At 46.4% G+C, this 57,671-nt stretch carries 52 protein-coding genes and 1 pseudogene (1 of these 53 running past the window's edge); 47 read left to right on the top strand and 6 right to left on the bottom strand.

Going from position 1 to position 57,671, the window contains the following annotated elements:
* The 5 genes from C173_RS03245 to C173_RS03220 form a co-directional block, all read left to right on the top strand.
* Window positions 1-264 carry the 3' portion of a hypothetical protein gene (locus tag C173_RS03245; protein ID WP_036722442.1) on the top strand. It extends 195 nt beyond the left edge of the window, so 264 of the gene's 459 nt are visible here — the last part of the coding sequence; its start codon lies off the left edge, out of view; its stop codon occupies window positions 262-264.
* Window positions 265-695: 431 nt separating this feature from the next.
* The gene (locus tag C173_RS03240; RefSeq protein ID WP_036722436.1) at window positions 696-1,232 is read left to right on the top strand and encodes a hypothetical protein; all 537 of its coding nucleotides are present in this window, start codon (window positions 696-698) and stop codon (window positions 1,230-1,232) included.
* Window positions 1,229-1,909, top strand: coding sequence for a hypothetical protein (locus C173_RS03235; protein WP_036722434.1), 681 nt, complete (start codon window positions 1,229-1,231; stop codon window positions 1,907-1,909). Before C173_RS03240 ends, C173_RS03235 begins: the two co-directional genes overlap by 4 nt.
* 27 nt (window positions 1,910-1,936) lie before the next feature.
* Window positions 1,937-2,401 (top strand): hypothetical protein, encoded by a 465-nt coding sequence (locus C173_RS03230; RefSeq protein ID WP_036722432.1) that lies wholly within the window; start codon window positions 1,937-1,939, stop codon window positions 2,399-2,401.
* Window positions 2,402-2,753: 352 nt separating this feature from the next.
* Entirely contained in the window at window positions 2,754-3,950 is a 1,197-nt protein-coding gene (locus C173_RS03220; RefSeq protein ID WP_036722423.1) for a hypothetical protein, read from the top strand.
* Between the two features lie 424 nt (window positions 3,951-4,374).
* Here the strand turns inward: C173_RS03220 and C173_RS33495 are convergent, their stop codons facing one another.
* A complete protein-coding gene (locus C173_RS33495; RefSeq protein WP_235191745.1) occupies window positions 4,375-4,629 on the bottom strand; it encodes an abortive infection family protein in 255 nt (84 codons plus the stop codon).
* 323 nt (window positions 4,630-4,952) lie between these two features.
* On the opposite strand from C173_RS33495, the gene C173_RS03215 reads away from it, so the two are divergent.
* The 4 genes from C173_RS03215 (at window position 4,953) to C173_RS03200 (ending at window position 8,648) form a co-directional block, all read left to right on the top strand.
* On the top strand, window positions 4,953-6,053 hold the full coding sequence (locus C173_RS03215; RefSeq protein WP_036722420.1) for a hypothetical protein: 1,101 nt from the start codon (window positions 4,953-4,955) through the stop codon (window positions 6,051-6,053).
* Between the two features lie 529 nt (window positions 6,054-6,582).
* Window positions 6,583-7,482, top strand: coding sequence for a DUF5677 domain-containing protein (locus C173_RS03210; RefSeq protein ID WP_036722417.1), 900 nt, complete (start codon window positions 6,583-6,585; stop codon window positions 7,480-7,482).
* Window positions 7,475-7,864 carry a DUF6979 family protein gene (locus tag C173_RS03205; RefSeq protein ID WP_036722414.1) on the top strand — a complete coding sequence of 130 codons (390 nt, stop codon included), beginning with the start codon at window positions 7,475-7,477 and terminating at the stop codon, window positions 7,862-7,864. Before C173_RS03210 ends, C173_RS03205 begins: the two co-directional genes overlap by 8 nt.
* A 61-nt stretch (window positions 7,865-7,925) precedes the next feature.
* A complete protein-coding gene (locus C173_RS03200; protein WP_036722411.1) occupies window positions 7,926-8,648 on the top strand; it encodes a hypothetical protein in 723 nt (240 codons plus the stop codon).
* Here C173_RS03200 and C173_RS33490 read toward each other — a convergent pair.
* The gene (locus C173_RS33490; RefSeq protein WP_081750984.1) at window positions 8,645-8,899 is read right to left on the bottom strand and encodes a BRO-N domain-containing protein; all 255 of its coding nucleotides are present in this window, start codon (window positions 8,897-8,899) and stop codon (window positions 8,645-8,647) included. The two genes, C173_RS03200 and C173_RS33490, sit on opposite strands and share 4 nt — an antisense overlap.
* Window positions 8,900-8,926: 27 nt before the next feature.
* On the opposite strand from C173_RS33490, the gene C173_RS03195 reads away from it, so the two are divergent.
* On the top strand, window positions 8,927-9,322 hold the full coding sequence (locus C173_RS03195) for a Rha family transcriptional regulator (RefSeq protein WP_268748431.1): 396 nt from the start codon (window positions 8,927-8,929) through the stop codon (window positions 9,320-9,322).
* Between the two features lie 668 nt (window positions 9,323-9,990).
* Here C173_RS03195 and C173_RS03190 read toward each other — a convergent pair.
* On the bottom strand, window positions 9,991-10,278 hold the full coding sequence (locus C173_RS03190; RefSeq protein ID WP_235191744.1) for a hypothetical protein: 288 nt from the start codon (window positions 10,276-10,278) through the stop codon (window positions 9,991-9,993).
* Window positions 10,279-10,458: 180 nt separating this feature from the next.
* Between C173_RS03190 and C173_RS03185 the strand changes: the two genes are divergently transcribed.
* From C173_RS03185 to C173_RS03175, 3 genes are all read left to right on the top strand, one after another.
* A complete protein-coding gene (locus C173_RS03185) occupies window positions 10,459-10,695 on the top strand; it encodes a helix-turn-helix domain-containing protein (protein ID WP_036722405.1) in 237 nt (78 codons plus the stop codon).
* 785 nt (window positions 10,696-11,480) lie between these two features.
* Window positions 11,481-12,782: a hypothetical protein gene (locus C173_RS03180; RefSeq protein ID WP_036722402.1), complete on the top strand. Its 1,302-nt coding sequence runs from the start codon at window positions 11,481-11,483 to the stop codon at window positions 12,780-12,782.
* The gene (locus C173_RS03175) at window positions 12,751-13,965 is read left to right on the top strand and encodes an SIR2 family NAD-dependent protein deacylase (RefSeq protein WP_036722400.1); all 1,215 of its coding nucleotides are present in this window, start codon (window positions 12,751-12,753) and stop codon (window positions 13,963-13,965) included. The genes C173_RS03180 and C173_RS03175 overlap by 32 nt, the downstream gene beginning before the upstream one ends.
* 185 nt (window positions 13,966-14,150) lie before the next feature.
* On the opposite strand, the gene C173_RS03170 is transcribed toward C173_RS03175, so the two are convergent.
* Entirely contained in the window at window positions 14,151-14,390 is a 240-nt protein-coding gene (locus tag C173_RS03170) for a helix-turn-helix domain-containing protein (protein WP_036722399.1), read from the bottom strand.
* Window positions 14,391-14,541: 151 nt separating this feature from the next.
* Between C173_RS03170 and C173_RS03165 the strand changes: the two genes are divergently transcribed.
* The 28 genes and pseudogenes from C173_RS03165 (at window position 14,542) to C173_RS03045 (ending at window position 47,736) form a co-directional block, all read left to right on the top strand.
* A complete protein-coding gene (locus tag C173_RS03165; protein WP_155991216.1) occupies window positions 14,542-15,369 on the top strand; it encodes a hypothetical protein in 828 nt (275 codons plus the stop codon).
* A gap of 60 nt (window positions 15,370-15,429) precedes the next feature.
* A complete protein-coding gene (locus C173_RS03160; protein WP_036722395.1) occupies window positions 15,430-16,227 on the top strand; it encodes a stalk domain-containing protein in 798 nt (265 codons plus the stop codon).
* Between the two features lie 315 nt (window positions 16,228-16,542).
* Window positions 16,543-16,701: pseudogene (locus tag C173_RS34815) on the top strand (dehypoxanthine futalosine cyclase); the annotation flags it as partial.
* 607 nt (window positions 16,702-17,308) lie between these two features.
* Complete coding sequence (locus tag C173_RS03155) at window positions 17,309-17,716, top strand: DUF6979 family protein (RefSeq protein ID WP_036722394.1); 408 nt, start codon at window positions 17,309-17,311, stop codon at window positions 17,714-17,716.
* Window positions 17,713-17,865 carry a hypothetical protein gene (locus tag C173_RS34120; protein WP_155991213.1) on the top strand — a complete coding sequence of 51 codons (153 nt, stop codon included), beginning with the start codon at window positions 17,713-17,715 and terminating at the stop codon, window positions 17,863-17,865. Before C173_RS03155 ends, C173_RS34120 begins: the two co-directional genes overlap by 4 nt.
* Before the next feature lie 265 nt (window positions 17,866-18,130).
* On the top strand, window positions 18,131-22,519 hold the full coding sequence (locus C173_RS03150) for a bifunctional 2',3'-cyclic-nucleotide 2'-phosphodiesterase/3'-nucleotidase (protein WP_036722391.1): 4,389 nt from the start codon (window positions 18,131-18,133) through the stop codon (window positions 22,517-22,519).
* 149 nt (window positions 22,520-22,668) lie between these two features.
* Window positions 22,669-23,511, top strand: a complete 843-nt coding sequence (locus C173_RS03145; RefSeq protein WP_036722389.1) for an SPFH domain-containing protein — start codon at window positions 22,669-22,671, stop codon at window positions 23,509-23,511.
* A 13-nt stretch (window positions 23,512-23,524) separates the two neighbouring features.
* Window positions 23,525-23,698, top strand: a complete 174-nt coding sequence (locus tag C173_RS33480; RefSeq protein WP_036722388.1) for a toxin-antitoxin system HicB family antitoxin — start codon at window positions 23,525-23,527, stop codon at window positions 23,696-23,698.
* Window positions 23,699-24,154: 456 nt separating this feature from the next.
* Window positions 24,155-26,092, top strand: coding sequence for a threonine--tRNA ligase (thrS, locus tag C173_RS03135; RefSeq protein WP_036722386.1), 1,938 nt, complete (start codon window positions 24,155-24,157; stop codon window positions 26,090-26,092).
* A gap of 171 nt (window positions 26,093-26,263) precedes the next feature.
* The gene (locus C173_RS03130; RefSeq protein WP_442792613.1) at window positions 26,264-26,965 is read left to right on the top strand and encodes a 3D domain-containing protein; all 702 of its coding nucleotides are present in this window, start codon (window positions 26,264-26,266) and stop codon (window positions 26,963-26,965) included.
* A 134-nt stretch (window positions 26,966-27,099) separates the two neighbouring features.
* Entirely contained in the window at window positions 27,100-27,246 is a 147-nt protein-coding gene (locus tag C173_RS34590; protein ID WP_200869501.1) for a hypothetical protein, read from the top strand.
* Between the two features lie 237 nt (window positions 27,247-27,483).
* Window positions 27,484-28,563 (top strand): cell wall-active antibiotics response protein LiaF, encoded by a 1,080-nt coding sequence (gene liaF, locus C173_RS03125; protein ID WP_036722384.1) that lies wholly within the window; start codon window positions 27,484-27,486, stop codon window positions 28,561-28,563.
* Window positions 28,564-29,628, top strand: coding sequence for a sensor histidine kinase (locus C173_RS03120; RefSeq protein ID WP_051477783.1), 1,065 nt, complete (start codon window positions 28,564-28,566; stop codon window positions 29,626-29,628).
* 64 nt (window positions 29,629-29,692) lie between these two features.
* Window positions 29,693-30,346: a response regulator gene (locus C173_RS03115; RefSeq protein ID WP_036722382.1), complete on the top strand. Its 654-nt coding sequence runs from the start codon at window positions 29,693-29,695 to the stop codon at window positions 30,344-30,346.
* A 267-nt stretch (window positions 30,347-30,613) separates the two neighbouring features.
* On the top strand, window positions 30,614-31,609 hold the full coding sequence (locus C173_RS03110; RefSeq protein ID WP_081750981.1) for an ROK family protein: 996 nt from the start codon (window positions 30,614-30,616) through the stop codon (window positions 31,607-31,609).
* 155 nt (window positions 31,610-31,764) lie between these two features.
* Window positions 31,765-32,976, top strand: a complete 1,212-nt coding sequence (locus tag C173_RS03105) for an MFS transporter (protein WP_036722378.1) — start codon at window positions 31,765-31,767, stop codon at window positions 32,974-32,976.
* A gap of 263 nt (window positions 32,977-33,239) precedes the next feature.
* Window positions 33,240-34,901 (top strand): S1C family serine protease, encoded by a 1,662-nt coding sequence (locus C173_RS03100; protein ID WP_036722377.1) that lies wholly within the window; start codon window positions 33,240-33,242, stop codon window positions 34,899-34,901.
* Window positions 34,902-35,031: 130 nt separating this feature from the next.
* Complete coding sequence (locus tag C173_RS03095; protein WP_036722376.1) at window positions 35,032-35,718, top strand: response regulator transcription factor; 687 nt, start codon at window positions 35,032-35,034, stop codon at window positions 35,716-35,718.
* A gap of 1 nt (window position 35,719) precedes the next feature.
* Window positions 35,720-37,171, top strand: coding sequence for a sensor histidine kinase (locus C173_RS03090; RefSeq protein WP_036722375.1), 1,452 nt, complete (start codon window positions 35,720-35,722; stop codon window positions 37,169-37,171).
* Between the two features lie 57 nt (window positions 37,172-37,228).
* Complete coding sequence (locus C173_RS03085) at window positions 37,229-38,185, top strand: 4-hydroxy-3-methylbut-2-enyl diphosphate reductase (RefSeq protein ID WP_036722368.1); 957 nt, start codon at window positions 37,229-37,231, stop codon at window positions 38,183-38,185.
* Window positions 38,186-38,447: 262 nt separating this feature from the next.
* Window positions 38,448-39,494: a 3-deoxy-7-phosphoheptulonate synthase gene (gene aroF, locus C173_RS03080; protein WP_036722366.1), complete on the top strand. Its 1,047-nt coding sequence runs from the start codon at window positions 38,448-38,450 to the stop codon at window positions 39,492-39,494.
* Window positions 39,495-39,507: 13 nt separating this feature from the next.
* Window positions 39,508-39,786, top strand: a complete 279-nt coding sequence (locus C173_RS03075) for a hypothetical protein (protein ID WP_036722364.1) — start codon at window positions 39,508-39,510, stop codon at window positions 39,784-39,786.
* The gene (gene glnA / locus C173_RS03070; RefSeq protein WP_036722362.1) at window positions 39,776-41,200 is read left to right on the top strand and encodes a type I glutamate--ammonia ligase; all 1,425 of its coding nucleotides are present in this window, start codon (window positions 39,776-39,778) and stop codon (window positions 41,198-41,200) included. Before C173_RS03075 ends, glnA begins: the two co-directional genes overlap by 11 nt.
* Window positions 41,201-41,702: 502 nt before the next feature.
* Complete coding sequence (locus tag C173_RS03065; protein ID WP_036722641.1) at window positions 41,703-44,450, top strand: GH36-type glycosyl hydrolase domain-containing protein; 2,748 nt, start codon at window positions 41,703-41,705, stop codon at window positions 44,448-44,450.
* A gap of 145 nt (window positions 44,451-44,595) precedes the next feature.
* On the top strand, window positions 44,596-45,480 hold the full coding sequence (locus tag C173_RS03060; RefSeq protein WP_036722361.1) for a hypothetical protein: 885 nt from the start codon (window positions 44,596-44,598) through the stop codon (window positions 45,478-45,480).
* A gap of 106 nt (window positions 45,481-45,586) precedes the next feature.
* On the top strand, window positions 45,587-46,678 hold the full coding sequence (gene serC, locus C173_RS03055) for a 3-phosphoserine/phosphohydroxythreonine transaminase (protein WP_036722639.1): 1,092 nt from the start codon (window positions 45,587-45,589) through the stop codon (window positions 46,676-46,678).
* A gap of 185 nt (window positions 46,679-46,863) precedes the next feature.
* Window positions 46,864-47,328 (top strand): tRNA (uridine(34)/cytosine(34)/5-carboxymethylaminomethyluridine(34)-2'-O)-methyltransferase TrmL, encoded by a 465-nt coding sequence (trmL, locus tag C173_RS03050; RefSeq protein WP_036697752.1) that lies wholly within the window; start codon window positions 46,864-46,866, stop codon window positions 47,326-47,328.
* Window positions 47,329-47,481: 153 nt separating this feature from the next.
* A complete protein-coding gene (locus C173_RS03045; protein WP_036697751.1) occupies window positions 47,482-47,736 on the top strand; it encodes an AbrB/MazE/SpoVT family DNA-binding domain-containing protein in 255 nt (84 codons plus the stop codon).
* A 386-nt stretch (window positions 47,737-48,122) separates the two neighbouring features.
* Here C173_RS03045 and C173_RS03040 read toward each other — a convergent pair whose 3' ends face one another.
* A complete protein-coding gene (locus tag C173_RS03040; RefSeq protein WP_036722359.1) occupies window positions 48,123-49,190 on the bottom strand; it encodes a phosphodiester glycosidase family protein in 1,068 nt (355 codons plus the stop codon).
* Complete coding sequence (locus tag C173_RS03035) at window positions 49,187-49,594, bottom strand: hypothetical protein (RefSeq protein WP_036722356.1); 408 nt, start codon at window positions 49,592-49,594, stop codon at window positions 49,187-49,189. Before C173_RS03035 ends, C173_RS03040 begins: the two co-directional genes overlap by 4 nt.
* A gap of 283 nt (window positions 49,595-49,877) precedes the next feature.
* Between C173_RS03035 and C173_RS03030 the strand changes: the two genes are divergently transcribed.
* From C173_RS03030 to C173_RS03005, 6 genes are all read left to right on the top strand, one after another.
* Window positions 49,878-50,534 (top strand): response regulator transcription factor, encoded by a 657-nt coding sequence (locus C173_RS03030; protein WP_036722353.1) that lies wholly within the window; start codon window positions 49,878-49,880, stop codon window positions 50,532-50,534.
* Window positions 50,535-50,601: 67 nt separating this feature from the next.
* Window positions 50,602-51,819, top strand: a complete 1,218-nt coding sequence (locus tag C173_RS03025; protein WP_036722351.1) for an aminotransferase-like domain-containing protein — start codon at window positions 50,602-50,604, stop codon at window positions 51,817-51,819.
* A gap of 267 nt (window positions 51,820-52,086) precedes the next feature.
* Window positions 52,087-53,544 (top strand): glycoside hydrolase family 1 protein, encoded by a 1,458-nt coding sequence (locus tag C173_RS03020; RefSeq protein WP_036722350.1) that lies wholly within the window; start codon window positions 52,087-52,089, stop codon window positions 53,542-53,544.
* Window positions 53,545-53,792: 248 nt separating this feature from the next.
* On the top strand, window positions 53,793-54,644 hold the full coding sequence (gene licT / locus C173_RS03015) for a BglG family transcription antiterminator LicT (protein ID WP_036722348.1): 852 nt from the start codon (window positions 53,793-53,795) through the stop codon (window positions 54,642-54,644).
* 238 nt (window positions 54,645-54,882) lie between these two features.
* Window positions 54,883-56,784, top strand: a complete 1,902-nt coding sequence (locus C173_RS03010) for a beta-glucoside-specific PTS transporter subunit IIABC (RefSeq protein ID WP_036722345.1) — start codon at window positions 54,883-54,885, stop codon at window positions 56,782-56,784.
* Between the two features lie 209 nt (window positions 56,785-56,993).
* Complete coding sequence (locus C173_RS03005; protein ID WP_036722342.1) at window positions 56,994-57,272, top strand: hypothetical protein; 279 nt, start codon at window positions 56,994-56,996, stop codon at window positions 57,270-57,272.
* Window positions 57,273-57,671 lie beyond the last annotated feature (399 nt).

Raw genomic sequence — 57,671 nt, 5'->3', positions numbered from 1 at the left:
ATAGAGAAAACTATAAAGAAATATAGAAAACGGATAAGTACTATAGATTCTCAAATTATTGACTATCATTTATTGAGGGGGATGAATTCTATTAATATTTTAGATTTAGACAAAACTAACTTTTTAGACATGATTAATACCATAGAAGAATGCATTGAATGTGAAACAACACCGATGACACTTGAACAAGTAAAGTCGGGATATAATTTAATTGAAATAAATGAAATAGATAGATGCGACAATCATAAGCTTAAAGCTCAATAATTCTTTAGTTAATTACAATATTTGACAAAAATACTTTTGTGTGGTATAATATAGTTATAAATGAAGCAAGAAGCACTTACGGAATAAGTGCTTCTTGTTATTAATTTCTAGGAGATGATCTCAATCTCCTTATTTGTGTTGCTAAGAAATGAAAGGAGATTGAAAGTGTCAGAAAGTGAAGAATTTAGAATTCTTAGATTGAAAAAAAGAATAACGTTAACAGATTTGGCTAAAGTCCTTAATTGCTCAATATGTCATATTAGTAACTACGAGAGTAGCAGGAGTGGTATGAGCTACAAAAAGGTCAAGAAGTACAGAAAATATATCCTAGAGAAATGAGTTGAAGAAATATGAGTTTATGTATTGCAGTAAATAACCCAGGTAACTACGTGATGATATTTGGAGATGGGCGGATCACAAGAGGGGATAAGATGGTCAGTGACAGTCATAAGAAGCTCACTACACTAAATAGCCATGTCTCCTTGTTTTGTTCAGGTGTGCAAGATTACTGTGAGGAGTTGCGATCAATTGTAACTAAGCAAGTGAGCGAATTAACTTCTATTGATCAAATCGCAAGTATCGTAATGAGTGAGTCGAGGAATGTACATCAACGTTTTCTAATTGACTATCCGACTTATTACGAAGTTAATTCAGGTGCGGCATGTCTGGCTACGGTTATTGCATTTTACGATGTATCAAAGAATGAAAGCGGTATGATTGAGTATTGTCACACGGATAACTTTGAACCACATATTACAATCGCTCCTATGATGACTGCAAGAGGCATTGCACAAGATATCGCTCTTGACTACCTACCTAAGCATTTCGATGCTTACAAGGCTATTGAAAGCGTTCTGGATACGTATATGGTTGTGATTAATCAAAACAACAAAGTTGGTGGCACAATTGATTATCATGTGATATCAAAATCTGGAGCTAAACAGTATGTAGTGGATGAAAAGGCATGAATATAATAATTAGACGTACTTTGAATTTAATCATATTATCTAATACAAAGTTACTGCTTGGCGAAAATGCCTTTATGGGACCCAATGCAAGAATAAGCTGGACTCAAGTAACTGAGCAACCTGTAATACCTGTACTTCCAGCTTATATAGCATCAACAAAAATAACCTCTACGACAATCGAGTCACCAAGCATTTTTGGTGGGACAATAGCAATAGGCAGTGGGAATAATGTGTTTAAAGCGGATTCTGAAGGTATTCATCTAGGCAATGCATCATTTGTCAACGCTCCTTTTAGGGTTTCAATGGATGGAAAGCTGACCGCTCTGGATGGAACATTTACAGGTACAATTACAGGTTCTACAATCACAGGTTCAACGATTAAAACTGCAACAACAAGTGCTGGTAATCTTGAACTGTCTGGTAGTGGGTTCATTGCTAGAAATACTCTAGGTGAAAAGAATGGAGTAGTCATTGATAATGGGAATTTCTCATCCGTTGATTTTTACTACAGAGACCAATATCGAGGTGGTATTGCTCAGACAGCGGGTAATTTAGCACTAACTACAACAATGGGACCAATTATTATTGAAGCAGCTCAAGCAAGCAGCACCATGTTCAGAGGAAAAGTAGATTTCACAAATGCAACAGTTACGGGAATTGTGGCTAAGTTTGGATGATTTATCAAATAAATGAGGAGAATATTAGTGAAAGCGTGTGGTAAATGCAATAGATATCTATCTTACGATAGTTTTTATAATCAGTGTAATACCAAGGATAAAAAATCGAATTACTGCAAGGAATGCAAGAGTGAGTGTTTTAAAGAGAGAACAGAAAGACTAAAACGAAATGATTTGGCGAAGTATCTTTTAGAAAAATCGTGCGAAGCAGCATTTGAAAGAGGGAAGTCCACATATACACGTGCTGGATATGAGAACGTTCGATGCAGCTTCGACAATGTAAGGAGCTTTTTTGAAGCATTCTGGGTTGATGATATATTCAGACATGAGTGGATTGTTCAAACAGATGTATATGTAGCGAATAATTGTATTTATAAGTATCGCCCAACATTGGACAGAATTGATCCTGAACGTGGTTATGAAAAAGGTAACATTAGAGTGTTGCCGCAATGGATAAACGCTTCTAAAGGGTATTCAAAACTGGCTAATTGATCTCGATTGAATTCAATAGACTGTTCATCATGTTTCCGCTAATCAAACGGAGGCTTATTTTGCGTGATCATATATGAAAGGAGATAAGATGTGTTTTCAGAAAATGAGTTTTATTATTGCTACAGCATGAAGTTATTCAAGTTCTTACGTATGGATAGAAATATAAGTTTTATTTGTTCAGGGCTTCATGAGAAGTCGATGCAGAAATTTTGGCAGTTCAAGCGAACTGAAGATTTGAATAAAGCTTTGTTGGATTTTAGTCAGCGCCATTATGAATCTAATAAACAATAAAAGATTATGGATACCAGTGTTAAATTATACACGTGTTAAATTATAAGGAGAAGTGATTACAATGTACAAAAAGCCAGAGACGAAGCAAGAAAAATATGTTGGGTTTCCAATGAAAATGAATGCTTACGCACATGAAAGCTTATTTATTGAGAAAAAAGACGAATACGCTTTCTTTCTTTATTTCATATTAGGGAAAATGTCACAAAATTATTGGGCATGGGGAAATTTTGAAACAACCGTTATAACACTTAGTAAACAATTACCGATTAAGAATAAAGAGACAGAAAACAGGAAAGAGATCAGACGTCTTTTGGCAGTTTTGAATGGTAGAGGATGGATTAAGATCACCTTTGACGATGATTCATTTGAATACGATACATTGCTAACTATTTATATGGTGGATTTGGAAAGTCCACTTGTTATGGATAGCGTAAGTAGTGACAATTATAAACATTTAGGGTATCAGAAAGTGACGCAAGAAATGTTTGATGCTTGTAAGGGCGATCCAAGACATTTTAGAGCAATGATCTACGCGGAATGGCGCATGTTTCGTAGTAAAGAAAATGAAGGCACATACCGTATATCCCTTGGTGAATGGGAAAAAACAATGAACATATCTCACGCCACAGCTGTAAAATTGATTAAGGAACTTGACGAGCTAAACATAGTGGATAAAAAAAGAGGTCTAATGTATCAAGATGTTTCTGGCAAGCCAAAACTTGAAACCAATCAGTACTTTGTTGTAAGCGAAGAGGAACGCCAAAAGCGCGAGGAAAATACTGATGCCAATGGAGAGCCGATGGCTAAAGAAGTGAATCGTTACTTGTCTACGGCAGAAGCAAATGAGTATGTTACAGATGAACGAGTTAAAGAAACAAACTTATTCAACCCCGACAGAAGCGTTTGGTTAAATGCTTACGATATGTATGTATTCCTTACTACAAAATGCGAAGCTACCTTAGCACACGTAAATAAGCGATTAGACGAAATGGATAAGTCAAGGGCAGGGACACGTAAAAGGCTAGAGGAATTAGGTTATAAGGAGAAGACGAAGCGTGACAATGAAACATCAGCTAAGATAGCAGTTGAAGAAATGAGTAATTATTATGTGGATTCTGAGAATACTATTTCAGAACAGGATTATGCTGCACGTTATGCACGTTCTAAGGCAAATAGAGAAGCTAAGGCTGCAGAAGTAAAGAAAAAAGAGCAAGATGAGCTTCGATTATCTTTAATAAACGAAGAAATAGCAAGTTAGTCAAGTAGAATTCCCACATAGTAGAGAACGACAGTGCTCTTTGACTACTGTAGGTTGTTATTTCAAAAGAAATGTCTGTTTGATGCTGTGCGCTTATTTGTTTGGATAGTAAGTATAATTTTGAGTCAAATCTGACAAAAATTTATTTTCAAAGTATAATTTCGTGTCAGATTTGACTTCTTTGTATACTCGGATAAGTTTAATTGTTGGTCAAGATTGACACTGATCTATACAGTATAAACAAAAGAACTAAGAGAAAGAAAAAAACCTACTATAAACCCCTTCGGGAAGGGAAGGGTAGGGTATTCTCGCTTACGCTCCCTGAAGGTCAAAACCCTAAAATCCTGTCGCTTCGCTCCTGTCATGCCGCAAGCGGCATTCCTGTAACATTAACTAATGAACGCACTATAATTCATTAATAGAATCAATTAGGTTGTTTCACTTCCTTTTTTAAAATGCCCTTTACTTGTCGATATTGAAATGTTCCGAACATAAAAGAAGCTACTGTTTTAGATGCATTCACCACTAGAATTGCATGATGTGCGTCAGGTTCGTATTTCCTTGAGTGAGAGTCACTTACTACATTACGTGTCGTACCTAATCCTTGAACTGTACTGGCTAGACCTGTTATTACTTGTTTTAAAGGTTCAACTATTTCTTGAATTATGCATGTCGTCATTTTTGCAGGCAATGGTAAGGTAAGAGATACATCCTCCATCCTTAGACAGTTGCTATATAAGAATTTATTTGATGGGGAGGACCAGGTTATGTACGGGAGGATTATTTAGATTGCGTATAATTTTGTGACCACTTTATAAAGAAACAATATATGTGTATGATTAGATTATATGACCATTTATTACATGAATATAGATATTTAAGTTTAATAACCAATCTAAAAGTTGCTTTGATTAAAAAAAAATATTAAACAGGTTTTTGAGAGATGGCTAAATGACGACTAGATACAATTAAAAGAATTCAATAGTTTAGAAGGAGATGCATATGGATAATTGCGAAAAGTATAGGAAAATAAGTATTCATTATTTGGGGATGATAGAAAGTATATTGAATAGCGAGAGCGAATTAATTGAAAACTGGATTATTGAGGATTGCATGGAATATGACAATGCCTTAACAAATAGGAAAATAAATCCTCCATGCATGGATTGTGCCAATTGTTTGGATTTTTCCTACTATAAAAAAATTCTATATGAATTTCTTCAAAGTGAAGAAAGTAAAAATGACTTAGAAATAAAGTTGCATTCTTGGAAGAAAGTAATTATAAATGACAAATTAATTAGTAACTATAAAGAGCAGACAGATCCCTATAAGTTTGCTCGAAAGTCATTTTCAATTAACAACAATGATGTTTATATTTACTTAGATACTAATATTTACAATAATTTTATCTCGAAAGATAATTCGTTTAAATGCTCAATAAAGACAAGTAAAGATAATATTCATGTACATTATATGTATAGTCCTTCCCATCTTGAAGAATTGTTAAGAATGAAAATTAATACACATCAAGAAAGCTTGTTAACTATGATTAGGGAGATTACCTCTGATTTAATTGTTTCTAGATTTGATGGTAAGAAATTAAGTTTGGCTTTTGAGAATCCTGAATATGGATTAGCTAGGATAAAGGGTGATGAATTTATTACTGAAGAATATGAGAACTATAAACTTTTACTTGCTGATGATCGAAGACTATTTTATCCTGAGCATACATCTCAAGAGTATAACAGAGAGCTTACTGTTAAAAAAATATTAGAAAATGAACATTTTAAATTACTCTGCTCGCGCTATCAAGGAATGGAATGGTTGGATTGGAAAAATGATTATAGCTCACTTAATAATGCTGTCAATTCTTTTTGTGAATTATTTGATAACCTATCTTTTAAAAGAAATAAAAACAATAGGACAATAAAAAGTAATACTCATGATATTGAACATGTTATTTATGCAGTGATGGCGAATTTTTTTGTTACTGATGATGGAAACCTAAGAGAGAGGGCTTCATTGATATACGAGTCATTAGGAATTGACACAAAAGTCTTATCACCTGTAGAATTATTGGAAAAATTAGGTGAATATCATTAGGGTTTTTTCAACTTAATGGTGAATGAATACTTTTGTAGTTTAGTATAAAAGAAAACGTTAAATAGACAAACATTATATTTGTATTAAATCAAATGATAGTTGTCTTAATATAGGTATGTTGATAAATATTTTAGGGGAGCCTGAGAAGTCATGCATTGAGAAGGATAAGAAAAGCCATGACCTTTGTTAATAAGGTCATGGCTTTTTATTCTACCACTATAATTTACTCTTTAAATCCTCATCCCCCTTAAAGAGATGATTTCGGATAGAGTTAAAGAATAGTGGTTGGGTATTTAGTTATTTCTTCCGTTTGATGCGTACTTTCATATCAAAATCAATATTCATAGTAGAAATACTTTTTAAAAGGTACAATAATATTGTTGAAACTAAAATAAATTGTGTAGTCATTTGTTTCCTCCTGCACTCTCAAGGGGGAGACAACCAACTATGCTATCCGATGATGTTTATCATAGCATAAGAATTGGTTTGTGAAAACTACGATTTCTCATAAAATATTGGAGGTTCAATAATGAGGAAACTAATTCAATTAGATAATGTATGGGAAAAAGAGTTAGATGAGTTATCCAATACGCATAAAGATAATCTCGCTAACTTCAGAAAGTTAATATCAGTACTGCACACAAGCGAAGTGTTAATTGATACATTTAATAAAAAGAAGATCAATCCATATGACCTTGATCAGCTTCAATTTATTATTTCATACTATTTTACCCATACATATCACCAATCGCTGGCTATTTATCACTTATCTAAATTAGGTTTGGGTTCTAGTGGACTTATTTTAGTAAGAGCAGTTATGGAGTCTTTAGTGAATATGAGTTATTTATGGCAAGTTAAAAAGATAAATGGAAATGATGAAGAACGGTTAGCTTGGATAGAGTATGTAAATGTATCTCGTCACAAAATGGATCAAGCATGGAAAAACATGCAAAGCCATAGGAGGAAGAACTCCAGAGCCTTAGCAGTTCCAGCGGAGATTTTTACTAACGAGAATTCATTTAGTTTTGAAGAAAAAGCTAAGGACTTTAAAAATAAATATCAGAGAACAGATTGGTCAAAATTAAAGAATGTAGAAATGAGAGCGAGAGCTGTTGATGATCTGCAGATCAGCATACTTCCAGGAATGGATTTAGAGGAAATGTACAATACAGTCTATCGTTGGAGTAGTGAGTATGTACATGGATTAAGTAGCTCATCTGAAATGTACATGACTGGTACTGAGAAAGAACTTTTGGTTCATTTTGGTGTTAGCAATAAAAATATTGATATAGTTCTTCCCTTGCTGACAAGAGTAATGACTTTTGTTGTTGTGATTGTAAATCATATTTTTAATTTAGATGTTAACATATCGGAGCAAATTATTACTGCTGGTTTTAATAATGATAAGAAGGAGAATAAAAATGAATAAATATGCCCAGTCAGCTATAAGAGCGGTAGGACTATGCAATGAGTTCAATATTTCTCCAATTGATGCTTGGAATCAAGCTACAATTGAAATATTTGGAGCGAACAGTTCTTCACAACGTAAAGATTGTCCTAGAAATGCTTTTTTGGGATTATGCGAAGAAGGGCTAGTCAGAGGTGTTCCTAGCGGAACTTACATTACTAGACCAAACAATAAGAACAAGGCATACGCTGTTGAAGCTGTAAAGCTGCTGAAAGTTAATCCAGAGTTAGCAAGTGATAGAAGTGTATTGTGGAAAGAATTGATTAAAGGTGATAAGAAGCATAACGAACAAATGCATGTTGTAATTGCGCTGTGGGAAAGTAAGTTGATCATGGTGGAGTGAAATATCGACTGTTCTCTTCAAATAATATATAGATTCTAAAAAAATTCCGGAGGGTGTTTTTGTGGATGAATCTCATGTAAATAGTCTCACTTATAAATTGATTACAAATAGTCATATGGAGTATACAAAAGAAGCGTTTGTAGAATTCGATACGGAAGAATTTTATCTGTCGATGAATAATGGACTGTTAATTTGTGAAATGAAAAAACATTATTCTCAAGTTCAAGATGCTAGAAATATTGTTGAAATTCTTTTAAAGACTTGGGAAATAGATGTAGCCTTGAAGCATGGACTTGGTGAACTGGATTTTTTGTTTTTATCTGCTGATGTCGTCTATAGTGATAAAAATAATATGGGAAGTATTGCTTTTAGTACAAAAGGTGAACTATCTGCTGAGATGACTATTGTGAGAGGAGCATATCCTACAATTCCCTCTGATTTTATTGCATCTCCTGATGCTGAATTACTTTGGACTAGATATAAAATGTATATGCAAGGTAGGGACCAGTTGCTTAGTATGGCATACTTTTGTTTGAGTTACATTGAGGGACTGGCAGGGGGGCGAGGACATGCCTCAAATAAATTCGGAATAAACAGAGATGATCTAGATAGTTTAGGAGAATTGACTTCGGCGAGAGGCGATAAGTTAACTGCTAGAAAAGGAGTAAGGAATAATTTTGTGCCTCTAACGGATGAGGATACGTTATGGGTTGAAAGTTTTGTGAAATTACTAATTCGTCGTATTGGCGAACATGCTGCGGAATCATCAATTGCGACAGATTAACCACCTGGTTTACGAATAGATGGTATAACCTCATGTGTAATCCATTTTTTAAAATCCTTAGCTTCTTTCTTGCGACTACCCATAATAATAGAATAAAGTCCATATTCATTGATGACATTTACTTCACTAAATAAGCCCCCTAGATTGAATCTAGTCACCTCATCTTCTTCTAATCTCTTGATAACATCTGTGGTATTGCTGATTTCTAAGACATCACATACATCTTTTGCAACAAACCATGGTTCATTCAATTAGTAATCGAGCAACAAGGTAAAGCAGTGACAGATAGTTTGAAGATAGCGGAAGTGTTTGGGAAGAGACACGCAAACGTATTGCGTGATATCAAATCCCTTGATTGTAGTGAAGCATTTAACGAACTCAATTTTGAGTTGGTTAACTATTTAGATGAAAAAGGCGAACTTAGACCAAAGTACTTCATCACACAAGATGGATTTACTTTTCTTGCTATGGGTTACAATGGAAAAGACGCTGCCATGTTTAAAGAGAGTTATATCAGAGAGTTCAATCATATGCGTGATCAACTTGCACAACGTAGTCCCGCTAATGATTACTTGAATATGTCGGATGAAGATAGGGCAATTGCATATTTCATGAAGGTGAAGGCTGAGAAAGCCCAATACCTAATATTGGTATATGGGCTTTCATCATATTAATATATTTATTTTTACTCATCCACGAACTTCTAATCTTTAGAAGGATACGTGGATGAGGTTAATAGTGGTGTGACAATTTATTGGTTTTGATAAAGATGTTGAATTTATTTATTTGTGTTGAGTAAATATTTTATCTTGAGGGTTTTTTTCCTTTAAGAATCGATAATATTATGATTACTGTTACTGATATTGCTATTAAATGTAAAATTGGCAGGTTAACATAAACAATAAATGGATCTTTACTCATGGTTTTATTCTCCTTTTAATGAATTTGAAAAAAGAAATTAAAACCACTATCAACCTTGCTTCATCCAAATAAATCATATCATTTCAAAATAAAAATTACAATAATATATAAAAAAACCAATTAAAAGAAAATTATCTACTTGAATTATTATTTTTATTCATTAAATTGATTTTTAATTGTCTATGTTGATCATAAGGCTTATCTTACAGGTATTAACCAAAATATCTCAAGCTGGAGTTTAATAAGAGATTGCAGATGAATTGCTGAGTTTGTTGCTTGATTTGAAACAAACGCAATTTTACGTTGGTTGATTACTCTGTTGGAGAGTTCATACTAAAATGTGGTTAGCCTAATATCAAATGAATTTTTGAATAGCCCATAACATACTTTGTGGTATGATATGGGCTATTTGTTGTTTGTTCTATAATTTAAACAATCCGCTTTCCACAATGTCATATCCAGGCTCGATCCATTTAAAAAGTCCATCTTCGCATTCAATTATCTCCGGTATATCACAATCACTTGCACCTGCCCACCATAATACTTCATCACTATTAGCTAAACGATAGTTGGGATGTTGTAGTGCTTCCTTCTTATCGAATGTGATGTTTAGACGTTTGGATGTTACCCATACTTCGTTATGGAGAATGAGCCTCTCTGGACCATCATAGGCATATGCAGTAGTGGTAGTTGTTAGCTTAAGCGTCATGTTCAACTTTGTTTCGTTATTAATCAATTTCATACCCTCTATTCTTATTGTGTACTCCCGGTAAAGACATTTATTTAACTGTATTTTGATTAAATGTTATTTAATGTGTATACTGGGGCTGTCCAGCAGCGTATACCGCTAAAGGTGTAAAGTCAACAATAATTTTATGGAGGTATTCAGGTGAAAAAAATCAATATTAAGCTTAAAAAAATACTGAATGACAGAAAGATGACTCAAATGGAATTATCGAAAATGTCCAATGTAACACAGGCTAAGATATCTAACCTATGCAACAATAAATTGAAGGAGTTGAATATCGGAATCTTGGAACGTCTAGCGGCTGCCTTGGGAATTAATGATATCTCGGTGTTGATGCAGTTAGAGAATGTTGAAGAGGAGAAGGAGATGCGTAAGTGAGGTGGGAAGTTGGGAAGGTATAAGATGTGTTCAAGAACCAGACAGTGTTATATTGAACCGTTAAAGAAAGTAGAGGAATCATAAATCAAAGCGTATTGATTTTTTTAAAAAAATTACATAATATGTATAATCTAAAATTCCTAAATAAAAGCACGGAAATACCGTAAATAAGTAATGTTTTATGTTGTTACCTCGACATGTCGTGGAACGCTAATTCCACGACATACCGGGGGGTAGGTTATAACACGGAAAAAAGTCTTTTTTTCTCAGTATAGGGTGGGCACTACAATCCGGCTCGGCTTCAAATATGTGAAGCTATTGTAACAATAACTTCACATTTCCTTTCCTCGGATTTAACACTCGAATTTCACAACAATTTAATCCTCCACACTGTATCCTTTAACGTTCTTGCTAAAATGCGTTAACGGTAGATATGTTGTACTTATTGAGATATGGAAGTATCGTTACTCCTGATAATGTCGGAGTTTGAGGGAATTTCAGTGTATTATTCCAATTAATACAATGTGTTTACCGTTAAATGAACATAAAGAGCATCCTCCAACTATTGTATAGGTTTGAACAACTGAATCGATGCAATTTTCCATGGAATAGATCCAGCAAAGAATAAGGGATTAGGAGGTGCGCAGCCATAGATAAAATTCGAGTTTTATCTACATTATCAGACGTGATATAGTGAGAAAAGCATTATTGACTGATTGCTAAAAAGGGTTTTCCACTATTTTGTTGAATAATTAAATTTATGAGAAAACAATTTGAGGTGGGTCATGGAAGCTAATCCTAGTTCGTATGCTTACGCAGGTGTCAAGTTTATTGAATATACTAATCTTAAAGATTTTAAACGCTTAATAAAAAAAGAACTTGAGTATGAGAGTGAAGAGGATAATTTTGCAGATTTTTATACTGCTCTTGTAGAAGAATTTGGAAATAGCAGAGAGAGTATGAGAGTAATAAATAGAATTTTTTTCGAGCAAATAATATATGGGAGATTAACGAATATTTACTTATATAAATTAAATACTTCAAAATTGTCAACAAGTATTTTTTACAAGAGAGTTTCAAATGTAATCAATGAATTTAAATTGAATTTATCAAATTCTATATATCCTTATTTATCCAATAAAGGATTTTATTTAATGGATAATATTAATGTTAGTAAGGATGGCGCTGATTTTATAGCTGGTTATGATTGTGTTGAAAACGATGGGTATATCTCTTCTGCAAGATTTTTGTTTGGTAGAAATGTATATAGAAAGCAATACAAAAAAGAAATGAAGAATGAATTTTTATTGGGTGCGGTTGAAATTGATTTTATTAATCAAACATTTATCATATATACAAAATATACAGCAGGACTTTCGTCAGGTGAAGAGGTAGAGGGGAAAGGTGAACAAGATGAATATTCTATAGGTATGTATTATCAATTCTTGAAAAACAAAATTTGTGGTTTTATGGGTATCTCTTTGGAAGAGATTTCGATTGAAGATGATCAAAAAGGCATGTATAAATTCTGCAAAGAATTATTTGATAAATTGCTTGAGGAGCCAAAGAAACTGGTAGTTGAAAATACAAATGATTTAATAAAAAAGAAAGTGAAGCAATTAATAAAAAAGGTAGGTGAGTTGGGTAACAAACCAACGCGAAATGAAGCTGAAAACTTAGAAAAAAAACTTGGAGCACTTTTATTAGGTGTTTATGTAAGTAGTAATATGGACGAAAATTCATTAAGAACTAAAGCGAGGGAATTATCATTAATTGGTTATCCCACGAAAATTCATTATAAAAATTCTCGTACAAATAGAAGTTCAACTGGCACCACAACTGCTACAAAACCTATAGCAAGTTCAGATACTTTATATAGTTTGCTAACAGATTTTGAAAGTACAAAAAAATTGGAAAAATGGTCTATGTCTTGGTTCTATGATCTTGATGATAGTGAAGATGATGACGTTATACAGACAACCATAGAGGCAAAGAAAAGTGCCTTTAAAATAACTCTAATAGCCACAAGACATCATAATAAGGAGATTCTCCATCATGTCATTAGAAATATTAATAGATACCGTTAAAAATGAAACAGAGGAATCTGAAGAAAAAATTCAATCTTCTATTTTGAATCTTATTGAGAAATTTGGTACTAATCACTTTAATGATGATGACATTCAGGTAAACGTTTCTAATCTAGAAATACTGTTATGCGAGAAATTACATGAGGCGGGTCTATTAAATATAGTATTTCAGTATCATTGCCACGAAAATGCTGGAGACGAAGAAACGAAAAATTTATCTGATAAATGTTCTTACTGCATGAAAATACTTCATGATGGAGCCAGAGATCATGAAATCAATAGAGTATATAATTTCAGCAGAGGACACTATGATAAAATAGTTTCTTATATCTCGATGAAAGATGAACAAAAGTATTTTATGCCTGAACTTCAAAGGAATTTTGAAAACTTAAAAAAAGATATAGATACCATTATCCCATTCTTAGGTGCTGGAGTTTCTATTCCATTAGGGTTGCCTAATTGGGAAAATTTACTTAAGAATTTTTATGAGTATTTTCCTAAAGAACATTTAAAAGAAGTATATAGAGATTTTATTGATGAGGGGGATTTTTTTGGAGCGTTAGATTATTTGATGGATAAATCGCAATACATTTCAAATGAAGACCAACTTAAAGAAGAGATAATCAGGATAATGGCTACAGCAAATTATAATTTAGAAGATGAAAAACATAATTTTTTTGATTTTGTAGAGTTGAAATCAGACTATTATATTACAACTAATTATGATTTGGCTATGGAACGATACTTGACATTAGCGGGCGACTATAATTCTCCAATTTGTATGGATGAAATAGGAAGCCTGCGGAATATGTCTACCACTGGTAATAGCATTATTCATTTACATGGGCATATTAATCGCAAATCTGCCATGATAGTCACAAATAGGGACTATAATAAACTATATACCAAAAAAGGAACTATGATGCAGTTATCGGCAATCCTAGGTACTAGACCTTTATTATTTTTGGGTTTCTCATTCAAAGACAAATTTTTTGTTAAAATGTATGAGAAATTGATAAGTATCCTAAAAACAGACCATTATATAGTGTTATTTAACCCTGAGTTATCCGAAATAAAAGAATTAAATATGAAAAACGTAAAGGTTATTGGTTTGAACGTCACTGACGGAAATCATGCAAAAGCGATTAAAACATTAATAAATTTCTTAAATCAAAATAATTAATATAAATTGTTTAACGAATAAAACAAAAGAACACTTCTCAATCATGTGAAGTGTTCTTTTGTTTTTAATCTTCGCTGAGGCTTTAATACTTACTTTCGTATCTACAGCCATTCTAGGCTCTACAACGAGTGGTGTCAAAAGAAGTGGTGCGAGTCATTATAAGCAAATAGGAAAGTTGCACACTTTTAACGATTACTCTGATTTTCAAATTCAAGCTCAACCAATTTCACTAAATCGGAGGGCTTTATACCTAAACCTCTAGCAATATCAAATAAACTGGTCAGGGTAGGTTGATACTTTCCGTTCTCTAACTCAGATATGTAAGTGCGTTCTAATGTGCTTTCAGCAGCAAGTTGTGCTTGAGTAATATTTTTGTTAATACGAATACTTTTAACTACTTTTCCGAAAATGGATTCAAGTGTCAAAGGAAGGACTCCTTTTACACTTATTATCTGTAATGTAGGATATCGAATGGTCGGCTATACTCCACATAATGGTTTATAATTACATATCTAAATGGTATTATTGGATGTGAGAGCCTTAGAAGGCTCCATCAAAATACTAATGGGGGACAATATGAAGAAGATACTATTACCAATTTTGTTAATTATGCAAATATTACTCGCTTGCAGTAACAATGACAATAACAATATTGCCATCAAAAGCAAGAGTGTAGAAAGACCATTGGAGATTGAGCAGGTAACGTGGGAAGCATCTATACAATTGGCTATAAGTGCTAATGAATATAAGGGGGGAATAAGCGAAATAGACATAATTGGGTTGAAAACCACTGCGGAATCTCTAAAAGGATTTGTTAAACAAACTGATGCAGAGCAAAAACTTATCAACGCTGTCGATCAAATGGTCAATGGTAAATATCAATCAATTATGGGCAGTGGTAAAGAGATTCAAAATAAAGGTGTGAAGGATTTTGAAGTTGGCAGAGAAAATGTTGTCAGTATTGTAGGAGAAGATGCTTTAAATCCAGGCAACCTTAGGAAAGATTTTATTAAAGATTTAGGAAAAGAATTAAAGGACCCTAAGAAGATTTCATACATAGATGATTACATGAAGGAGAATAGACTCAAGGCAAGAGACGTACAATTTGACATGGAGAACAATTTGGACAAAAACTTTGTTGTTGAGGGAACAGCGACTCTTGATGACTATTATAATTATGGTTTTGGTAATGAAATTGAAGATATCTACTTCTGTGCAAGGGTGGTCCCAGATGATGGATCAGATAGCTGGTACTTGTATTTCGAAAGAAGGAGCTTCAAGGACTTATTCGAAGCTTTAAAGTCTGGAAGTATCTACGTGTCTGCAACATCGGAAATTCCAAGTTATAAGTATGTAAAAGGTCAAGGTAACATGGCTCAAGTTCGAGAGGTTGAATTTAAATAATTTAATGCATCAACACGTAAAGGCACTGATAAATTGAAAATAATTATTAGAGGTGAAAGCATGAAAAAGTTTATTAGCGGATTTTTATGTGGTGCTGTACTCTTTGGGGTAACTTCTGCTTATGGTGCAGAAGCGTATCAAAAGGTTCAAAGTTTACTTAGAAATGATGTGAAGGTATATTCAGGTGGAGCGAAAGTTGTCTTGTCTAAACCTGCGTTGTCTTATAACGGAAGTATTTATTTATCTGTGAGAGACGTTTCAAATATTATGAATAAAGATGTATTGTGGCGACCAACCAATCAGAGTGTAGAGATATTTGATAAAAAAACCACACAAGTAAATGTCTCGCAACCTAAAGATGAAATGAAAGTGACAGTGAAACCTTTGAAAGAATTAACGCAAGTATTTAGAATTGACAATGAGGTATACAAGTTTGGATCTGATGCTTCTATAGTATATGAGGATAATAACGGTTTGTTTTATGTGGATTCTGTGAGTGCGATTAGTACCATAGTAAGGCTATTGGCTATAGCGTATGATAATTATGCTTTAAATACCAGTGATAATCCGTTTGTTAAAGGTGAGATAGAAGCTGACATGCGAAGTGTAGATAATTATTTCAAAATGGAATCAAATTATGTGAGTATTAACACCAACTATAGGACTTACACGTTGTATAACTCAGACAAGAGTAAGCAATATGTAATATCGGATAACCCTAATGATCTTCAAGGGATAGTAACAATTGAGGGTAAAAAATTAGTTCCATTAGCTTCAGTGTTTTCGACATTAGGTGTCGATTTGCAGATGGAGAAAGATAACACAAACCACTTATTGGTATTTTCATTTCAAAAATAATATTTCTAATCTGAGGGCTATGGAACCACTCCATGGCTCTTTTGTTTTGAAGTGAGGTAGGTTGTTTATCATATAGGGAAATAACGCCCCACTTTAATTGAGTGTGTAACAACATGGATAAAAATGAATGCTTTATATCGGCTCATTAACTCAGCCTGGATAAATTATACTCATTGATGTACAATAACCTCAAACAAGCTTGTAGTTGCTACACTTGACGGTATTTACCCTACCTCAAAATCATTATTTTACCGCTAAAGCCTTTTAAAATAAGGTTTTTTTGCTCGGAGGCATAAACAATCACATGCCTCAGTCTCGGCGGGCGCGACCTACAAGGTCAACATTGAGTCGATCACCCAGCTCATCCGCGAAGCTGGCAAGATTCCGGCGCAGCGCAACACGCGTTATGACATTCTGCGCACATTCGAGGACGCGAGTGCGAAGATTGATAATGATTTTATTATGCAGAACTAAGTGAATGTATAGGGTGCATTTGGCATAATAGGGTAAATACATCAAGGGTAAAATAGCGGGTATGTGCTACACATTATGTAGTATTTACCCGCTATTTTCACATGAAATGAGAAAAGGCAACCCATTTAAGGGGCTGCCGTTTTTTGCAATTACTATTGTTTCTACCAAGTAATCCAACCGCTGGTTCGTTGATATTTGCGTAGAAGATCGTATTGTTCACTACGCATTAAACATTTCATTTGTGTTCTGTATTTTTGATAATCATATTTTCTAGCTGATTTACATTCTTTGTTGAAATGAACACTTTTGACTCCTTTGCGATGATCCTTTAGCTTTTCTGTCCTAGGGTCTTTGTACTTTTTTATGTACTTCCAATAATCCTGATTCTGGTTGTCCCACGACTGAATTTTTGCCTGCTTAAACAACTTCATCCCCGTCGCGTCGGGTTAGATTATAGCTATGTCAGCCATTACCACGACACAACTAATAGAAGAAGACCTTTGGATTAAACATGTGCTCACCTCATTTTAGAAGTTATCCTTATTTTATCATAATTATTACTATTCATAGTACATTCAGGAGTGCGTATGAGAGAGGGGAAATCATAATGGGCAAGTACGGTTTGGCGGCTGTAGAGGCAGTATCTTTAATAATGGACAAACCTGATTGTACACCTTTAAAAGGATGGAATCAGTCTACGAGTGAGATTTACGGAGAAAACACGAATTCTCAGCGTAAAGGTTGCCCGAAAAATGCTTTTCTTGGTTTATGTGAGGCTGGGTTAATCACGGGTATCTCCAAAGGAAATTATGCTTATAAATCGCATAGTTTAAACAAAATGTATGCGCTTGAAGCAGTAAGGTTATTAAGGAAGAATTCAGTGTTAGCCAATGATAAAAACAGATTATGGAAAGAGGTAATGAAAGGTCAGGGGAAATCCCATAATTCGCAGATGGATGTTGTACTAGCTTTATGGAACAAGGGACTTATTGTACAAGAGGAACGTCAAGAATGAATAAAACCCTATTCATATTATTTGTTGTGGTCCTTAGTTTGTTAGCTGCAAATCATCCAAAGAGTTTTTCTCCAACTGATGATGATGATTACACAGACACAGACATCATTGATACTTTTATTTATAAATCTGAAAGCAGTGATAATTAAATTAAAACAGACTATAACACTCTAAGCCAATTCAAGAACGGTTCTGCCCATTGGAATCTTCTTGAATTGGCTTTTTTTGCGGTTTTGTTCACCGGATTGTGGTTTTCTATCGTTATATTTTACAAAAAACGCTGAAATAATGTGAGATTTTACACAACAATTCATAAGAGTTAATGGAATTTGATAGATTCATAGGGAAGGCTATGATACAATTTTTCGGACAGTGGTAGAATAATATAGCAATCACAGGGAGGAAGTTAGATTTATGGGAGAGAGAAGATGGAACAAGCCGATAGCTTCTTTATTGGCTACCACAGTTCTGGCAGCACAGATGCTGGGCGGAGTATTCAATGTTCCTGTGCTGGCGGCAGGAAAGGCGGAGGCTTCTCCGGTGATTAATCCGGGAACCATTAATTTACGCTTGATGAGCACGACTGATGTTCATACGAACGTATATGGATGGGACTATTTCAAGGGTGCCGCCTCCGCGACTGTAGGTCTGGACCGTACTTCAACCTTAGTAAAGGCTGCACGCAATGACGCAGAGGGGAAATACAACCTTTTGCTGGATAATGGCGATTTAATTCAAGGAACACCGCTGGGAACGTATATGGCCCAAGTGTCTGATTTCAGGACTAGCGAAGACCAGATTCATCCGATCATCGCAGCTATGAACCTCATGGGTTATGATGCAGCAACCTTCGGCAATCATGAGTTCAATTATGGTTTGGATTATCTGGACCGGACAGTTAAAGGCAATGTAAGCAGCGCAACTTATAAGGAGTCTACGGGAGCGAAGTTCCCTTATGTGAATGCAAATATTTATAATGTGTCCGATAATAATAATACATTTGAACCTTATAAAATCATCGATAAAGAGGTAAAGGACAGCAACGGCAACACCGTTACCATTAGAGTCGGCCTCCTGGGTCTGGTTACTCCGCAAATCATGGAGTGGGACAAGGTAAACCTGGAGAAAAACGTTATTGCCAAAGATATTGTGGAAACGGCGAAGAAGTTTGTTCCTGAAATGAAGACGGCTGGTGCGGACGTTATCGTCGCCATGACTCATTCCGGGTTCGACGCTGCTGCTGCAGAAGGAACTGGAGCAGAGAATGTTATTAACCTGCTGAGCAAGGTACCTGGCATCGATGCCATTACCTTCTCGCATACCCACAAGGTATTCCCGACGAACGGGGATGACAGCAAGCTGGATGCTTCCTTCAAAGATCCATCCACCAAGCTCCCTTACAATAATGATGTAGCCAAGGTAGACAACCTCAACGGCCATATTAATGGCACTCCGGCAGTACAAGCGGGCTATGGCGGAGGTTACCTGGGCCTTATCGATCTGAAAATCGCCCAGAACAGCAGCGGCAAATGGGCAGTAGACAAAGCAGCTTCCAAGGCTTCTACGCGCTCTATTGCTGGCGCTGCCGTTGACACCGCTATCGATGATCTTGCCGGAGCGGCACATCAAGCTACGATTGATTACGTGAATCAGCCGCTTGGTGTAACTTCTGCGCCGATGAACAGCTATTTTGCTATGGTACAGGATGATCCGACAGTCCAGCTCGTAACCTATGCCCAGCAGCAGTATGTATCTAACTTAATTCATACGAACGAGAATCTGGCCGGCTACAGAAACTTGCCGATCCTGAGCGTTGGTGCACCGTTCAAGGCTGGACGCAACGGCCCTGAAGAGTATACAGATATCAAGAAGGGCGACCTTACAATAGCCAGTGCAAGCGATCTGTATCTGTATGACAATACGCTTAAGGCGATTGTAGTGAAAGGTTCGACCGTCAAAGAATGGGTAGAGATGAGTGCAGGAGCGTTCAACCGCATCAAGCCGTCCATCTCTACACCGCAATCTCTGTTAAATTCAGCATTTGCTGTGTACAATTTCGATGTGATTGACGGCATCCAATATACGCTTGATGTCACCCGCAATGCCAAGTACAAGCCTGATGGAAGCATCAACGATAAATCCTCCAGCCGGGTAACCTCCATCACCTATGGCGATAAGCCACTGGTCATGGATCAGGACTTCGTGGTCGTTACCAACAACTACCGTGCAAGCGGCGGGGGTAACTTCCCAGGTGTCAAAGAAGCGAAAATGATTATTGATTCCCAAATGGAGAACCGCCAGGTGCTGATGGATTACATCAAGGAAGCGGGGACCGTTGATCCTACCGCAGACAACAACTGGTCGATTGCTCCTATCGAAGGGAATGTCACTGTAACGTTCCCGTCTTCACCTAGAGCAGCAGCGGTCGCTCCTGCCAACATTACGGCTACAGGTACTACAGATGTAAGAGGCTTTGAGATCTACAACCTTAACTTGAAAAAAGCTCCTCCAACCCCAACGGGAGATGTTGAAGTCCATCTGCTGGGCATTAATGACTTCCACGGCCAACTGGACACTACCTCGGTGGTGAATGGTGAAGCTGTAGGCACAGCGGCTACACTTGCTGCTTATTTGAAGGAAGCCCGTGCCAAATATGAGCATTCGCTGCTGTTCCACAACGGCGACTCTGTGGGCGCATCCGCTCCGGTATCTTCGCTGGAACGGGACAAGCCTACGATGGAATGGATGAACCTCATGAAGTTCGACGTCGGCACCCTGGGGAACCATGAGTTTGACCAAGGTGTTGAGGCGATGAAGGCTCAAATCTATGGCGGCAAGGACCCTAAGAACGAGAAGGTCGACCATAATGGCGCAGATTTCGATTATATCAATGCCAACGCAGTAGACAGCACCACCGGCAAACCTATTATCACCCCTTATGTTGTAAAAGAAGTTGGCGGCGTGAAAATCGGCTTCATCGGAGTTGTGACCAAAGCAACGCCAAGCAAAGTATCGCCAGCCGGTACAGCTGGTGTGAAATTCCTGAGTGCCGAGGAAGAGGTCGCGGCGATTGAGAAATATGCGGCCGAGCTGAATGCTCAAGGCGTCAAGACGATCGTGGTGCTTGCCCATGATCCGGCAACAACCAAGGTTGATCCGGTTACCAAAAAGAATGTATCCACCGGTGAAGCTGTAGATCTGGCTAATGCGCTTCCTGCCAATTCCCCGGTTGATGTGATCGTAGCCGGAGACAATCATGGCTATGCCAATGATACGGTGAACGGTAAGCTGATCGTTCAGGCTTACTCTTACGGAACGGCTTTTGAAGACATCAAGCTGGTGATTGACGGAGCTACAGGTACAGTGAAGAGTAAAACAGCTACTGTAACGAACACAGTTCAGAGTAAAATCGCACCGGATGCCGAAACTAAGGCATTGGTAGACTACTATCTGAATCTTCACCCTGAGCTGACTCAGCCCGTAGGAACTACTGACGGTACAATAACCCGTACCGATGCCTACACTAAGGAATCAGCATTGGGTAATCTGATTGCAGATGCAATGCGCAGCGCTGATTTCGAAGACGGTTCTACGGTTCCTGCTGATTTCGCCTTCATGAACCCGGGCGGTATCCGTGCGGATCTTCCGAAAGGTAATGTAGCGTTCGGAGATCTGGCGAAGATTCAGCCATTCGGCAACACACTTGTGAAGCTGACGCTGACTGGCCAGCAGATCAAGACTCTGCTGCAGCAGCAATGGGCGGTTAAGGCTGACGGCACCGCAGACACGAAGACCCTGCAAATCTCAGGTCTGAAATATACAGCCAACATGTATCTGCCGGTTGCAGAGCGTGTGGCTAACCTGACCAAGACAGACGGAACACCTATTGAAATGTCGAAGAGCTACACGGCTGTAGTCAATAATTTCATGGCTGCGGGCGGCGATAATTACAAGGTATTGACTGAGGCGAGCGCCTCGCTGGCCGGACCGATTGACCTGAATGTATTCTATGAATATATCGTCAAAACATTCAACGGCGGTGCGATCACTGCTGCCATTGAAGGCCGGATCACTAATGTGGAGAAAGACCCTGGAACAGCTACTCCAAGTCCTAGCTCTAATCCTGGTACTGGATATAACCCTGGACCGGTTGTAACAGCAACGCCTAAGCCGACAGCTGCGCCATCGGCTACGCCGGCAGCTTCTGCTACACCAGCTCCTGTGGCTACACCGGCACCTACAGCAACTCCTGTTGTAGCCTTCAAGGATCTGGGCAAGGTAGCCTGGGCCGCAGATGCCATTAATGCATTGGCAGCCAAAGGCATTATCAAAGGAATGGATGGCACAAACTTTGCACCAATGAAAAGTGTAACCCGCGCAGAATTCGTAACCATGCTGGTTCGTTCACTTGATTTGAGCAATTCGGCTTCACCTGCGAAATTCAGCGATGTGAAGCAGGGAGTCTGGTACTCCGATACGATTGCTGCGGCTGTGAATGCAGGTCTGGTCAAAGGCTCAGGCAACGGTAAGTTCGAGCCGGGCCGTGAGATTACCCGTGAGGAAATGGCGATTATGATCGCGAATGCCCTTAAGAGTCAGCTGCAGCCGGTAGACGCTGCAACGTTGAACAAATTCACGGATAAGGCCAAGATTGCTCCTTACGCCCAGCAGGCAGTGGCACAGCTGACTCAGATTGGTATCGTCAACGGAGTGGATGCCAAGCAGTTCGCACCGAAGAGTATGGCTAACCGTGCCCAGGCTGCGGTCATTATCTTCCGTATGCTGGAGAACAAAGCTTCATAATTTAAAGTTTCATCATCATGTGATCATGAAATGATAATCAATTAGAGGAAGGCCCGTGCTGAAATAGCGCGGGCCTTTTTTTGATTTACAATTGTATCCAAAAATGATATCATAATCATATCAAATACATATCTAATGGAGGCGGCTTTATGAAAGAGAAAATTTTGCATCCGGTCAGCGGTTTTTGGGTCATTGCTCTGATTGCCATTTGTATCGGCGGCGGGATTTATGGTGCGGTTCAGGAATATGTGGCATTGCCTGTTATCCTGTTCGTAGCGGCGTTCATTTTGAGCACCAGTATATCCGTGGTTCAGCCTAACAAGTCGGTGGTAGTGACTTTTTTCGGCCAATATGTGGGCACTATTGCAGCAAGCGGACTGTTCGCGGTCATTCCGTTCAGCATCCGTAAGACGGTATCTCTCCGGGTCCGCAACTTCAACAGCGTGAAGCTGAAGGTCAATGATGTGGAAGGTAATCCGATTGAGATTGCTGCGGTGATTGTGTTCAAGGTCATTAATTCCGCCAAAGCGCTGTTCGATGTAGATAAATATATGGCATTTGTGGAAATTCAGAGTGAGACAGCACTGCGTCATGTGGCGAGTAAGTACCCTTACGATAACTTCAATGAGACCGGCATGTCCCTGCGGGCCAATGCCGATGAAATTGCCAAAGAGCTTGCCGTAGAGCTGCAGGAACGCTTGTCCCTTTCAGGTGTAGAGGTCATTGAAGCCAGGCTGACCCACTTGGCTTACTCTACCGAGATTGCCAGCACGATGCTGCAGCGCCAGCAGGCTTCGGCCATTCTGTCCGCCCGCCAGATCATTGTGGAGGGGGCTGTCAGTATGGTCGATATGGCGATCCGTCAGCTTAAGGAGAGCGGTGTAGTTGAACTGGATGAAGAGCGCAAGGCAGCAATGATCAATAATCTGATGGTCGCGATTGTGTCTGAGCGCGGCGCGAGCCCGGTAATCAATGCCGGCTCGTTGTACTAAAGGCGGTAATATTATGGCGGCCAAAAAAAGCTTTCCGCTGCGGATCGATCCCGAGCTGCACGAAGCGCTGGAACGCTGGGCGGGAGAAGAGTTTCGCAGCGTAAACGGACATATCGAATATTTGCTGCGTGAGTCTTTGAAGCGTGCAGGCCGCTTGCCGGTTAAAAAACGCCGGGAAGAAGAATAATCTGCCCGGGGCGGCGGCCCTTCTGGCCTGAGGACAAGCGGCCGTTTTGCGCTTGACGGAAGATAAGCTGAGATTTATAATTGCCTTAATTCATGTTATCAGCGTTGACGAAGATATGAACCACTTGCTTTGGACCGTTTCAGAGAGAGGAAGCCTCAGGCTGCAACTTCCTCCGGTACCGGCTGTCGGTTTACCCCTTTGTAGCTGCGGTTATGAACTCCTGACGGCTTCCGTACTCCGGAACCTTAACGGATAGTAAGAACCGCCGGTTCATGGCCGTTATCCCCATGCTAACGAAGGATTATATTCTGCAGTGAAGCATAAGCAGCTGCTGCAAGGATAGATCGAATTTGGGTGGAATCACGGGTGCAATCACTCGTCCCTTTGCGGGACGGGTGTTTTTTGTGTGAAGAGTTCAAGGAAGTATAGCCCAACAAACCTTAGGAGGAAGTAATCATGTCAGTAAATATTAAGCTTCCGGACGGATCGGTCCGGGAATACGCAGACGGCAGCAGCATTGATGATGTAGCCGCCTCTATCAGCAGCGGACTGCGCAAGAACGCCGCAGCAGGCAAGCTCAACGGGATTGTCGTAGACCTGTCAACACCGCTGCAGGAAGGCGATCTGGTAGAGATCGTAACTCTTGATTCGCCGGAAGGTCTTGAAGTGATGCGCCACAGTACAGCCCACTTGATGGCGCAGGCGGTAAGACGCCTGTTCGGCACCAAGGAAGTGAAGCTTGGAGTCGGTCCTGTGATCGAAGACGGCTTCTATTATGATATGGACCTGGAGCATCCGCTCAATCCCGAGGATCTGCTGAAGATTGAGAAGGAAATGGACCGCATCGTCTCGGAGAATCTGCCGATTGTCCGGCATGAGGTCAGCCGGGGGGAAGCACTGGAGCGCTTCGGCGAGCTGGGTGATCCTTACAAGCTGGAGCTGATTGAAGCTCTGCCGGAAGACAGTGTCATCACGATCTATGAGCAGGGCGAATTCTTCGACCTCTGCCGTGGCCCGCATTTGCCGTCTACGGCCAAGATCAAGGTATTCAAGCTGATGAATGTGGCCGGGGCTTACTGGCGCGGGGACAGCAAGAATAAGATGCTGCAGCGTGTCTACGGCACAGCCTGGATCAAAAAGGCACAGCTGGATGAGCATCTGCGCCTGCTGGAGGAAGCGAAGAAGCGCGACCACCGGAAGCTGGGCAAGGAGCTGGAGATTTTCACCTTCAACCAGTTAGTTGGACAAGGCCTGCCGATCTGGCTGCCTAAGGGCGCGAAGCTGCGCAGTATTCTGGAGCGTTATATTGTCGATCTGGAAGCAAGCCTCGGATACCAGCATGTCTACACTCCTGTACTGGGGAACGTAGAGCTGTACAAGACTTCCGGGCACTGGGAGCACTATCAGGAAGATATGTTCCCTAAGATGACTATCGATAATGAAGAGTTCGTGCTGCGCCCGATGAACTGCCCGCACCATATGATGATCTACAAGAGCTCGATGCACAGCTACCGCGATCTGCCGATCCGTATTGCCGAGCTTGGAATTCAGCACCGTTATGAAATGTCAGGAGCCTTGACAGGTCTGCACCGTGTGCGTTCCATGACGCTGAATGACTCACATATCTTCTGCCGTCTGGATCAGATCAAGGGCGAGTTCATCCGCGTGCTGGAATTGATTAAGCAGGTATACAGCGACTTCGGGATTGAAGATTACCGGTTCCGCCTGTCCTATCGTGATCCTAAGGATACTGAGAAATATTATGCCAACGACGAGATGTGGGAGACTGCACAGCGTATGCTGCGTGAGGTAGTCGAAGAAGCCGGCCTGCCGTTCTACGAAGCCGAAGGCGAAGCAGCCTTCTATGGTCCGAAGCTAGATGTGCAGATTAAGACTGTACTCGGTAAAGAAGAGACACTCTCGACCGTACAGATTGACTTCCTGCTGCCGGAACGCTTTGAGCTGGAATATGTCGGCGACGACGGCCAGAAGCACCGTCCGGTTGTCCTGCACCGCGGGATTCTGGGAACGATGGAACGGTTCGTAGCCTTCCTGCTGGAGAACTTTGCCGGTTCACTGCCGCTCTGGCTGTCTCCACAGCAGGTGAAGATTATTCCTGTATCGTCAGCCTTCGACGAATATGCGAAGGAAGTGGAAGCGAAGCTGCTGCGCAGCGGCATCCGTGCGGAAGTGGATTTACGCAATGAGAAGATGGGCTACAAGATCCGTGAAGCTCAGCTTGAGAAGCTGCCGTACATGTTCGTGGTCGGCGAGAACGAGATGAATGTGGGCAGTGTAGCGATCCGTAAACGCGGTGAAGGGGATATCGGTGCCCAACCTCTGCAGGAAGCGATTGATTCACTTGCACAGGAAATTGCCGGACGTGTAATTTAATTCAGTCTGATTACTGAACCTCTGTTATAAGCCTCGTGAGACCGCTATGGCGCGGTGTCATGTATAAAGTTTTGTGAATCGGGAAACCCTCGTACTATGGGGAGGGTTTAACTAATGAACAAAATGGGCTTATACCAGAGGTTTTGGTGTCTTTTCGTCACGATCGTCCTTATGCTGACCGCTGCCGGGATCTTCCCGGATTACGCGCGCAAGTCAGCCCAGGCGAGAGGGATGGAGGACACTGCAGCGCAGCATGGAAGCAGCATACAGAAGCAGTCACCCGTTGATCGTCAGCAGGCAGGCTCAGCATCCCGTCTTGGAGGCTCTTCAAGAGCCGTACAGCCGGATGCTGCAGACAAAGCTGCTAAGCCAGAGGTACAGGCAGCTAAGCCTAAGAATGCTGTCAAAGCACCCGGCTCGGTACCGGTAGCCGCTCCGGCTCCAGAGCAGATTATCACCTCGCTGAAAGTAATGGCGACCGGCTATACAGCCGGATACGAATCCACCGGCAAGACCGCTAAGCATCCGGAGTACGGGATTACGTATTCAGGAGTGAAGGTACGGCGGGACAAGAATGCGGTATCCACGATTGCAGCGGACCCGAAGGTGCTGCCGCTGGGAAGTATTTTATATATACCGGGTTATGGATATGGAATTGTGGCCGATACCGGATCGGCAATCAAAGGGCGCAAGATCGATCTCTACTTCAGCACCACCAAGCAGGTCTACAAGGAATGGGGCAAGAAGTCGGTTGTGGTTCAAGTGATCAAACGCGGCGACGGCAAATGCACGGAAAGTATGCTGAAGAGCCTTGGCCATGCCATACAGACTTATAATGCAGTTCCGCAATATTTGCTGGAAGAAGCTATTTAACGGATGCTTTCGCTGGACAATCCGGGAGTTTGAATTTATTTTCACGTGAGCATGCATAATACAGCGGGCTGCTTCCCATAATATCGACTGGGGCAAATACTTGCTTCTTCCGATACAATAGGGAGGTGATTCTCGTGGCTAATTCCAAGAAACCAAAGGTACAAGAAAACTTCAAAACACCAAATGAAAAATACAATGCAGAGTTCGCTGTTGAAAATGACGGTGCAACTAAGCAAAGCAGCTCTTCTATGACCAAACCGGCTCAGAAACCGCAGCAGTAATGCTGGGTTCCCGGTAAGCTCCTGAAGCAACAAGCTGTCCTGCCATGTCCGGATTACGGGCTGGAGGGCAGCTTTTTTATGCGTTTATAATTTAACTTATTATTCCAGCTATCTCGGTCTGGAGACTGAGATGCGGTTCCTTCTTACGCCGCTGTTCTCCGCCGCATTCTTCCTGTAGACTAAGGCTATAAGTGTTTACTAAGGAAGAGTTGTATTTACGACAAGGAGGATGACATTATGAAACGAAGGTTCACCAGCCAGGTACTCGGAGGCCTGCTCCTCATCGGTCTTGGAGGAATGTTTCTGCTCCGGCAGATGGGCTATACGGATTTCAGTCTGGGTTCACTGATCTCCACCTATTGGCCGGTTATTCTGATCGTGATGGGCGTACAACGGTTTTTGGCCCCGGATGAGGAGCGTTCAAGATTCTCTGCAACACTCGGCGGATTTATATATCTGGCGATCGGTGTATTTTTCCTGGGACGGAATTTAGACTGGTTCTACTATTCGGCAAGCGACTTCTTCAAAATGCTGATTCCGGTCATGCTGATCGGCGGCGGATTATCCGTCATCTTCAGACCGCGGCCGGGTACTCCGCCAATACCTCCGGCACCGCCTTCACCGTCCGGCTACTACCCGCCTGGACCCGGTAAGAGTCCGCTGGATACAGCGCCGCCCGCTCCGCTCGAATCTACGCTCGATCAGCAGTTCGAGCAGAAATTCGGCAAGCCGGCAGGCAGCGTGGACCGGAACTGGAATGATTATCTGCATAAGAATGAGGAAGACGTAGACGGTAACCCGCTGCATGCCTCGGCAGATACCCGCTGGCAGGAGAAGCAGGAGCGTCAGGAGCGCAGACGCCAGGAGCGTCAGGAACGGCATGCCCGCCGTCATGGCGAATGGCATGAGGAGTTCCAGGATTCCGGGAATGATAAGGATGCGACGAACCGTTCAGCTTTTATCGGCGATGTGCATATGGGCAAGGAGCATTTTCAACTGAAGCGGACCAACATTTCGCAGTTCATCGGGGATACGGTGCTGGATCTGACCAATGCGCAGATTCCTTACGGCGAGACCAAGATTAATATCTCTGCTTTTGTCGGCGACATTAAGGTATACATTCCGGACGATATGGATCTGGGTGTGGCTGTGACCGGCAGCTCGTTCATCGGTGATATGCAGGTGCTTGAGCAGTCGCGCAGCGGGTTCATGAGCAATGTGCAGTGCAAGACGCCGTATTACAAGGAATCGGGCAAAAAGGTCCGTATCAACGTTAGCTGCTTCATCGGTGACGTTAAAGTTAAAACGGTGGGTTAAATGGGGATCTTCAGTAATACCAAGTGGATGCTGCTGGTGTATTTCCTGCTTAGCGGCGGGGTGACAGCGGGACTGATGTATGCGGGGACATGCCTGGGCTATATTCAGGTGGTGGATACCCGGATGTGGATCTACCTGTGTCTGGGCATTGTACTGTTCACAGTTATCATCGGCTACATCGCCGGTCAGCGGATTCAGCGGCGGATCGATCATCTGGATCTGAATATGCTGCAGGTTGCTAAGGGCAATATGTCGGTGAGGATGCCGGAGAGCGAGGACCAGTCTTTCGCACGTGTCTACCATGAGTTCAACATCATGATGGATACGGTCGAGAAGAAGATGAAGCGGCTTCAGCAGCTCGGAGAACAGGAAGTTATTGAGAAGGAAAAGGCAGCGGAGAGTGCGGTACTGGAAGAGCGCAGGCGTATGGCCCGGGATCTGCATGATACGGTGAGCCAGCAGCTGTTCGCTATTCACATGTCCGCCTCCTCGCTGCCTAAAGTGCTTGAACGCAGCGCTGAGCACGGGCAGACGGTGATGGATCAGCTGATAAGCATGTCCCAGATGGCGCAGAAGCAGATGAGGGCGCTGATCGCACAGCTGCGTCCGGTGGAGCTGGAGGGGCGCAATCTGTTCGAGGCACTGGAGAAGTGGTTCCCGGATTACTGCCGCCAGAACGGGCTCAAAGGGGTGAAGGAGCTCGAGCTTCAGGGTGAGCTGTCCGAAGCGATCGAGCATCAGCTGTTCCTGATTATTCAGGAGTCGATGGCGAATATCGTGAAGCATGCTGGCGCAAGGGTGGTTAGTCTGTCCCTGCGGGAGGTGCCGCGCCAAGTGGTGCTGAGTATCAGCGATGACGGGCAGGGCTTCGAGCATGTGCAGCACAAGCAAGGCTCCTACGGGCTCACGACTATGCGTGAGCGTGCCGAGAAGCTCGGCGGTCAGGTGGAGATTATCAGCCGCAGGGGAGCGGGAACGACGATCCGCGTACATATTCCAAAGTTTGTCCAAGGCCGCGCGGAGACCGCTGCTGACGGGATTGAGGCCGATTCTGAAGAGGCTTGATGGGCTCGGCGGTGATGAAGCCGGGGCTGAATCATGCTTTACACAATGTTAGGGGGAGTACAGAATGAGTCTCGTAAAAGTACTGCTTGTAGATGATCACGATATGGTAAGAATGGGCCTCAAAACCTATCTGATGCTGGACCCGATGTTTGAAGTGATCGGAGAAGCAGCCAACGGTCATGAAGCGCTGGCGATGCTGCGCGAGCTGGGACAGGAGTCGCTGCCGGATCTGGTGCTGATGGATCTGATGATGCCGGTGATGAACGGGGCTGAGACCACCCGCGCGGTCCTGGCCGAATTCCCCGGGCTCAAGATCGTCATCCTTACCAGCTTCCTGGAGGACGATCTGGTGGTCGATGCGATTGAAGCCGGGGCTGTCAGCTATGTGCTGAAGACCGTCTCGGCAGAAGAGCTGATCTACGCGCTGCAAGGCGCCTATCGCGGCATGCCGGTGATGACCGGCGATGTGTCGCAGGCACTGACCCGCGGCATCCGCCAGCGCACGGTCCAGGGCGACACCTCCGGCTTGACCGAGCGGGAGAAGGAAGTGCTGCTGCTGATCGCCGAGGGCAAGACGAATAAGGATATCGGCGAGGAGCTGCATATCAGCATCAAGACCGTGAAGACCCATGTCAGCAACCTGCTGATGAAATGCGAGCTGGATGACCGCACCCAGCTGGCGATCTACGCCCACCGCAAGGGCTGGGCGCAGGGGTAGCAGCTTCGGGTTTTTTGACTAAATCTAATGATCTATATAGATTGAACTAAAAATTTAAGTTAAAGGAAAAGTGGCGGAGGGGAATTTTGGAACTGGAGGAGCGGTAGCGACCGCCTTTGTCTACGGATTTCAACCGTTAAAAAAGGTATAAAATCATGAAATCTGTAGACAACAGCGGCCGGAAGTCCAAAACTTCTCTGGAGTCACGGCTAATTCCAAAACATAAAAACATTAGTTCAATTTATATAGTGAACCGATAAGGAGGCTATCCGAATAGCAAACGCCAATCTGATGAAGGAAATTAACCTGAATAATGTACGTCAGGTGATGAAACGTATGGAGACGGCTACAAAACCCCAGCTAGCTGCACTGACCAAGCTAAGCGTAGTAACTGTGAACTCATTAGTTAAGGAGCTGTCCGAGTTAGGGGAGTTGTTTGAAGACTTGGTGGTGCCTTCCAACGGGGGCAGACCCGCACAGACCTATCGCTTTAATTACGATTTCAGTCTCGCGTTGGTGATGTACGTGACAGAAAAAGCGGGAAAAGTATTGATCTCCGCCACAGTTATCAATTTGAAGGACGATATTCTGATGAAGGATGAGCATATCATCCCGGTTTTCGAAAGAGATTTTTGCTATACAATTATTGAACATGCCCTGAACCGGTATCCTTCCATCAAGGTCATTGGCATAGGTATTCCGGGACAGGCGGTAAACGGTGAAATTAAGGTTAGCAGTCTCCGGGAGCTGACGGGCACCCGGTTAATTGAAGAGATTGAGTCCCGGTTTGGTCTGCCTATCCTGGTGGAGAATGATGTGAATGCCGCGATCAGCGGATATTGCATGAAGCATAGCGAAGGCGAAGAGCAATATTTACTGGGTCTCTACTTTCCGAACGGTTACCCGCCGGGTATGGGGATATACCTGCACGGCAGCCTCCTAAAAGGAAATCAGGGGATGTCAGGAGAGGTAAAGTTCCTTCCCGATATGCCTGAATGGAGCCTGGAGATCCCCCGGGACACATTCATAGCTGCAACCTGCAGGATCTTACAGACGGTGAATGCTGTGCTGGCCCCGGATAGAATTGTCATCTATCAGGACAGAGTGGAGGATGCCGTCTGGACATCGGCCTGGACAGCCTATCAGCTTCAGCACCCCATGCCTGTTTATCCGGAAGTCATCTTACAGCATACCTTTCAGGAAGATTTCGAGCACGGTCTGCGCAGGCTGACCCTGAAGGAGTTAGAGCCGCAGCCCGTTTAGACCTAACGTACTAAGAACCCTTGTTAACTACAGGGGTTTTTTTGTTGTTTTTGGAATCATTCAATCCGCTCCTTGACAAAAAATAAGAGAGAGAACATACTTAGTATATATACTTTATAAAGTTTATTTATTAAGTGGTTTTAGGAGGAGAATCTTTGTCTACGTATTTTTTGATTATTATTTATCTGGCTTTTATTAGTCTGGGACTTCCCGATTCTTTACTTGGCTCTGCGTGGCCTGTGATCTGGCCAGAGATGGGTTCATCGCTGGGATCGGCGGGAATCATCTCGATGATTATTGCCGGAGGGACCATCGTGTCGAGTCTGTTCAGCAACACAATCGTGAAGCGCCTGGGGACAGGACGAATTACCTTTGTCAGTTGCCTCTTAACCGCCGCCTCATTGTTCGGATTCTCCGTGTCTCCATCCGTATTGTGGTTCATTGTAATGGCCGTTCCGCTAGGTCTTGGGGCAGGTGCAGTGGACGCGGCACTGAATCATTATGTGGCTGAACATTACAAGGCTCATCATATGAGCTGGCTGCACTGCTTCTGGGGCGTAGGCGCGACCCTGGGACCCATGATTATGGCAGTCAATCTCGTACACGCCCAGTCCTGGAGAGGGGGGTATGCGGTTGTGGCCATCATTCAGTTCGGATTCGCAATGCTTCTGTTAGTGACACTTCCGCTATGGAAAAAGGTTGCTGCCACGCGCGAGCCTCAGCTTCCCGCAGCGCTTAGCGGCAATCTTCCAGATGAAGCAGCTGTAAACCTTAAGCCGCAGGCGAACACCATCCGCTTGCAGGGCGTTAAGCCTACTCTGTTGACGTTCTTGTTGTACTGCGGGATAGAAGCAATGGTCGGACTGTGGGGCGCCAGTTATCTGGTGGGCGCAAGGGGAGTTGCGCCAGATACGGCAGCGGCCTGGATCTCCGTATACTATGCGGGCATTACAGTTGGCAGGCTGATTACCGGCTTCATCACATTAAAAGTCCATAACCGCCTGCTTATCCGTTACGGTCAATTGGTGACCATTATAGGCGGAGCTATTCTTGTAATCCCGCTCCATCCGGCCCTCTCGCTTGCAGGCCTGATATTGATCGGTCTTGGCCTCGCACCGATATATCCGGGTCTCCTGCATGAGACGCCGGCCCGGTTCGGCAAGGAGAATGCAGCCCGCTTAATCGGGTATCAGATGGCGGTAGCCTATACGGGGACAACGTTAATTCCGCCGTTATTCGGACTTTTATCCGTGCGCACCAGCATTGCTGTATTCCCCTTTGCTGTACTTACGTTACTGATCTTCATGTTCTGCAGTGCAGAGCGGGTGAACCGGCTGCTGGGCCAATCCATTTTAGGGAGGGAATAAACGGATGGCTTATATTCTTATATGCGCAATCCTCTGGCTGGCCGCCTACTTTCATATGGCAGCATTCAAAGAACCTATGGAGGTGAAGCCTATCCGTAGTGTAGAAGATCTGTTTGATTAATCAACGATCCATCATCGTCTTGGTATCTTTTATCTCCGCTTAAATTGTTTTTAATGTGACCTTAAGGTTTACAGTACAAAATAAGGACATCAAAACAAATAACACTTTGCCTGACACGGCAAGGCGCGGGAGGAAAGTAAACATGGACGATAACAAAAACAACTTCAATCGTGAGAACAACTACAATCGTGATCATGAACCGGGACCGGATCGTGAATGGGACAATAATCATAATGATACTGATAACAGCACTAATTCATCCGCAGAAGGCGGCTCCTACTACTATTCTTATGGACCTTTCAAATCGTTGAACAATGATGAGATGAACGGCAATGACCCGCAGCATTATAACCGCCGCGATCCCGAGCGGGTAGAGGTTACACCGCCACAGCCGGTGAAGTCCTTACCGTATAACACATCGCTTCGCACTACCGGCAATGACGGGAACGGCGGACGCGGCGGCAATCCTCCTGAGGGGGGCAACGGCTGGCAGTACAACCGTAAGCCGAAGAAGCCGGTGAAGGCGGTACTGGTATCTTTTCTCGCCGGAATGGTGGTTTTATCAGGCTCCATGTTCATGGCAGACCGGGGGAACTGGTTCACCGGAGGCCAGGAGGCAACCACGGTTGCAACGAATCCGGCAGGGAAGACGGCTAGCGGCAATGCCAACATTACACCTTCCACTTCCGCAGCGGCGCTGGTTACCGGGTCAGGAGATGTATCCGGCGTAGTTGAAGGGGTAGGGCCGGCAGTCGTCAAAATTGAGACACTGGTGAAATCAAATAACTCGCGGAATAGAAGCAGCAGCCCGAATATGAGTGATCCGTTCTCACAGTTCTTCTTCGGGGATCAATTCGGCGGAGGAGGTTCCGGCTCGAATAATTCGGAATCCCAGCAGGGCTCGAATAATTCTTCTCCGCAGCTTACACCTTACGGTATTGGTACAGGCTTCATCTATGATTCGAACGGTTATATACTGACCAACCAGCACGTGGTAGATGGTGCCGATGTCATTCAGGTTACCGTAGACGGCACCTCCAAGACTTATGAAGCGAAGCTGCTGGGCTCCAGCAAGGATCTCGATCTCGCCGTACTGAAGATTGAAGGCTCGGACTTCCCGTCTGTGGCGCTTGGCGATTCCGACAGCATCAAGGTAGGCTCTGAGGTTGTGGCGATCGGTAACCCGCAGGGCTTCGACCATACAGTGACAACCGGGGTGCTCAGTGCCAGAGGCCGCAGTATTGATATTGCCGAAGAAGACGGTAGTGGTACAAAAACCTACAAAAATCTGCTGCAAACCGACGCCTCGATCAACCCGGGGAACTCCGGCGGACCGCTGCTCAACATGAATGGCCAGGTCATCGGTATGAACGTTGCAGTAAGCAGAGATGCCCAAGGGATCGGTTTTGCGATTCCGGTAAATACCATTAAAGGCGTGGTAGATAAGCTTGAAGCCAATCAGGAAATTCCTAAGGAACCGGTGCCGTTCATTGGGGCTACTCTGATGACGATTACCGATGAAGTTGCCAAGCAAATGGGGACAACGATTAAAGAAGGCTCTGTAGTAGCTGAAATTGTCTTTAAATCTCCTGCTTATACAGCGGATCTGCGTCCTTACGATATCATTACAGGAATTGACGGAAAGAGCTATGCTACCAGCCAGGATCTGATCACTTACATCCAGACGCTTAAGGTAGGCGATAAGGCGACTCTGAATGTGGTCCGTGACGGCAAAAAGCTGGATCTGCCGGTAACGATCGGCAACAAGAATGATTTCGAGACCACGCAGACTCAGAAGCAATAAGCACATCATGCGGTGGGCGTTAGAGCGGAAGGGGCAACCCTTCCGCTCTGTGCTGTTCGTGTACGGATGCGGAGAGACTGGTGCATCTGATACAATAGAGATATATGAATGAGACAATGGGGGCTGCCGGATGCGACCGAATATACTGATAATTGATGATGATGAGAAAATAACCTCTATGCTCCGCCGCGGGCTGGCCTTTGAGGGCTATGATGTCAAGACGGCGTCCAACGGGGCTGACGGGCTGCGTGCCGTTCTGAACAGTGACCCCGATGTGGTCATTCTGGATGTTATGATGCCCCAGGTGGACGGGTTCGAGGTATGCCGCCGTCTGCGGGAGGGCGGGAGCAGCGTTCCTGTGCTGATGCTGACGGCCAAGGATGAAATCGAGCACAGGGTGAAGGGGCTGGACCTCGGCGCGGATGACTATCTGGTGAAGCCGTTTGCGCTGGAGGAGCTGCTGGCACGGGTCCGGGCACTGCTCCGGCGCAAAAGCGAGCAGGGCGGAAGCCCGGATCAGGCGGTCACCTATGAGGATATTACGCTGGATGTGGATTCCCGGGAAGTGACCCGCGCCGGGCGGCGCCTGGAGCTGACGGCGAAGGAATTCGAGCTGCTGCATCTGTTCATGCAGAATCCGAAGCGGGTGCTCTCCCGCGATCTCATTATGGATAAGATCTGGGGCTACGATTACAGCGGGGAATCGAATGTCCTGGAGGTATATATTGCAATGCTGCGTCAGAAGACGGAGGAGCATGGCGGCAAACGACTGATTCAGACGATCCGGGGAGCCGGTTACATCCTAAGAGGTGACTAATATGTCCATACGTTTGCGGCTTACTGCCTGGTATTCGGGAATTCTGGCTGTTATGCTGCTGGTTTTGTCCGGCGTGATCTATGCGTTCGTCTATATTAATACGTACGGAGATTTGAAAAACCGGCTCCAGAATCAATCGCATCAGGTAGAGCTGAAGGCGGGCCTGAGCCCGGACGGAAACCTGCAGCCTGTGCTTGGGGGACCAGCGGGTCAGAGCCTGTTCGCCCAAATGTACATCTATGATCTGGACCGGCTGATTCTAAGCCCAAATATGACCGAAATTAAACTGAAATTCCAGGTTCCCGCCAAGGAGGACCTGCATAACCAGGAGGGATTCCTGCAGGCCAGCTATGGCGGTAACCCCTTCCTGATCTATCAGCGGGCGGTTGATGTAACGCTCAACAACAGTCTGCCTGCGCCTGCTGTCCTTCAGGTCGCCGTCTATACGGGGGAACAGGTCACGCTGCTGAACCGGCTGAAGAATATTCTGCTGGCCGGCTCCTTCGCTACCCTGCTCGCAGCCTTCACCTTCGGCCTCTTCCTGGCCCGCAAGGCGATGAGTCCGATTGGCAAGGTCATTGAAGCTGCGAATGGAATACAGACGGGAACTGACCTTAGCTCGCGGATCGTATATGACGGTCCGCAGGATGAGATCGGGCGGCTGATTGAGACGGTGAACAGTATGCTCGGGCGGATGGAGAGCTTCTATACGGGGCTGGAGGAGGCCTATGCCACGCAGCGCCGCTTCGTCTCGGATGCTTCGCATGAGCTGCGGACACCGCTTACAACCATCCGCGGGAATATTGATCTGCTGCAAAAGGTCTGGGAGATGAAGCCGGATGACAGCCGGATGTCCGAGGCGGACATCCGCCAGCTCTCGATTGAATCGGTGAAGGATATTGCTGATGAAGCTGCGCGCATGAGCCGTCTGGTAGCGGATATGCTCTCCCTGGCCCGGGCGGATACCGGCCGGACCTTCGAGATCGAGCCGGTGGCGCTGGAGCCGATGATGACTGAGGTAGCCCGCCGGGCGTCCTTCCTGACGCGTGAAGCGGAGTGGTCTGTAGGTGAGATGGGCCATCTGAACGGTAAGTATATCCTGGGGAATAAGGATTACCTGCAGCAGATGATGTTTATTTTCATTGACAATGCGTTCAAATACACTCCGGCCGGTGAGGTAACGCTGGATGCCTTGCTGTATCAGAATCAGGTGGGAATCCGCATTTCTGATACGGGAATCGGGATGGACAAAGATGAGGTGCCGCATATCTTCGACCGCTTCTACCGCGCAGATGAATCCAGAGGAATTACGGAAGGCATCGGGCTAGGACTGTCCATTGCCAAATGGATTATTGAGGAGCACGGAGGCTCTGTTGAGGTGGTCACCCGTCAGGGGGAAGGGACGACCTTTGTGATCTGGCTGCCGCTTCTCTTTGCCCCGCCGCTGGAATAGGGTATAATTGAGTGGCTCCTATTACAGCAGTCATTGACAGCAGAAAGCGGTGAATTCATGGAAGTCATCAAAATCTCTCCCCGGGGTTATTGCTATGGCGTCGTCGATGCTATGGTGATGGCACGGCAGGCTGCGCAGAATCTGGATCTGCCCCGGCCGATTTATATACTGGGCATGATTGTGCACAACAGCCATGTCACGAACTCCTTCGAGGATGACGGAATTATTACGCTGGACGGGCATAACCGTCTGGATATTCTAGATAAAATAGATAAGGGAACAGTCATCTTCACAGCCCACGGCGTATCGCCTGAAGTACGTAAGGTGGCACGCGCCAAAGGCCTGACTACGGTGGATGCTACTTGCCCGGATGTGACGAAGACGCACGACCTGATCAAGGAGAAGGTTGATGAGGGCTGCGAGATTATCTATATTGGCAAGAAAGGCCACCCGGAGCCGGAAGGTGCGGTGGGAATTGCGCCGGAGCATGTCCATCTGATCGAGAAAGAAGAGGACATTGCCGGCCTCTCTATCCCTTCCTCACGGATTGTCATTACGAACCAGACCACAATGAGCCAGTGGGATATCAAGCATATTATGCGCAAGCTGCTGGAGACCTTCCCTGGTGCCGAAGTTCATAATGAGATTTGTATGGCTACGCAAGTGCGGCAGGAGGCTGTCGCTGAGCAGGCGGGCCAGTGCGAGCTGGTTATTGTGGTCGGTGATCCGCGCAGCAATAACTCCAACCGCTTGGCGCAGGTATCAGAGGAGATCGCGGGAGTTACGGCCTATCGCATCTCGGATGTATCCGAGATGAATACAGAATGGCTGAAGGGAATCACCAAGGTAGGTGTGACTTCCGGCGCTTCTACGCCGACGCCGATCACCAAGGAAGTCATTAATTATCTGGAGCAGTATGACGAAGCGAAGCCGGAGACCTGGGAGATCAAGCGTACGGTCAATATGGCGAAGCTTCTGCCGCCGGTGAAGAATAAGACGGCCAGCACCAGCTGACAGGTCTGCATAACTATAACGATGAACTCATAGCGGATAACCGGCAGTGCGGCCTGAGAGGGCTGTGCTGCTTTCTTCGTTTTTGCCACATAGAATTCACACGGAACGGGGGAATAGTGGTTGACTGAAAGAGGAATATGCGATAAAATCACTTTAGTGCTTAAAAGCGTACACGCGTCGTAGCGAAATAGTAAATCAGACAATTAGTAGTGTGCCGGGCTATCCAACAACACTAATACGGGTCCAAAAGGGGAGCTATAATATGATCGTTATTACATCCAACCAAACACCTCAGGAACAGGTGAATGAGATTATTGCCGTGATTGAGAAGGAAGGCTTGCAGGTCCATCTCTCTGTAGGGGCTGACCATACCGTAATCGGACTGGTAGGGGGCGTTACTCCGAAGCTTGCCGAGCATCTGCGCCAGATGAAGGGCGTGGAGAATGTAGTTAAGATTACCAAATCCTATAAGCTGGCGAGCCGCGACTTCCATCCGGAGGATACGGTTATCGATATCCGCGGAGTGAAGATCGGCGGAGAGAATATGGTCGTTATGGGCGGTCCGTGTGCCGTGGAATCTCCGGAGCAGATCGATGAGATTGCCCGCCTGGTCAAGGCTTCCGGCGGCCAGGTACTGCGCGGAGGTGCCTTCAAGCCGCGTACCGGACCTTACAGCTTCCAAGGGGTTGGCGTGGAAGGGCTGACAATGATGGCGGAAGCCGGTAAACGTCACGGCCTGCTGACCATTACTGAGGTCATGACGCCGGAATACGTGGATATTTGTGCTGAGCATGCGGATATTCTGCAGGTAGGTACACGCAACATGCAGAACTTTGACCTGCTGCGCAAGCTGGGGACCTGCGGCCGTCCTGTGCTGTTGAAGCGCGGGTTCAGTGCGACCTATGATGAGCTGCTGAATGCGGCAGAATACATTCTCGCGGGGGGCAACCGGGATGTCATGCTGTGCGAGCGCGGCATCCGTACCTTCGAGACTTACACGCGTAACACGCTGGATCTGTCGGCCATTCCTGTGTTGCAGAACCTCAGCCATCTGCCTGTAATCTCTGACCCGAGCCACGGCACCGGACGCCGCGAACTGGTAGCCCCTATGGCCAAGGCCTCGGTTGCTGCAGGCGCCAACGGTCTGATCATCGAGATGCATACCGACCCCGATAACTCCATGACCGGAGACGGCGTTCAGTCTCTGTTCCCTGAGCAATTCGACAGCCTGCTGCGGGATCTGGAGAAGCTGGCACCGCTGGTGGGCCGCAAGTTCTCTCCGTCTCTGGAGGCTGCGCCTGTAGTATGATTGTCAACGAATAATGACTATTGAACAGCTCTCTTCTCCCGCTTCAGGCCGGAGGATGAGAGCTGTTTTTGCTGCATATTGGACAAAGGTGACATGGAATCCGGATGAAATTGGTATTTTCACCAAAGCGTCAGAATATCTCACATTGTCGCAAGAAATACCTGACATAAGCATTGACGATGTTAGGTATGCGATTTATAATGACGACAGCAAAAAAATAAAAACAAGAACATTTGATACGATGAGCGGCCTAATGTTCGGAATCTGGGGAGGAATTAAGCATGTCGGTTGAAAAAGTATTGCAGACGATCAAGGAAAACAATATCGAGTGGGTGGATTTCCGGTTTGTAGATTTGGGTGGACGTGCTCACCATATCTCTTTGCCAGCATCCGCAGTTGAAGAAGAAACCTTTGTAAATGGAGTAGCATTCGATGGTTCTTCCATTACAGGCTTCCGGGGGATTGAAGAGTCGGATATGGTAATGATGCCTGATCCAAGCACCACTTACATTGACCCGTTCACTGCTCACCCGACACTGAACATTATGTGCGACATTTTCACGCCTGATGGCGAACGTTATGAGCGCGACCCGCGCGGTATCGCAGTGAAGGCTGAAGAATTCCTGCAATCCAGCGGTGTAGGTACAGCAGCATTCTTCGCACCTGAATCCGAGTTCTTCATCTTCGACGATGTCCGTTACGAGAGCGGAATGAACACTTCCTCCTTCTATGTGGATTCCGAAGAAGCAGCATGGAACACAGGCCGTAAGGAAGAAGGCGGCAACATGGCATTCAAGGTTGGCGTGAAGGGTGGATACGTGCCTGTAGCTCCAGTGGATTCCCAGCAGGATATCCGCAGTGAAATGTGCCGTTTGCTTGGTGAAGCGGGCCTCGAAATTGAGCGTCACCATCACGAAGTAGCAACAGCAGGTCAGGCGGAAATCAACTTCCGTTTCGATACCTTGAAGAAAACAGCTGATAATCTCCTCACTTACAAATACATTGTGCAGAACACTGCACGCCAATACGGCAAGGTAGCCACCTTCATGCCAAAACCGCTGTTCGGCGATAACGGTAGCGGAATGCACGTTCACCAATCGATCTTCAACGGCAGCGAGCCTTTGTTCTATGAAAAAGGTGCTTATGCCAACCTGAGTGAAATGGCGCTGCACTACATCGGCGGTATCCTGTATCATGCTCCTGCATTGATCGCGCTGACGAACCCAAGCACCAACTCGTTCAAGCGTCTGGTTCCTGGCTATGAAGCACCGGTCAACCTGGTCTATTCCAAGGGGAACCGTTCCGCTGCTGTCCGTATCCCGGTAGCTGCTGTGACACCTAAGGGCTGTCGCATCGAATTCCGTACACCGGACTCTACGGCTAACCCATACCTGGCCTTCTCCGCTATGCTGATGGCTGGTCTGGACGGAATTAAGAAGAAGATCAACCCTGAAGAAATGGGCTACGGTCCGCTGGACAAGAACATCTACGAATTGTCTGATGCAGACAAAGAGAAGATCCGCAGCGTTCCGGGTACCCTGGACGAAGCTCTGGATGCACTGGAGGCTGACTTCGAATTCCTGACAGAGGGCGGCGTATTCACCAAAGACTTCATCGATAACTATATCGCCCTGAAGCGTTCCGAAGCTCAAGCCGTTGCCATCCGCGTTCATCCGCATGAATACTCCCTGTACTTCGACGTATAAGCTTATAAGATAAGCTAGTGTAAAACTAGTTGGATAGAGAAGCCCCTGGAATCTTTTGATTCCGGGGGCTTTTTTGCATGGAGGCAAGCTCCTGGCGTCGGCAGGTCGGGCTGAGTGCACCTGAATTCAGCAAAAGTGGACAAATGAGCTAAATGAAGAGCATTAGTACACCTGAATTCGGAGAATGTGTGCTAGTTGAGCAAATGTGGAACCCCGTTCGTACTTGTTACAAATAGCTTAATATTGTGGTTTCGTAAATTTTCGTTACTAAAATAGTATTAATGTAATAAAACTACAATTATATGTGATTATCTGAGCTTTATAGTATTAATTTTGCACATTAATCTCTGCTCATAAGTCACAAATAACGCTTTACAAAGGGAAATAACGGTGTAATAATGAAACCGAAACCGATTTCGGAAAGCGGTACCGGGCTTTGCGATTATGTGGTCATACGCAATTAAGAATACATCTGCTGTTAGGAAAAGGGAGGATGAATGTATTGAAGGAGCAATCAAAGGTGTCAAGATCAGGCTGGAGCTTCACCGGGAATAACGGGGACTTTCGGCTGGAGCAGCCGGACCGGAGCAGCTTTTTATATTTTCCGCTGGTGAATGAAGGGGGCATGATGTCCTCGGTCAGTCCTAAGCTGCATGGTCAGGCCACTTCGGGCCATAATACCTTTCTGACACCGCCAATCTCCGTGGAGGATCTGCATAACTCCCGCGCCTCGCGCAATTTCTGGGTGTACATTGAAGGCAAGGGCGCCTGGTCGGCTGCCGGCAATTCTGCACGGCAGAATGCGGCGTTCTATGGCGAAGCAGCAGATGAATCCTTGCTGGAGGCAGGACTTCTGTGGCATCGGGTGACGCGGGAGAGTAAGGAGCTGGGGCTGAGAGCGGAGATCACAAGCTTCGTACCCTGCGGCAACGACAAGGTTGAGCTGATGAAGGTGGTACTTACGAACAGCGGTACAGAGGCGCTTACGCTGACATCTACAGCGGCTATTCCGTTGTATGCGCGTTCTGCGGATGATCTGCGCGATCACCGGCATGTCACCTCGCTGCTGAACCGGATCTATACTTCGGCGTATGGAGTAGAGGTGCAGCCTGCGCTGTCCTTCGACGAACGCGGCCACCGGGTGAATCATACTTCGTACGGGGTATTCGGGGCTGGTGAGGGCGGAGCGCTGCCAACCGGATTATTCCCGGTGCAGGAGGAATTCATCGGCGAGGGCGGGAGCCTGGACTGGCCGGAAGCGGTTGTGAACAATCTGGCGCCGCCGATTGGGGAGGATGGCGGAGTGCCTTGGGAAGGATATGAGGCGCTGGGTGGTTTGCGGTTCGCCGCAATCACTTTGGAACCGGGTCAGAGTCATTCTTATGTCGTAGTCATGGCGATTGACAATGAGAGAATCGATGTGCAAGCGCTGATGGCCAAATATGGCTCTGCTGCGGCTTTTGACGCGTTGCTTGATGAGAATAAACGCTTCTGGGCGGATAAAGTCAATACGGTAGAATTCCATACCGGAGATCACGCCGCCGACGAATGGATGAAATGGGTCACGCTGCAGCCGGTGCTGCGCAGGCTATACGGCAACTCGTTCCTGCCTTACCACGATTATGGCAGAGGGGGACGCGGCTGGCGCGATCTCTGGCAGGATTGCCTGGCTCTGTTGATTATGGAGCCTGCGGATGTGCGCAGCCTGCTGCTGAACAACTATGCCGGAGTTCGAATTGACGGCAGCAATGCGACGATCATCGGGCAGCAGCCGGGCGAATTCATTGCCGACCGCAACAATATTCCCCGGGTCTGGATGGACCATGGTGCGTGGCCGTTCCTGACTACCATGCTATACCTGGATCAGAGCGGGGATCTGGACTTCCTGCTGCAGGAGCAGACTTATTTCCGTGATACCTTCATGAACCGCTGTAAGGACCGCGACGCCTCCTGGGAGCCGGGGACAGGAAGCAGTCTGCGGACAACTGCGGGCGAAGAATATACAGGTACTATTCTGGAGCATATCCTGCTGCAGAATCTGGTTCCTTTCTTCAATGTGGGTGAGCACAATAACATCCTGCTGGAAGGCGCAGACTGGAACGATGGCCTCGATATGGCAGCACAGCGGGGCGAAAGTGTTACATTCACAGCCTTCTATGCGAGCAACCTGCTCGATCTGTCCAAACTGCTGGTTACCCTGAAGGAACGGACTGGCGGAGATACGCTGGAGCTGGCCGAAGAGATGGTGCTGCTGCTTGACTCGCTCGGCCAAGCTGTTGATTATGAATCGGTGACGGCCAAGCATGAGCTGCTCAGCCGCTTCTATGCTGCTGCACCGAATAAGGTGAGCGGGGTAAGAGCCGTGCTGACGCTTGAAGAGGTTGCAGCAGATCTCGCCCGTAAGGCGGAATGGATCTTCGATCACCTGCGCCGCAATGAATGGGTAGAGAGCGGACACGGTGACGGCTGGTTCAACGGCTATTATAATAATGACGGTGAACGTGTAGAAGGGGAATGGGCGGAGAGCACACGGATGACGCTTACCGGTCAGGTCTTCCCGCTCCTCGGCCACGCTGCTGCTCCAGAGCAGATTCCTGCGATCATCTCTGCGGTAGAGCGCAATCTGTACGATGAGAAAATCGGCTACCGTCTGAACAGCAACTTCGGCGGCATTCAGCAGAATCTGGGACGGGCATTCGGCTTCGCCTTCGGACACAAGGAGAACGGAGCCATGTTCAGCCACATGACCGTTATGTACGGCAATGCGCTGTATAAGCGCGGATACGTCAAAGAAGGCCGCAAGGTGCTGGATTCACTGTATAATCTGAGTGCGAACTTCGAGGTGAGCCGGATGTATCCCGGAATTCCGGAATATATCAATGAGCAGGGCAGAGGAATGTATACGTATCTGACAGGCTCGGCAAGCTGGCTACTGCTGACGATGGTAACTGAGGTATTTGGCGTCAAAGGCAAGCTCGGCGATCTGCTGCTGCAGCCGAAGCTGGTGAATGAACAGTTTGATGGCGATAAGAGCGCCTCGATCAAGACTATCTTTGCCGGACGCGAGCTGAAAGTCGTCTATATGGCCTCTGGAAGCACGGAATACGGAGAGTATCAAATACACGCAGCCCGCTTGAACGGGGCTGAGGTAACGCTTCAGCGCGTCTCAGAGGGTGCTGTGATTCCACGCAGCCTGTTGACAGACCTGCCTGAAGGAGAAATTCATCTGCTGGAGGTAGAGCTGGCCTAAAGCCGGAGCTGCTGAATTCTATCGCCTGCTCTGCCGGTCCGCGCGGAGCAGGCGTTTTAATATCCAAATAACCCGTATAGAATGGGCTTGGAAATGCTATGATAGGATGTGCTGCGTCCAACCAGGACAGAAAGGAAAGAGATCAATGACACGTATACTATCCAATGGAGTACTGACCGTAGAGATTGCTGATGTGGGAGCCTATGGAGGCACCCGTTTTGACTGGACAGGATTTATTACAGGCGTGAAGCTGGACGAGGGCGGGCATACCTTTTGTGTTCCGGAAAGTCTGGTGCCTGGGCAGGGTACTGGAGGGATAGGCCTCTGCAATGAGTTTGGCATTTCCCGGGCAATTGGCTATGAAGATGCTGCTCCTGGGGAATGGTTCCCCAAGCCCGGCATCGGGCTGCTGCAGAAGCAAAGTGATGAGCCGTATTCATTTGTTGGGGAGTATCCGCTTAAGCCATTCCCGATCACTGAAGAGTGGAGCGAAGACTCGGTGACATACACTGTGCAGCCGCTGGAATGCCGGGGCTACAGCATGCGGCTGGTCAAGACATTGAAGCTTGAAGATAACCGGCTGGATATTTCCTACAGGATAGAGAATACAGGGACCGAAGCGCTGCGGATTGAAGAGTATATTCATAATTTTGTCGGCATTGATGGGGCGCTGGTAGGGACGGATTATGAGCTTAGGCTGCCGGGAACGCCCCAGATCGTGGCCCCGGAATCGGCGTATACGGAGAATTTGCTCAGCATAGACGGGAATAGCCTGACATGGGCCGGGGAACCGGACCGCCAATTCTATTGCAGACTCGAAGGCTGGGAGCAGGCGGAGGCGGACTATTACTGGGAGCTGATCCATAAGCCTACTGGGGCCTGCATCAGAGAGAGCGGAGATTTCGCTGCTGAGCGGATTGCGCTGTGGGGAGACAAGCATGTAATTTCACCCGAGGTTTTTGCAGACATCACTATTTTACCGCGTCACAGCAAGGGTTGGAGCCGCAGCTACCTGTTTTCAGCCTCCTGATTGCGGCCTAGCTTACCTCATATGTGAATAATTATACTTGCTGGTGTTTATCGTTATCTGCTATCATAGCGATATCCATATTCATAGGAGAGAAAGGGTGGGAGTTATTTTGAGCAAGAGAGCATACAATTTTAATGCCGGTCCGGCCGCATTGCCGCTGGCAGTATTGGAACGTGCACAGGCGGAGTTCGTTGAATTCCGGGAGAGCGGAATGTCCATTATGGAGATGTCGCACCGCGGGGCGATATACGAATCCGTGCATAATGAAGCTCAGGAACGCCTGCTTTCGCTCCTCGGCAATCCGCAGGGCTACAAGGTATTGTTCATCCAGGGCGGTGCAAGCACACAGTTCGCCATGGTTCCGATGAACCTTATCGCTGAAGGCCAGGTCGGCAGTTATGTCATGACAGGAAGCTGGGCGGACAAAGCCCTGAAGGAAGCCAAGCTGACAGGCGGCGGTCATGTAGCCGCATCCTCTGCAGACAAGAAATTCCTGGCTATTCCTGAGCTTAGCAGCATCAAGGCTGCGGACAATGCCGCTTACCTGCATATCACCTCGAATGAGACGATTGAAGGCACGCAGTATGCACAGTATCCTGATGCCGGTAACATTCCGCTGGTTGCCGATATGTCCAGTGATATTCTGAGCCGCGACTTCGATGTGAACCAATTCGGTCTGATCTATGCCGGTGCGCAGAAGAATCTCGGACCGTCGGGCGTTACCGTAGTGATTGCCAAGGAAGAGCTGATCGCAAGTTCTCCGGCGAATATTCCGACGATTCTGCGGTATGATACTCATTACAAGAACAACTCTCTCTACAATACGCCGCCATCCTTCTCTGTATATATGGTTAACGAAGTGTTAAAATGGATTGAGGAACAGGGCGGGCTTGCCGGCACTGAAGCCAAAAACCGTGACAAAGCAGGTCTCCTGTATGATTATATCGACGGCAGCGACGGCTTCTACCGCGGAGTTGCGGAAGAAGGCAGCCGTTCCATCATGAATGTAACGTTCCGGATGCAATCGGAGGAGCTGGAGAAGCAGTTCATCAAAGCTTCCGAAGCGGAAGGCTTTGTCGGCCTCAAGGGACACCGCAGCGTAGGCGGCTTACGGGCTTCGATCTACAACGCAGTCCCACATGAGAGTGTTAAGGCGCTGGCTGATTTCATGAAGCATTTCCGGCAAACTCAAGGGTAATGAAAGAACGTTCCTGACCTTCCGCCTTGCAGCGGAAGGTTTCTTCTTGCCCGCAGCCAGGATCATTGAGTCCGGCCTGTATCTGCAAGCAGCATCAAGAATACATCACAGGGCCATGGAGGGCACTCGCGGATACTTACTCCGCCGCACTCCTTAAGACCCTACAGAAAGGAAGCATTCGTATTATGGCATTACACATTGTGCTGGTGGAACCGGAAATACCGGCGAATACCGGCAATATCGCCCGCACCTGTGCGGCCACAGGAACCCATCTCCATCTCGTGCACCCGCTGGGCTTCCGCACAGACGATGCTACGCTGAAGCGTGCCGGACTCGATTATTGGCATGCAGTGAATATTGAATATCATAATTCCTTCAGTGAAGTACTGGAGAAGTATCAGGAAGGGCGGTTCTTCTACGCGACCACCAAGGCCAAGAAGCGCTATAGCGATTTCGCTTTCCGGGATGGAGACTTCTTCGTGTTCGGGAAAGAAACCAAGGGGTTGCCGGCAGAGATCCTGGAGGCTGGTCAGGAAACGGCGATGCGGATGCCGATGAGCGAGGCGGTCAGATCGCTTAATTTGTCCAATTCGGCAGCGATTGTGGTCTATGAAGCGCTCCGGCAGCTCGATTTCCCACAACTTTTCTAAAAGTTGACATCATTTTTTATTTTTTTCAGCAGGATTCGACATTTTAGTAACGAAATAGTTGATTAGTGCCGAAGAAAGTAATAGGGTACGTGAACTTGGATGTCAGAAATGGCACTACTAATCATAAGTTGAACAGGAGAGTGTAAGTTAGATATGAAACCTGCTGGCGTTGTACGTAAAGTAGATCAGCTGGGTAGAATTGTTCTGCCTAAGTCTCTGCGTAAAAGGTATCAAATGAATGAAGGTGATCCTGTAGAAATTCTTGTTCAGGGCGACCACATTATTCTGGAGCGTTACCGTCCGAAGTGTGTCTTCTGCGGATCTATGGAAGGCGTAAGCGAATATAAAGACCGTTACATTTGTTCAAGCTGCCTTACCGAGATGACCCAACTGCCAAAACACGCGTAAGCGTAGAGCGCATCAATTATCTACATAGGGTAAAACGCGTAAGCGCGTCTTATAACATGGATGCTGGTTGGACTCGGCTTCAGTGAATAGTGAAGAACACAAAAAGAGCGCCGCACACATCCGTGCGGTGCTCCTTTTTGTGGTATACGTCCATCAGATTGTTCGCGGAGGGCGGGTCACAGCCCCTTAGTCTTGTCGTCGTTGTAGGAAGAAGTAAGAATACCAGCCAGAAACAGTACAAATACCAGGGTCACGATCCAAAAAGTCAGGGAGAACGACATGCAGGCACCTCCATTATTGACGATCTTCGTTACCCTGAGTATACCCTTTTAATCTGTAAAAATAAATGAAAATGTGATATTTAGCATTGACGGTTATACTCGGAATTACTTGAAGAACAAGAAGTTGGTTGGGACGCGGCGCAAATTGCCGTCGGAAGGCTTGTTAATGACCTTGCCGCGGAAAATCATGGACGATGAGCCGCCGCCGTCCAGGTTATAAGCATCGATGACGCCGAGATTGTACAGCTTATCCTGCAGCTCAGCCAGTGTTGCTCCCGAGTTACCGTTCTCGTTATATCCGTCAGCGACCAGAATCAGCAGCTGATTATCCTTGTAGTTACCGATGACGGTCCGCGGTGCCCGCTTCGGGGCCAGCTGCCATTTCAGCGGAATGGCTGTCTTGCTCTGATTCTTCAGCAGCACAGGGACGAAGGTTGCTCCGAATACCGGCTCCAGCTGATCGAGCTGGTCACGACTGGTGAATTTGCCGCCGATCAGCTGGCCGGATTTGTTCAGACCGACGAAGCTGAGATCCTTGTAGCTGGGCTCGAAGCCGTACAGATATTCTCCGCCGACGATGGTGGTCGAGAGCGGATAACGCTTGCCGTTCTGATCAGCGAAGCCGCCGGCATTAATACCGGCCGAGGCACCGTAGCGGTTCACGGCCTGCAGTGTGGTCTCGGAAGCGCCCGTGCCGTCACCGGCCAGGCTCATCTTCATGGCTGAGGTATCCTTCAGCTTAATCTTCATTGCGTATGCTGTATAATTGCCGGGGTTCAGCCGGTATAATTCAATGGTAATCCGGTCGCTGCTGATCACATCGGCAGGAATGCCGAGCCGGGAACTAATCCGGCGGTTGTAGATCCGCTCAGGACGGGAGGTCTGGGCCGTTGCTGTGCTGACCAGTGTGTTCATAGCGTTCGTGGTCTGCTTGTAGAGCTGTGCGCTGGTACCGATAGAGTCTATGGTGTAAGCGGCATAGCTCTTGGCCACAGCCAGGTCCTGCTTCAATTGCGCGGTTTCATTCACGGGTCCGGGGTCAGCTGCGAAAGGGGCGGTATTCAGCTTAAGCTCAAGCGGAGGTTGGTACAGCCACAGACAGAGCAGCAGTCCGAACAATGGAGCGGTCAGGAGCATGAAGAACCGGTTCACTCTTTTGACAGGAGTCATCATTTCAGCAGATCCATCTCTTTCTTGAGCGTATCAAGCTGTTTCTTGACCTCGCTTAATTGCGTGTACAGCTTGTTGCTGTTGTCCGTCTTGTTACTGGCATTATCCTTGGTGAAGGTCAGCAGCTCGTTGAACGTCTGCACGGTGCTCTGAAGCTCCTTCACTTGTTCTGACAGGACGGCGATCTTCGACTCGTAGTCGGTCTTCAAAACGGTAAGCTGCTGCTGGCTTTGAGATCCAAGCTCGCTCAGCACCTGATCCTTCAGATGATTGGTGTAGCTGTACACGGCATATACGCCGGCTGTGATCATCAGAATCCAGAACAGTAGAAACCATTTTACGGACGAGCCGCTTCTCTCTGCACTCCGGCGAGAGTGTACCCGGGTCGATTCCGCTAGCGGTTGCATTTCATCACCTCAAGCCATATTTTTTCAAGTTCTCATTCTATCAGACTTTCAGGTTTTTCGCAAAAGTGAAAGAGCCGCGCAGAAACGACAAAAAGTAATTGCATCCTGTTAAACTACTGCGATACAATTTCTATAGATTGGAATATCTGATGGACGTATTCAAGGTAAAAGTAGGAAGAATAGACTTATGACAGCATAGATCCTTGCTTGCGTGTTGACAGGAAACGCTTACAGCGCTTTCCATTCTGGAAAATTATATAGATAGCAGGAGGTCTGGGCATTAATGACGAAGGTCTGGCAGGTGGTCATCGTGGGATGTCATCCCACAAGTATGCTGGGAACAAAATTAATTCTGGAAGATGAGGAGGGACTGACGGTAGACGGCATGTTCGCTACCTGGGAAGAATGTCTCGCGGGCATGGAGGAATTAAGGCCTGATCTGGTGCTGAGTGATTATCAGATGCATGACGGAACCGTAGAGCAGGTGCTGCCGGACATGAAAAAAAGCTCACCGTGCTCCCACATTATTATCATGACGGAGGAGAACGATAAGGAGATATTCCTGCCCCTGATTGAACTGGGAGCGAGCGGGGTATTGTCGAAGGGAGCCACTCCGGATCAGCTTCTGCAGATGATCCGCGGCATCCGCGAAGGGTTCCTCTCCATTCCGCTGGAATGGATCGAAAAGGGCTTCCGTCCGGTAGCCTCCTCCAGAGGGCTGGAAGGCGTCTTGCAGCTGACACAGACGGAGATGTTCATCATGGAACGCATTGTGCAAGGAATTACATACGACAAAATCGCACTTGAAATTGAAGTCAGCCGCCGTTCGATCGATAACTACCTGCGCAAGATTTATGTGAAGCTGGAAGTATCGACAAGAGCGCAGGCAATTGAGAAGTTCGCGCTTTTCTCAAGACAGAACAAGCAAATCTACGCATAATCCCTGTATTACGACATAATGGCGTCAGGACTGGAATATTCTTAAACCAGATAAAGGGGGGAAGCGTATGAAGTATGAGTTTTCTTCGCGCGCACATACATTGTTATCTTCACCGCTGCTGAGTATCCGTAAGGAGACACGCCGGGGTACGCTGATCTCGCTGGCAGAGGAGCTCCCGGCAGAAGAATTATTTCCGCTGTCGCTGCTGTCTGAGGCGGCATCTACCGTGATCTCCACAGATGCAAGTGCGCTGCAGTACGGGGAGCCTGAAGGGTATGGCCCGCTCCGCGAATGGCTGACCGGAGATTGGCTCCACAGCAAAGGGGTGGCGGTAACCGAAGGCGGAGTGCTGCTGACAACGGGCAGCCAGCAGGCCATCGATCTGCTGTCCAGGGTGTACATCGATCCCGGGGATCATGTGCTGGTTGAGAATCCGACTTCTCCCGGTATTCTGCAGGCGCTGCGGATGCAGGGAGCCGTCATTATTCCGGTCCAGGGGGATGGGGACGGCCTGCTGCCGGATCATCTGCGCCGAACGATCCGCAGCTATAGGCCCAAGATGCTGTTCGCTGCGCCAAGCTTCACCAACCCCAGCGGAGTGCTCTGGAGCCTTGCCCGGCGGCAAGAGATTCTGGAGCTGTGTATCTCACATAATGTGCTGATCGTAGAGGATGATTCCTATGGCGATCTGCACTTCCAGCGGAGTGAGGGCCACCCCTCCAAGAAATATCCTACTCTATATGCGCTGGAGAATGTCAGCGAGGGCGGGCATGTGCTGTACATCGGCTCCTTCAGCAAGACGGTCGCGCCGGCGCTGCGGACGGGCTGGGCGGCGGGAAGCCGCGAGCTGATCGGCATGATGGCTGCCGCCAAGCAGATGGCGGACTGGCAGTCCAGCTCGCTGAACCAGCGCCTGCTGCATCATCTGCTCAGTGTGTCGGCTTTTGATCTAAGGGAGCATATCGCGCTGCTGAACCGCGAATACAATACCCGCCTGAAGCTGATGGCGGAGCTGCTGAAGCGTCCGGCCTGGAAGCACAGCGTGTATGATATGCCGGCCGGCGGCATGTTCCTCTGGGTATCGCTGCCTGAAGGCCTGGACGCGATGGCTCTGCTGCGGGCTTCGCTGTCTAAGGGGGTAGCCTTCCTGCCTGGTCCGCTCTGCAGTGTAAGCGGAGGCTCGGACCGTATCCGGCTCAACTTCAGCCATCCCGGCCGCGATGAGCTGCTGCTTGGAATGAATCTGATGAGCGAAGCGGTGACCGAGTTCACGGCGCGCAGCTAGGGGAGAAGGAACGGGCGCAAATATGAGCTTCACGGAAAATGAGCGGATTTTCATTTGAATTTTGCTGGATGCTATGTTAGGCTGGAGTCAATTAAATCTTCCATAAACACATCGTTTACTGGATTGTTACTGGCCGTGCCAGGCAAAACCTAAACTGATGGTGACTGATTTGAACCCGTTCGCCGGGCTCGATGATCTTGCCATAGGTTTAGGTTTTTCTGTTATATAGGCCATGCAGAAAGATCATAATGAAAAGGGGTAAGGACTATGGCTACAGTACTTAACGGATTTCCTGAGCATTTCTTATGGGGCGGGGCAACCGCTGCCAATCAGCTGGAGGGCGCTTTTGATCAGGGGGGCAAAGGGCTGTCAACCGCAGATATGATCGCCTTCGTGCCAAAGGATAAGCGCACAGGGGATCATTCCATGGAGATCTCTTCGGAGCGTATCGCCCGGATTCTTGCCGGAGAGACGGATGACTGGTTCCCGAAACGCGAAGGCGTTGACTTCTATCACCGCTACAAGGAGGACATTGCTCTATTAGCCGAAATGGGCTTCAAGGTGTTCCGGCTGTCGATTAACTGGGCACGGATCTTCCCGAACGGCGATGATGCCGAGCCTAACGAGCAGGGTCTGCAATTCTACGACGATGTATTCGATGAACTGTTGAAATACGGCATTGAGCCGCTGGTTACTCTCTCGCACTATGAGACTCCGCTCGGTCTTACACAGAAGTATAACGGCTGGGCCAGCCGTGAAGTGGTCGGCTTCTATGTGAAGTATGCTGAGACTGTATTTACACGTTACCGGAAAAAAGTAAAGTACTGGCTGACCTTCAACGAGATCAATGTCATGCTGTTCAGCCCGTATACCGGAGGCGGTATTCTTACAGACCGCGTGGAGAACAAGCTGCAAGCGGTCTTTCAGGGGCTGCACCATCAGTTCGTAGCAAGCGCCCTGGTTACCAGACTCGGACATGAGATTATTCCAGGCTCGCAGATTGGCTGTATGCTGGCCCGTATGGAGAGCTACGCGCATACCTGCAATCCGGCGGATGTACGTAAGAGACAGCAGGAGGACCAGCTGAATCTGTTCTTCACGGATGTGCATGCGCGCGGCAAGTACCCGCGTTATATGAACCGTTATTTTGCCGAGAACCATATTGAGATTGTCCGTGAACCGGGGGATGATGAGCTTCTTGCTGCGAATACAGTAGATTTCATCTCGTTCAGCTATTATATGACGCTTACGGTGTCGGCAGGTCCGGAGGGTGAGGCGACTGAAGGAAATCTGCTGGGCGGCATCAAGAACCCCTATCTGAAGGCCTCCGACTGGGGCTGGCAGATTGATCCTGTGGGTCTGCGCATTACCCTGAACAACCTGTACGACCGTTACCAGAAGCCGTTGTTCATCGTAGAGAACGGGCTGGGCGCATATGACAAGGTGGAGGAAGACGGATCGATCCATGACCATTACCGGATTGATTATTTGCGGGAACACATCAAGGAGATGAAGGAAGCGGTTAAGGACGGCGTGGAGCTGATGGGCTATACGGCCTGGGGCCCGATTGACCTGGTGAGCATGTCGACCTCGGAAATGTCCAAGCGCTACGGCTTCATCTACGTAGACCTGGACGACACGGGAAGCGGCACGCTGAACCGCAGCAAGAAGGACTCGTTTGAGTGGTACAAGCAGGTGATTTCGTCGAACGGTGAAATATTGTAGGTGAAATGGGGCAAGCTTAAGAAGCACAGGCCTTAATAAACCGTTTTCATAAAAGTGTTGTCATATTAACAATGATATGCTAAGATGCTGCTACAGGTAGAATAACTGGATTGTTACTGTTCATTCAGGCAAAACCAGAAACGGGCACTCTTTTGATGCCGTTTTGGTTTTGCCTTTTTTAACACGATAATGTTGTATCCCCGCGCCTGCGGGGGGATTTTATTACTCTGACGGTGTAAGGTGATGGAATGAAAATTGCTAAGGTGCTCAACAACAATGTGGTCACCGTACTCGATGCCAGCGGGAAGGAGCGGGTCGTAATGGGCCGCGGTATCGCCTTCAAGAAGCAGGCCGGGGATGATGTTGAGGATGCTCAGGTCGAGAAGGTATTCGCCCTGGAGAATAAAGAAGGTTCACAGAAGCTGATGTCGCTTCTCTCGGAGATCCCGCTGGAATATGTGGAATGCACCGATGAAGTGATCCGTTATGCCGAGACGGTGCTCGGGGAGAAGCTGCATGACAGCATCTATATCTCACTGACGGACCATATCCATTTCGCCATCGACCGCCACCGTCAGGGGCTTCAAATCAAGAATGCACTGCTGTGGGAAATCAAGCGGATGTACCGCAAGGAGTTCTCCATTGGACTCAAGGCGCTGCAAATTATCGAGGAACGGCTTGGGGTTCTGCTGCCGGAGGACGAGTGCGCTTTCATCGCGATGCATCTGGTGAATGCGCAGATGAACGGTGAGATGCGGGAGACGGTAAGTATCACGAATATCGTGAAGGACATCTTGAATATTGTCCGGCGGAGCTTCCTGATTGAGCTGGATGAAGAATCACTCGGGTATTACCGCTTCCTGACCCATCTGAAGTTCTTTGCGCAGCGGGTGGTTCAGGGCACTCCGATGGAGGAGCGGGACCATGATCATGCGCTGCATGATCTGGTCATGAAGCAGTACCCGGCTGCCCATGCGGTTGCGGTGAAGATAGCGGACTATTCCCGCAAGATATACAAACGGGTCTTGTCCAAGGAAGAAATATTGTATCTGACCATTCATATTGAACGGATTATCCGTAATGAGGATATAACAGAATAATGTGGTGCAGGATTGCAACTCGGAACAGAGGCAAAACCTAAACCCGGACAGTGCTGGAGGCAGAAGACTGCCTTTCCCCGCTGATCGGCGTTTAGGTTTTTTTAAATATAAAAATTTATATGTTTCATGCTATACATTATCCTTCTATTTCTCGCTGAAGCGGTACCGTCCTTTGAAAGGACGGCGAAGCCGTTTCTGCTTGTGCGGAAAACATACTACATCTAAGGAGCAACATCTTATGAATACAAAAGAGCTGTCCAAAGAAATATTGAAGCTTGTCGGCGGAGAAGACAATATCGATCAGGTAACCCACTGTATGACCCGTCTGCGCTTCAATCTGAATGATAACAACCGTGCGGACAAAGCGGCGCTGCAGAAGACGGACGGGGTTATGGGCGTGATGATTAACGGCGGGCAATTCCAGGTTATTATCGGCAATGATGTGCCGGTGGTCTACAATGAGCTGATTGGCAATATGTCCGTTTCTCCTGAGATGAAGGCTTCCGGTGACAAGGTGGAGAAAAAGAAGCAGAATCCGCTCAGCAAGCTGTTTGACTTCATCTCGGGAATCTTCACACCGATCCTGCCGGCCATTACCGGTGCGGGGATGATCAAAGGGATTGTCGCCCTGCTTGTCGCAGTAGGCTGGATGGGGACAGAGAACTCCACGTATATCATTCTCTCGGCGATCGGGGACGGTGCCTTTTACTTCCTGCCGATTGTTCTGGCCATCAGCGCTGCCCGTAAGCTGGGAAGCAATATGTACATCGCTGCTGCGATAGGTGCGGCCATTCTGCATCCGACCGTCACCACGCTGCTGGGGTCCGGGGAGCCTGTTACCTTCGCTTCACTGCCGGTGGTAGCTGCAACCTACGCTTCGTCCGTCATTCCGATTGTGATTGCAGTATGGCTGGCCTCCTATGTGGAAAAAGCCGTTGATAAAGTAACCCATGCTTCCCTGAAGCTGATTATCGTTCCGACGGTTACGCTGCTGGTCATTGTGCCGCTTACCCTGATTGCCGTAGGCCCGCTGGGAGTAATTATCGGAGATGGCCTGACTGGAGGGATCAGCTGGCTGTTCGAGAATACGGGATTGTTCGCAGGCCTGCTGCTGGGCGGAACCATGTCGCTGCTGATCATTACCGGGATGCACTATGCTCTGATTCCAATCATGATCGCATCCATTGCACAGCTTGGCTATGACTATATGATTCCGATTATGATGGTAGCGAACTTCGCCCAGGCGGGCAGTGCGCTCGGTGTCTCACTGAGAACGAAGAACAGCAAGCTGAAGTCCCTCTCCCTGTCCACAAGTATTACGGCTTTCATGGGGATTACAGAACCGGCTATGTACGGTGTGAATATGCGGCTTAAGAAACCGTTCATCGCTGCCCTGATCGGCGGAGCCGCCGGTGGTGCGTTCCTCAGCTTGTTCAAGGTAAAAGCGTATGTCATCGGCGGACTCGCCGGGCTCTCCGGCATCCCGATGGTTCTCGGTGCGACCTTTGTCTATTCGGTCATCGGCTTCGCCATCGGGGCGGCAGTTGCTGCCATTGTCACTTATATTATCGGCTTCGAGGATGAGCCGGAAGCTGCTGCTGCTGCGCCTGCGGTGACTTCTGCCGAGCCTGTCGCATCTGACGCTAACACTACTGTAATCGGCGCTACTGCTGAGTCTACGATGGTGAATCAAGAGGTGTTCAGTCCGATTGCCGGAGCGGTGAAGCCGCTCAGCGAAGTGAGCGACCCGGCCTTCTCGGAAGAGATTATGGGTAAAGGATATGCCATTCAGCCGTCCGAAGGCCGCGTAGTCTCGCCGGTCCAGGGAACGGTGTTCTCGCTCTCGAAGAGCGGACATGCCATTGGTCTGGTCAGCGACAGCGGAGCGGAAATGCTGATCCATATCGGCATCGACACGGTGAAGCTGAAAGGCCTGCATTTCTCGCCCAAGGTAACCGCCGGAACCCGGGTGGCTGTCGGCGATCTCCTGATGGAATTCGATCTGGTCGAGATCGAGAAGGCTGGTTATAGCACGATTACGCCGGTTATTATTACGAACATCCAGCAGTACCAGTCCATCCAGTCTGCTGGCGCCACCTGGGTTAAGGAGAAGGAGCTGCTGTATACGGTGCTTGCTTAGGGCGAGCCAGGAGCGAATAAGCGAAGGGCTGGGGGCTTGGAGTGAATGAGTGAAGAGCATGGTATAAACCAGTAGGATATTCTAGAGTATAGATCAGGTAAGTGGATAGAGAAGGTACAAAGGAGTTGTCGCTCGCAGCAGGTCTGCGTGGGGACAACTCCATTTGTGCTTGTATAGTTAGCGCGAGAGATGATTCGCAGGCTGAATGTGTGCGGAAAACTGAATACAATGTGCTGGGGCGATGGGGCGAAGGTAAGCGGACCAAATGTGTGCGGAAAACCGAATACAATGTGATGGACGAGGGTAAGCGGGCCGAATGTGTACGGAAAACCGAATACAATGTGATGGACGAGGGGAAGCGGGCCGAATGTGTGCGGAAAACAGAATACAATGTGATGGACGAGGGTAAGCGGGCCGAATGTGTGCGGAAAACCGAATACAATGTGCTGGGGCGATGGGGCGAAGGTAAGCGGACCAAATGTGTGTAAAAAACCGAATACATGTATTGGCGCTTATCCAGTAACTTTATTCTGTGGAGATAGGTGGAAAAAGAGCATCTAATTTGACTGGATTCCTGAGAGTTGGGACTTTAGTTGGAAAAAGTACATTTATTCAGCTGAAATATGCTACTTGAGACAAAATGATGGAAAATAAGTGTTTTTTATCCAACTAATCTTTTGCGCCGGGAAAAACTCAATGATTTAAGTGTTGATTTTCCATCTATTAGCCGGGCAGTAGAGCGGGAACGTCTCACAATTGTGTGAATGCCCATGTAAAGGGAGGCGCTTCCGCTCGGGTTCGGCAGGTGGAGCTGCGAACGGATAGGCAGTCGCAGCGGCCCAGGTCCGGCAGGTGGAGTAGTGAGCGGATGGGTAGGCGCGCGGCCC

The sequence above is a fragment of the Paenibacillus sp. FSL R7-277 genome (genome assembly GCF_000517965.1).
GTDB classification, from domain to species: Bacteria; Bacillota; Bacilli; order Paenibacillales; family Paenibacillaceae; genus Paenibacillus_AQ; species Paenibacillus_AQ silagei.
This window is presented reverse-complemented; position numbering and strand designations above follow the sequence as displayed.

Bases quoted from the DNA above. Each gene is read 5' to 3' on its own strand.
- C173_RS03035 (WP_036722356.1), bottom strand. From the start codon at position 49,594: ATGCAACCGCTAGCGGAATCGACCCGGGTACACTCTCGCCGGAGTGCA.
- C173_RS03210 (WP_036722417.1), top strand. From the start codon at position 6,583: ATGAGGAAACTAATTCAATTAGATAATGTATGGGAAAAAGAGTTAGAT.
- C173_RS03100 (WP_036722377.1), top strand. From the start codon at position 33,240: ATGGACGATAACAAAAACAACTTCAATCGTGAGAACAACTACAATCGT.
- C173_RS03240 (WP_036722436.1), top strand. From the start codon at position 696: ATGGTCAGTGACAGTCATAAGAAGCTCACTACACTAAATAGCCATGTC.
- C173_RS03180 (WP_036722402.1), top strand. From the start codon at position 11,481: ATGGAAGCTAATCCTAGTTCGTATGCTTACGCAGGTGTCAAGTTTATT.
- C173_RS03165 (WP_155991216.1), top strand. From the start codon at position 14,542: ATGAAGAAGATACTATTACCAATTTTGTTAATTATGCAAATATTACTC.
- C173_RS03020 (WP_036722350.1), top strand. From the start codon at position 52,087: ATGGCTACAGTACTTAACGGATTTCCTGAGCATTTCTTATGGGGCGGG.
- thrS (WP_036722386.1), top strand. From the start codon at position 24,155: ATGTCAGTAAATATTAAGCTTCCGGACGGATCGGTCCGGGAATACGCA.
- C173_RS03040 (WP_036722359.1), bottom strand. From the start codon at position 49,190: ATGATGACTCCTGTCAAAAGAGTGAACCGGTTCTTCATGCTCCTGACC.
- aroF (WP_036722366.1), top strand. From the start codon at position 38,448: ATGATCGTTATTACATCCAACCAAACACCTCAGGAACAGGTGAATGAG.
- C173_RS03030 (WP_036722353.1), top strand. From the start codon at position 49,878: ATGACGAAGGTCTGGCAGGTGGTCATCGTGGGATGTCATCCCACAAGT.
- C173_RS03190 (WP_235191744.1), bottom strand. From the start codon at position 10,278: ATGACGCTTAAGCTAACAACTACCACTACTGCATATGCCTATGATGGT.
- C173_RS03120 (WP_051477783.1), top strand. From the start codon at position 28,564: ATGGGGATCTTCAGTAATACCAAGTGGATGCTGCTGGTGTATTTCCTG.
- C173_RS03175 (WP_036722400.1), top strand. From the start codon at position 12,751: ATGTCATTAGAAATATTAATAGATACCGTTAAAAATGAAACAGAGGAA.
- C173_RS03010 (WP_036722345.1), top strand. From the start codon at position 54,883: ATGAATACAAAAGAGCTGTCCAAAGAAATATTGAAGCTTGTCGGCGGA.
- C173_RS03215 (WP_036722420.1), top strand. From the start codon at position 4,953: ATGGATAATTGCGAAAAGTATAGGAAAATAAGTATTCATTATTTGGGG.
- trmL (WP_036697752.1), top strand. From the start codon at position 46,864: ATGGCATTACACATTGTGCTGGTGGAACCGGAAATACCGGCGAATACC.
- C173_RS03095 (WP_036722376.1), top strand. From the start codon at position 35,032: ATGCGACCGAATATACTGATAATTGATGATGATGAGAAAATAACCTCT.
- C173_RS03145 (WP_036722389.1), top strand. From the start codon at position 22,669: ATGAAAGAGAAAATTTTGCATCCGGTCAGCGGTTTTTGGGTCATTGCT.
- C173_RS03130 (WP_442792613.1), top strand. From the start codon at position 26,264: ATGCTGACCGCTGCCGGGATCTTCCCGGATTACGCGCGCAAGTCAGCC.
- C173_RS33480 (WP_036722388.1), top strand. From the start codon at position 23,525: ATGGCGGCCAAAAAAAGCTTTCCGCTGCGGATCGATCCCGAGCTGCAC.
- C173_RS03085 (WP_036722368.1), top strand. From the start codon at position 37,229: ATGGAAGTCATCAAAATCTCTCCCCGGGGTTATTGCTATGGCGTCGTC.
- C173_RS03235 (WP_036722434.1), top strand. From the start codon at position 1,229: ATGAATATAATAATTAGACGTACTTTGAATTTAATCATATTATCTAAT.
- glnA (WP_036722362.1), top strand. From the start codon at position 39,776: ATGTCGGTTGAAAAAGTATTGCAGACGATCAAGGAAAACAATATCGAG.
- C173_RS03205 (WP_036722414.1), top strand. From the start codon at position 7,475: ATGAATAAATATGCCCAGTCAGCTATAAGAGCGGTAGGACTATGCAAT.
- C173_RS03160 (WP_036722395.1), top strand. From the start codon at position 15,430: ATGAAAAAGTTTATTAGCGGATTTTTATGTGGTGCTGTACTCTTTGGG.
- C173_RS03155 (WP_036722394.1), top strand. From the start codon at position 17,309: ATGGGCAAGTACGGTTTGGCGGCTGTAGAGGCAGTATCTTTAATAATG.
- C173_RS03045 (WP_036697751.1), top strand. From the start codon at position 47,482: ATGAAACCTGCTGGCGTTGTACGTAAAGTAGATCAGCTGGGTAGAATT.
- C173_RS03060 (WP_036722361.1), top strand. From the start codon at position 44,596: ATGACACGTATACTATCCAATGGAGTACTGACCGTAGAGATTGCTGAT.
- C173_RS03090 (WP_036722375.1), top strand. From the start codon at position 35,720: ATGTCCATACGTTTGCGGCTTACTGCCTGGTATTCGGGAATTCTGGCT.
- C173_RS33495 (WP_235191745.1), bottom strand. From the start codon at position 4,629: ATGACGACATGCATAATTCAAGAAATAGTTGAACCTTTAAAACAAGTA.
- C173_RS03150 (WP_036722391.1), top strand. From the start codon at position 18,131: ATGGGAGAGAGAAGATGGAACAAGCCGATAGCTTCTTTATTGGCTACC.
- C173_RS03025 (WP_036722351.1), top strand. From the start codon at position 50,602: ATGAAGTATGAGTTTTCTTCGCGCGCACATACATTGTTATCTTCACCG.
- C173_RS03115 (WP_036722382.1), top strand. From the start codon at position 29,693: ATGAGTCTCGTAAAAGTACTGCTTGTAGATGATCACGATATGGTAAGA.
- C173_RS34120 (WP_155991213.1), top strand. From the start codon at position 17,713: ATGAATAAAACCCTATTCATATTATTTGTTGTGGTCCTTAGTTTGTTA.
- C173_RS03075 (WP_036722364.1), top strand. From the start codon at position 39,508: ATGACTATTGAACAGCTCTCTTCTCCCGCTTCAGGCCGGAGGATGAGA.
- licT (WP_036722348.1), top strand. From the start codon at position 53,793: ATGAAAATTGCTAAGGTGCTCAACAACAATGTGGTCACCGTACTCGAT.
- C173_RS03220 (WP_036722423.1), top strand. From the start codon at position 2,754: ATGTACAAAAAGCCAGAGACGAAGCAAGAAAAATATGTTGGGTTTCCA.
- liaF (WP_036722384.1), top strand. From the start codon at position 27,484: ATGAAACGAAGGTTCACCAGCCAGGTACTCGGAGGCCTGCTCCTCATC.